Source organism: Actinomycetota bacterium (assembly GCA_040905475.1).
Classification (GTDB): Bacteria; Actinomycetota; AC-67; order AC-67; family AC-67; genus DATFGK01.
In genome coordinates this window covers 28,642-70,843 of record JBBDRM010000166.1, presented here as the reverse complement: position 1 = coordinate 70,843, position 42,202 = coordinate 28,642, and the positions used below count along the sequence as shown (strand labels likewise).

Below are 42,202 nucleotides of genomic sequence, written 5' to 3'. Positions count from 1 at the left end.
CGTTCGGACGCCGTGGGCGCGCTCGAGGCCGGGGCGCGCGCTCGCGGACGCGACGCGAAGCGGCTGGAGGAGCGATCGCTCGTCGGCACGCCCGAGGAGTGCGCCGAGCAGCTCTCGCGATATGAGAGAGCGGGCGCAACCCACTGTGCCGTGATGGCCCACCCGCCGTACGATCGCGCCGGGCTCGAGCTGCTCGCTTCGGAATGCTTTACGCAGCTCCGTCACGGCCCCTAAATCCGGCGGTGGCCGGGCCGGGCGTCGGTTAGCCTGGGCCGACGATGGCGGGGGAGGCGGGTCCACCGGCTCACGGCCGGTCTCAGACCGCGCCGCTGGTCTGGGCGGCGCTCGCGGTCGTCTACGTCGTGTGGGGCTCGACCTACCTCGCGATCCGGTTCACGATCGAAACCCTGCCGCCGATGCTCAGCGCGTCGTTCCGATTCCTCGTCGCCGGCGGTCTCCTGTATGCGTTCGCGATCCGCCGCGGCGACCGCGAGGCGGACCGCCCCGGCGTGCCGCAGTGGCGCTCCGCGGCGATCGTCGGCGGTTTGTTGTTCCTCGGCGGCAACGGGGGAGTGGTCTGGGCCGAGCAGCGGATCCCGTCTGGGGTCGCGGCGCTCCTCGTCGCGACGGTGCCGCTGTGGATGGCGTTGATCGGGTTCGCGGCGCTGCGCGAGCGACTTCCGCGGGTCGCCGTCGCCGGGCTGGTGGTCGGGTTCGCCGGCACCGCGTTGCTGATCCGCCCCACCGGCGAGGGCAGCATCGACACGCTCGGCGCGCTCGTCGTCGTCGGAGGCTCACTGTCGTGGGCGATCGGGTCGCTTTACTCGCGGCGCGCGCCACTTCCTGCGCGGCCGCTGGTTTCGGCTTCGATGCAGCTCCTGTGCGGAGGAGCGATCCTCGGCGTCGTCGGCATCTTCGCCGGCGAGCTCGGCCGGATCGAACCGTCGGCGTTCTCACGCTCGTCGATCCTCGCGCTGGCCTACTTGATCGTATTCGGGACCCTCGCCGCCTTCCCGTGCTACACGTGGCTCCTCCGGTCGGCCCCGACGTCGCTCGTGTCCACGTACGCGTACGTCAACCCGGTCGTGGCCGTCGCACTCGGCTGGGCGCTCGCCGACGAGCGCGTTGAGGCGTTCACCATCCTCGCCGGCGCGATCGTCGTCACCGCCGTCGCCATGATCGTTACGGCTCGGCGAACCGCAGAGCCCGGGGAGGTCGGGGCCGGGATGCCGCCCGTCGAGGATGAAGATGTCGCGGCGCCTGGGATGTCTGATTCGCGACCACGATGATCCATTCGGGCTACCCAGATTGAGTAGTCCGGGCCTGCCGGGAGCTCCTCGTTTCTCCTGATAATCCTTCTCCGGCAAGCAAGGAGAGCTTCTTTGTCGCGAGACCTATCCCAACGGTGGGCCGAGCGCCGTCGCATGCGTCATCTCTCCAACGCACTCGATGCAGCAGGCCACCAGATCCGCGAGCACCTCGACACGGAGCGAGTCCTCCGGGCCGCCGTCGAGGCGTTGCATCGCACCCTCGAATGTCGCCGCACGAGCGCCTGGGTTCGCATCCGCGGCGACGTCCCACGCCTCGCGTTTCTGATGGGCGAGCCGATCGCCGGTCCGGCACATCCGCCGGCGGCCGTCGTCGATGCGGCGATGCGTGCCCGTGCCGGTTCGAATCAACTCGTCGGAGATCTCGCGCTCCCATTGGTCGCGGCGACCGGGGCCATGGGAGTCCTCTATCTCGAGCGAAACCAGCACCCCGGCCTCGAGGGGTGGGAGTCCGAAGAGCGCGCCTTCGCCGAAGGCATCGCGCGCGAGACCGGACTCGCGCTGCAAACCGCGCACCTTTACGAGCGGGCGCTCTCAGAGAAGGAGAAATCGCAGGCGATCCTCGCTCGCGTCGCCGATGCCGTGGTCGTTACCGATTCGGCCGGGACGATCCTGCAATGGAACCCTGCGGCCGAACGAACCTTCGACAGCGACGTGGCGGGTGCGCTCGGCCGGCGATGCTCTGCCGTGCTCGCGCTTCACCGGGGGGAGGCCGAGCTTGCGTGTGACGGCGCGTGCCCGTTGATCGATCTCGTCGAGCCGGACGCGACCCTCGGAGAAGAGCTCTGGCGCAGGCGTCCGATCGGCGATCGTCAGCCGTTGCTCGGCACCGCCCAAGCGGTCCGTGACGCGGACGGGAGGATCTCCGAGGTCGTTCACTCGTTCCGCGACATCACCCGGCTCAAGGAGGCCGATGAAGCGAAGGCCCTGTTCCTCGCGACCGCCTCGCATGAGCTCAAGACCCCGCTAACCGTTATCCAAGGATTCGCCGAGACCTTGCTACGAACAGCGGCGCCGAACGGCCTCCGCGAGGACGCCCTCCGCGCGATCGAGCGACGGGCGATCGAGCTCGACGGCATCGTGAATCGGTTGTTGCTGTCCAGTCGGATCGACGCCGGGCGCATGACGCTCGACCTCTCCGACATCGATCTCGGCTCGATCGTCGCCGAGCGCGTCGCCGCTTTCTCGCAAGCCACCCGACGGCCGGTCCAGTTCCAAGCCGGCGCCGACCTGCCTCGTGTGATCGCCGACGCTCATGCCGTCGCGATCGTCGTGGATCACCTTCTGGACAACGCGATCAAATACTCGCCGGGCGGCGAACCGGTGGACGTGGAGGTCCGTTCCGACGAGGGGCTGCAGATCGTTGTCTCGGATCGAGGGATCGGCATGGACGCCGAGCAGGTTCTCCACTGCTTCGACAAGTTCTGGCAAGGAGAATCGGCGAACGATCGCCGGTTCGGCGGCACCGGGATCGGCCTGTTCATCGTCCGGTCGCTGGTTGAGTCGATGGGGGGCTCCATCGGGGTCTGCAGCACGCTCGGCGAGGGAAGCGCGTTCACCGTTTCGCTGACGCCGGTCGGCGCGACGGCGCCGGCTCGTCCGCCGGCTCCCGAGCCCGACCCGACGCCGCGGCCCGGCGTTGGGGAAACCTCAGTGATCCGCGAATTCATGCGCCAGATGGGGGTTCCCGTAAGGAGGGAGTCATGAGGATCGCGGTCGCAGTAGTGAACCTCGTGCTCGGCGCCGTCTACACAAGCTACGGGATCATGACGATCGAGGACATGCGTCGCGGATGGAAGACGATGGGCTTCTCGCATTTCGGCGCGGCATGGATCGCGATGGCGTTCACGTGCGGGCCGCATCATCTCTTCCACGGCATCCACGCTGCGTTCGAAGGCCGTCCGGGTGGGTCGCTGGACCTTGCCGTGGTGCTGGTCGGCTTTCCGGCCGGTGTCACCTGGTTCCTGCTGCGCATCGAAGCGTTCCGCGGCGGCCGGGGCGATCGCTTCATCGGTGGCACCCCGCTATGGGTCATGGCGATCCCGACGCTGGCCGGGGTGTACGTTACCGGCCTCGTGGCCTCGTCCATCGCGATCGCAGGCGGCGGGTTCGCATTCCGCGCCACGATCGTGCCGAACGCTCTTCTCGTCGTGCTGTACTGCGCGATCGGATACTTCCTGACCCGGACGCAGCTCCGCAACCGGGGACCCCTCGGTGGATGGTCGGTATCGGGCTTGTCGCTCGCAGCCGTCTTCCCGACGTGCGCGTTCATGCATGGCGTCTTCTTCCTTTACTCGGGGACAGGACGGTACGCGCACGACGTGCACGGGTTCGCGGTCGACTGGCTCGGCGTGCCGGCTGCCGCGTACTTCCTCTTGGTCACCTGGAGGCTCTATGTCGACGCCGTGCGGGACTGGAACAAGGGTCCGGTCGCGACCCGGGAGCCGGCCCTGACGCGCTAGAGGGTCGGAGGAGCCTGCTTCGCGGCGCGCTGTGAGCGCTCGAAGTCGTCGTCGGTGAGGGTCAGGAACTCGACGGGGCGACCGCCCACGAGATGCTCGTCGATGATCTGCTCGACGTCGTCGAGCGTCAGACCGCCGTACCACACGTTGTCCGGGTAGACGACGACGGTCGGGCCCGCCAGGCATGGCTCGAGGCACCCGGTCGCAACGACCTTGAAGTGGACGAGGCTCTTCTCGCCCTGCAGATCGCGGAAGTGGCCCAGAAGCTCGGCAGAGCCGCGGGCGATGCACGAGCCCTTCGGATGGTCCTCGGGCCGCTCGTTCGTGCAGACGAACACGAACTTCTCCGGCTTCGGCATCCCTCGGATGATAGTGCAACCGTCGCCAGAGCGATCCCGGCTCTCGAGGTCGGCGCGCCGGCTTTACGTAGTAGCATCCGCTGCGGTGGAGCTGGGTCTGAAGGGTCGTGTTGCGCTCGTCGCCGCATCGAGTCGTGGGATCGGCCGGGCGTGCGCCGAGGCGTTCGCGCACGAGGGCGCCGATGTAGCCATCTGCGCGCGGGGCAAGGACGATCTGCGCGACGCGGAAGCCAAGCTCGTCGAGGTCGGCGTCCGCGTGCACGCAGCGGTCGCCGATCTGTCGATATCCGACGACTGCCGCCGGTTCGTGCAAGGCGCCGCCGAAGCGCTCGGGCGCGTCGACGTGCTGGTGAACAACTGCGGCGGGCCGCCCTCCGGCGCGTTCGACTCGTTCTCGGAGGACGACTATCGGAAGGCTCTCGAGCTCAACCTGCTCTCAACCGTACGCTGCACGCTCGGCGCGGTGCCGTTGATGCGCCGCGGCGGCTGGGGCCGCATCGTGAACATCACCAGCGTCGCCGCGAAACAGCCGCTCGAGGGCCTCGTGCTCTCGAACAGCTCCCGCGCGGCGGTGGTCGGCTTCGCGAAGACCCTGGCGACCGCTCTCGCGCGGGAAGGCATCACCGTCAACACCGTATGCCCCGGGCCGACGTTCACCGACCGCATCCGTTCACTCGCGACACAACGCGCGGAACGGGAACGGATCCCCTTCGACGAGGCGGTGAAGGCCTACCTAACCGACATCCCGATGGGGCGCCTCGGCCGGCCGGAAGAGATCGCCGCGACGGTCGTCTTCCTCGCGAGCGATCCGGCCTCATACGTCACGGGCACGACGATCCAGGTCGACGGGGGGATGGTCCGCGCGCTGATGTAGCTGCCGTGGCGCTTAGGCTTCGCGCTTCAGCTCGGCGGCCAGATGGTGCGTGAGCGGGACCCCGACGGCCGCCATCCGCACCTCGTAGCGGAGCACGTCGCCGTCCACCGTGAACGTGCGCTCCAGCGCGACGACCTCTTTCGCGGTCGTGGTCCTGGCGACCGTCTTGGATGCGACGTCGATCGTCGTGCCGTCGATCGTTCCTTCCTGGATCTCGGCGATGCCGGTCGGATGCGTGAACAGGATCTCGATGCGCCCGCCGGCCTGCGGACGCCAGTAACCGACCTCGGCGTGCATCGGGAAGCCCTTAACGGGGTGCTTCGTCTTCTGTTCGTAAAACAAGAACGGCTTGCCCGTGTGCCAGAAGCGGATCTCTTCGAGATAGGCGAAGGAGTCGATCGTCGGGTACGAGCCTTTGCCTTCTCCGCTCCAGGTTCCGAGCAAGAACGCGAGCGGCTCGACATCGGGATGCAGCGTCGGTTCCATCGAGCCGACGCTATCACGGCCTCCGGTACAGTGTCGCACCGTGAGCACCGCAACAGATCCTCTCGAAACGAAGCTCAAGAAAGCGATGGCGCAGCGGCCGCACCGCGAGTACGAGCTCCCTCCCGGACGTCAAGCTGCGGTACTGCTCATGTTCTTCGAGCGCGACGGCGAGCCGTGGTTGGTCTTCACGAGGCGGACGGATTCGGTGAAACACCACAAGGGCGAGATCTCGTTCCCCGGTGGCGCTCGCGACGACGAGGACGCCGACATCGAGGCGACCGCGATACGAGAAACCGTGGAGGAGTTGGGCGTGGACCCGGCGGACATCCGGATCGTCGGCCGGCTCGACGAGCTCCCGACGTTCGTCACGGGCTACAACGTAACCTCGTTCGTCGCCGTCGTACCCGAGCAGCATTCCTACCGCCCGAGCGACGCTGAGATCGATGAGATCATCGAGCTCCCCGTCGCCGAGCTCGCGCGGATCGGCCGGCGGGAGACGATCGAACGGCGTGGGTTCCAGATCGAGACCAACGTCTTCGACACGCGCGGCCACTACATCTGGGGATTCACCGGCGCGGTCCTGCGCTTGTTCCTGGACGAGGTCTGGCCGCTCGTCGCCGGCGAGCCGAGCTAAGGCGCGGGAGCACGCCTCTGCCGCGCCGCGCGCCCAGAAATGCCTACGAAACAGTACTTTCGAACATCCGTTCGTCCCTCAAGCCTTCTGTGGCAAAGCTAACAGCAGGGCAAGGGCGACTTTTGGAGAATCTACGGCGATACGGGCATCCACGACATAGGGGGGATCGATGCGGGGGGCTCGAACCACTTCAGTCCTGCTATTCGCGGTCGTGTTCGCCGCGATCATTCCGGCGCGCGCGGCGCTTGCCGCCGGCACCGCAGGCAGCTTCGAGGTCGACGGCAACCGTCCGGACTCCGTTGCGGGCGAGCCGCTCGACTGGTCTTCGCTGACCGCCTCGGGAGCGAGGGTCATCGAGTTCACCGACCCGAAGAGTTCGAACGGGGACGATGTCTACAAGGATGGCAGCAAGGCGCTCGCGCCCGGCGGCTGGGCATGCGCCACGAAGAAGGCACCCCCGAAGGACGACATCGTCAAGGCCGCGCTCGGTTTCAGGACGTTCGGCGGCGACCGCTTCATGTACGTGAACTGGGAGCGGTACGCAACCAACGGAACGGCGAACATCGACTACGAGTTCAGCCAGTCCAACCTCGAAGTTTGTCCCGGTCTTCCGGTGCGCACGGAAGGTGACATCATCCTCACCTACGACTTCGACAACGGCGGCGGCACGATCACGATCCGCGCGTTCCGGTGGCGCTTCACCGGGAACGGCGTCGGCGAGTACGTGGAGGACGACGCGACGCTCGTGGAGCACGTCACCTACGACGCGGAAGTCAACCGGACCAACACCACCGAGCCCGGCCTGAAGGCGGGCGCGTTCGGGGAAGCGTCTCTCAACCTCACCAAGACCATCGGCGACATCTGCCCGAAGTTCGCGAGCGCATACGTGCGGACCCGGTCGTCGACCGCGATCACATCGGACCCGAAGGACAGGACTGCGAAGCGGTCGGATATCTGCCCGCCGCCGAATCCTACGATCACCAAGACGGCGGCCCAGGCCAGCGTTGAGGTCGGCGGCACCGTGACCTTTAACATCGCCTACGGAAACCTTTCGACCGAGGGTACGGCCAGCTCGGCGACGATCACCGACACGCTTCCGGCCGGCACCGAGTTCGTGTCTTGCACCGATGGGTGCACGGTGTCCGGCGATACCGTCGCGTGGCAGGTTGGGCCGCTCGCGCCGGGAGCGAGCGACACGGTGTCGCTGACGCTCCGGGTTCTGCAGACTCCGCCGCAATGTCTCCTCTGCAACACCGCCACGATCGACAGCCCGCAGAAACCCGGCTCACCCGACGCCTCGAGCACTGCTTGCGTGCACGTGTCTCCCGGTCCGAACCCGGGGACGGCCTCGGCCAGCGGTCGTGCCACGGGGGTTCATATCTCCGATACCGGGTTCGGCATCGATCAGATCATCACCGACGTGAGCAGCTCGCAGACCGGGAAGGGAGTGGACTCGAACGATCTCTCGCAGGCGAACGTCCGGATCCCGACCTCGACGCTGTCGCCTCCGGTCCTGCAGGTGAACCTGATCCAGGGCGTTGCGACATCGCAGGTGCTGAGCACCCCGCCGACGTCGCGGCAGAACACCGTGGCGCAGGTGGCCGGGCTCAATATCCTGGATGGTGTCATCACGGCCGAGCTCGTTCGAGCGGCCGGACTCGCCGAGGCGACCGAGGACGGGTCGAACTGGAACACGCTCGGAACCGGGTTCGTGAACCTCAAGATCGACACCGATGGACGGCTCGGACCCGGTCAGCCGCAGGTCTACGACAACGTCAATCCGGGGGCCTTCATCGACCTGTCGAGCCTGTTCGGCAAGGGTCCGCAGGGGCAGAAGAGCGGGGTTACGCTCCGCAAGGTGTCGGGATCGACCACCGGAACATTCGTTTCGGACGTCACGGTGACGATGATCGACATCACCGCTTGGGATCGTGACCCACTGGCGCTCGGCCGGCAGACGACCAGCGTCCAGGTTTCGACGGCCGGTGCTCACGCGGAGCATCCCTCCGCGACGGGCTGCCCGGGCGCCGTGAGCGGCCACGCCTTCATCGCGAGCGAGACCACCGACCCCGAACTGATCCCCATCACGGTCGGCTACGTCGCGATCCCGGCGTACGGCGGCCACGACGAGCAGGCGCTGAATCAGCTGTTCTTGCCTGCCGACGGCTCGGTCGTCTCGGCTGAGCTGACGAAGTCGGTGAGCGACGGGACGCTGACCCCGACCTCGGCCTCGTCGAGCGATTACGCGGAGCTGGCGAACCTGTGCGTGCTCCGAGACGCGGTCGGTCCGGGCTGCCTCGTCGGGGCGACCCTCGTGCGTTCGCAGGTGGCGAGCTCCGACGGTTCCTCCGGGGGCGCTTTGTCGAACGACACCGGCACGCAATTCGTCGGATTGGTCGTGAACGGTCAGACGATCGCGGTCCCCGTCGCGCGCAACACCGTGATCAGCCTGGGCGCGCTCGGGTACATCGTGTTGAACGAGCAGTTCTGCGACGGAGGCAGTCTCGCGGCGCCGGGGCCGGTACCGACGTGCAGCGGGACCACGCATTCGGGCCTGACGGTGCGCGCGATCCGCGTAGTCCTGCTCGACCCGCCGCCGGGAGGCTTGCCCGGGTTGGAGGTCATCGTCGCCGAAGCCCACTCGGACGCGACGGCGCCGTAGAAGCGAGGGATGACGAGGGCCCCGGGGGGCGACGCCGGGGAAGGCTGACGCTCAGCCGGCGAGCACCGGCAACGAAACGGTCGTCCCCGAAAGGATGTCGGTGACGGCCGGCTCCGTCTCCGGCTTGAAAACCGGGAAGTCGACCGCAGCGAGCGTCAGCTCGATCCGGTGCCCCATGAGGAAAGTGTGGGCGTTCGGCCAGAGATCCAGCGCGACGGCGGGGTTCGGGCCTGCGTTCTCGACGGAACGGCATCCCCGAGTGACGAGGACGCGCGAGCCGTCGGGAGCGACGTCCCACACCTTCGCGTTCAGCTGCACCACCCGCCGGGCGGTCGTGCTCAGCAGCGCCTCGACCGCGGGAGCGCCGACCACGTCGAGGGGCGAGGACAAGGGATCGGAGAGGAACGAAGCGGTGTCGAGCGGGTTGGCTCCTTCCGGCACCGCTCGGACCGCGTCGCGCGATGCGGGCACCGGGACGCGGCCGGATATCTCGTTCGTGGCGACCGGATCGTTGGCCACGTTGATGGTGACGAGGTCGTTCACGATCGTCCCAACGGAGCCGGCGTCTCCCTGCGAGCCGGCCAGCGTGCCGTCGCTCCGCGGATGCAGCACGAGCGGTGTCGCCCCGGGGATGGGCCACGCGGCGGCCGTGCGGTGGGTCCATTCGCCGGGCAACCCCTGCGTGAGCCGCTGGGCGTAGTCGACGCGCGGACGGGCGCCGCTCGCGAACCCATGGTCGACGCCGCGGAGGAACTCGTCCATCCAGTCGATCCAGTCTTGCTCCTTGTCTGCCTCGTCGGCCGGGTCGTTCGGTCCGGCGGCGTGGCCGCCCGACGCGAACCAGTAGTGGACGGGGACGCCTGCGGCTTCGAGTGGGGCGAGGAACCGTGCCGGGTGGTCGCCGGGGAAGAGGTAGTCCTCCCACGACTGCGTCCAGTAGACGGGGACGCGGCGATCGACGAGCGGCTGCACGTAGGTCAGCGGCGACCGCGCGCGCAGGTCGTCGCTCGTCGATCCCAGGCCGGGCACGACTACGTCCTCGGTGTCGGTGTAGAGCGTCAGTCCCCAGCGCACGGCCAGCGCGTCCTCGGTGCGGGCGGCGGCCGCCTTGTAGGCGGCCACGAAGATCGCCGTGTCGAACGAGAACTTCATGCAGTCGTTCGGGTTGAGCGCCTGGTTGAGGTCGGCGAACGTGTTCCCGACCGCGACCGCCTTGACGCGTGAGTCGTTCGCAGCCGGGAGCAGAGACTCGCCGCCGCCTTGCGAGATGCCGTTGGCGCCGACGCTTTCCGTGTCGATCTGGGAGCCGAAGCTCGACTCGACCCAGTCGAGCATCTCCGAGAAATCGAGGGTGGTTCGCTCTCCGAAGAAGTCGAAGAACCCGCCGGAGTTTCCGTGGCCGCGGTGCGAGTACATCAGGAGCGCGAAGTTGCCGGTCTCGACGAACTTGATCCCGTACATGGTGTCGTAGGGGTTGTCCTTGTTGGACCCTCCGCCGTGCTGGCGCACGATGAGCGGGTAGCCCTCCGCCGGCGGGTTCCCGACCGGCACGTACACCGAAGCCTCGAGCCGGACCCCGTCGCTCATCGTCACCATGGCGTCGGTGCGGGCGTACGCGGCGTCGGCCCGCGCGACGAGCGTCGAAGCGCCGGCCACGAGCAGGAGTAGGAGCGAGAAGCGGCGCATCCAAGCGTCTTCTACGCCGCCCCGCGCGGCACCTGCCGCCCGCCGCCGAGGGCGTTTACAACCAGAAGTGCTTCGCGGCGATCCGGCGGGCGACGGCGCCCGACTCGCGGCCTTGCGATCGAAGAGCCTCGACGAGCTCGGGAACCGGCTCGAGCCCGGCTTCGCGGAGCACATGCTCCGGCTTGCTGCGTGCCTTCGCCCGGAGCGCCCCGTCCTCCGTGAGCCGTTCGAGCAGCGCCTCCAGCCGCTGGTGGCGCCGATAGAAGTCCGTGGCGGCTTCGAGCAGACGATCCGGTGGGTCGGGGAGGGCTCGCAGCCGGTCGATCAAGACCCGGAACTGCTCGAACCCGGCCGCGCAGGCCGCGCAAGCCGCGAGATGCCGATGCTTGCCCGCGGTCAGGGCGAGCCGGGCTAGCTCGGCGTCGGAAAGGTGGTCGGAAGCCATCGTTACCCTCTGGACGCCTCAGGGGGCCCGGACTCTTGCAGGGCGTCGCGAAGCCGCTTCAGACAGCGGCTGAGCCGCGCTGCGACCGTCCCCGGCGGGACGCCGAGGCTTTCGGCGACCTCGGCCTGGGTGAGGTTTCGGAAGAAGTACAGGCCGATGGTGCCGTTGCACGGCTCGCCGAGGGCGAGGACCGCCGCCCTGACGTCGAGCGCGGTTTCCAGCTCCTCCAGCTCCGCTTCGGTCCCGGGGTCGACCTCGTGGGCGACCTCGGGTCTGCGCGCCTCCTTGCGCAGGTGCTCCCGCGCGGCGCTCAGGACGACGGCGCGGAGCCAGGAACGGAACTCTCCGCGGCCCGAGAAACCCGCCAGGCCCTCATACACGCGGATGCAGGCGTCCTGGAAGACCTCCTCCGCTGCTGCGGGCGGCAGCCCGAACGCGCGCGTCGCGATCGCGTAGATGTACGCGGCGTAGCGCGAGATCAGCTCGACCCAGGAATGCTCATCGCCCGCCAGACATGCGGCGACGAGCTCGTCGTCGCTCGCGGTTTTCCGCTCGGATTGGGTCGCCGTTCGTCGGCTCGGCATCTCCGTAGGGTACGACATCTCCCGGCCGTCTTTGCCCTTCCACCGTGGCCTCTCCTCCCGTAGAGTCCCGTCCGGATGGAGAAGGCGAAGACACTTCCGCCGCTCGGCGGCGTCCATGCGGAGATCCGCCGGCGAGTCCGAGGTCGCCGGCGCCGCGCCGCTTCGATCCACGCCTGGGACCGGATAGAGCGGGCGGTCAATCCAGCGTTCTTCCTTCCGAGGCTGCGTGACGACCTCGAGATACTCGACTTCGTGCGCCGCGACGGCGAGAGCTACACGATGGTTAAGACGCCGATCGGACCCAACTACGTCCGGCTGACGGCCGACGAGCGCGCGCTCGTCGTGCAGATGGACGGGAGCCGCACGGTCAAGGACCTGGTCGTCGGCAAGTTCCGGGAATCGGGCGCGTTCGAGCTTTCGTCGGTCGCCGATCTCGTGGATGAGCTCTTCCGTGGGGGATTCCTCGACGTTCGCTATGAGCCCGTCCTCGATAACGTGATGGAGGCCAAGAAGAGACGGAAGCGGAGGCTCCCGCTGCCGGGCTGGATGCGTGAGTTCGCGGCGACACGACGCATCGAATTCCCCGGCTCACATCGCTTCTTCGATGCTATGTACCGCTGGGGCGGCCGCTTCTTCTTCGTCAAGCCGGTCGTGATCGCCGGCACGGTCGTCGCGATCGTCGGCATGATCGCGTTCTTCGTTCTGCTCGGCCAACACAAGTACACGTTGATCGGGGAGTCGGCCGCCGCGAGCGTCGGGCTGCTCTACGTCGCCGACTACGTATCGACCTTCGTGCACGAGTCGGGGCACGCACTCGCCACGATCCACGCCGGCCGCCGGGTCAATGCGGCGGGGTTCATGCTCTATCTCGGTATGCCGGCGTTCTTCATCGAGACGACCGACACCTGGATGGCGCCGAGGCGTGGACGCATGGCGGCCGCCGGCGCCGGCCCCTACATCGAGACGGTCATCGGCGGGATCGCGACCTTACTAGCGCTTTCGCTCCCGGCGAGCCCGGTGACCTTGTTCCTGTTCCGCTACGCCGTGCTGTCGTACATCGCCATCGCGCAGAACCTCGTGCCGTTCCTCCGGCTCGACGGCTACTACATCATGATGGACGCGCTCGAGGAGATGAACCTCAGAGAGCGTTCGTTCGAGTTCCTGCGGGACGACCTTTTCGGCAAGTTGCGACGCCGCGAGCGCCTCTCTCGCCAGGAGCGCATGTACACGGGATACGGGATCTTCGCCGTCCTCTTCACGGTGCTGGCGGTCGCCCTTTCGGCCCTGTTCTGGTCAAAGATCCTCAGCCAGGCGATCCGAAGCGCCTGGCAGGGCGGCTGGGTATCCCGGATCTTGATCTCGATCCTGGTGGGGTTGGTGCTCGCGCCGCTGCTTCGCGGTGTCATCCGGCTGATCCGCGCCGGGATCCGCCGTGCGCGGCCTGTGCTTCGGATCGCGCGCCGGGCGACCGAGCGGAAGTGGCGAGCAGAAGCCGTGAGCCTGTTCCGCGATCTGCCGCTCGCCGGCCCGCTCGACGACGAGGCGGTCCAGGAGATCGGCGAACACGTTCGCCTGATCCGGGTTCCCCGAGGGCAGGTCGTCATCAAGCAGGGTGAGCGTGGGGACGCGTTCTACGTCGTCCGCTCGGGCACGCTCGAGGTTAGCCACACGGAAGCGGACGGCACCGAACGATCCATCCGCCGCCGCGAGCGCGGCCGTTCGTTCGGCGAGATCGCGCTGCTCGAGGGGACGACGCGCACGGCGACGGTGCGCGCGGTGGAGCCCTCGGAGCTGTTCGTTATCGACAAGGGGACCTTCGATCGCGCCCTCGCGAACAATATCGACATCGCGGACGACGTCCGGGCCGGCCTGATCTCGGCGGCGGACCTGCGATCCTTGTCACCGTTCGCGTCGCTCGACGACGCCGACGCGTCGCGCCTGCTGCAGGGGGCCTCTTGGCACAGCTTCAAGCCCGGAGAGCGGATCGTGAAGCAGGGGGACGACGCCGACGCGTTCTACGTGATCGCCTCGGGCCAGGTAGACGTCATCGAGGATCGCCGCCGCAAGGGCCGGCTCGGAGCCGGCGACTACTTCGGCGAGGTCGCGCTCCTGATGCGTGAGCCTCGCACGGCGACGATCCGGGCGGTGACTCCCGTCCGTGCGTTGGAGCTCGAGCGGAAAGCGTTCGATCGTGTGCTGGCCAAGTCGTTCCGCAAGGGTAGACTCGCCCCGTCGAGGACGCTCAGCCGCGAGTGGGAGCACTGACGTGGACTGCTGGCACTGTCGGAAGGCCGCGCTCGGTGTCTGTCGATTCTGCGGGCGGGGGCTCTGCGAGGATCACGCTCAAGAGCACCCCTACATCCTCGATCTGTACCGCTCGAAAACCGGCGATTCCATGAAGGTGCTCGTCGTCGAAGACGCGCTTTTCTGTGGGATCTGCACGCCCCGGCCGGACCCCGTGGATATCGCCGAGCTCGATTGAGGCAAGAGAATGGGCGCGAGCCCACGTCTGGAAGACAGGGACGAAAAAGATGCCGACGCGAGGAGGTGGATACTGATGGCAGCTCGCAAGCCAGCGAAGAGGGCCCCGGCCAAGAAGGCCGCCGCCAAGCGCACGTCGACCAAGCGTGCCAGCAAGCGCACCGCGGCCAAGACCCGCGCGCTCAAGACCCGCGCGCTGTAAGGCGCACTACCGACGCAGCTGCGTACGGGCTCGGGAGGATTCCCGGGCCCGTAACGTTTGTCCGTTCCCGCCTTCGAGCCCAGCCACGTTGTGTCACGAGCTTTACATCCGCACCGTCGCTTCGGTGAACGACCGGACCCCTTCCTTCGAGCCAGACTCGCGTCAGGAAGTTCGGAGAGGTTCGGAAGGAGGAGCGATGAACGGGTACCCGAGCATGCAGCAGGCTCTGGCGGAGCAGCGCATCCAGCAGTTCCACGCCGAGGCGGCTCACGCCCGCACCGTCAAGGAGGCCCGCGCGGCGCGTCGCGCCAACCGCAGCCCCTCTCGGATCGTCGGCCTCGTCGCCGCGATCCGCGGGTTCCGGCCGGCGCCCGTGGCGGCCTACCGCCGCTGGTTCGCCAAGGGTCAATTGACTGCGACGAACCGCCCGTGCTGACACTCAGGCCATGGAGTGGCCCCTGTTGGACGGGATACCGGAGGAGCCGCGCCGCCGCGTCCTTGCGGCGGGGCGGCTCCGGCGTTTCGCCCGGGGTGAAGTCGTGTTCCACGAGGGCGACCCCGGCGACACCCTCCATCTGATCGCCAAAGGCCGGGTGGCCGTCCGCGTCACCACCCTGCTCGGGGAGGTCGCCACGCTCGCCATCCTCGGTCCCGGCGACTTCTTCGGCGAGCTCGCACTCCTGGGCCCTACGACCCGAACGGCGACGGTGACGGCGATCGAGCAAACCGAGACGGTGACGATCCATCGGGAGGAGTTCGACGCGCTCAAGCGCGAGCATCCATCCGTGGAGTCGTTCGTCGCAGGCGTGTTGGGCGCGCAGGTTCGGCGCCTTTCCGAGCAGGTGCTCGAGGCGCTGTACATCCCCGCGGACAAACGCGTCCTCCGCCGTCTGAACGACCTCTCTCGCATCTACGGAGCGAACGCGCCCGGCACGGTCGTGCCGCTGACGCAAGAGGACCTCGCTCACCTCGCGGGAACCTCGAGGGCCACGGTGAACCGCGTGCTCGGCGAGGCGCAGGAGGCCGGGATCGTTACGATCGGGCGCGGCCGGATCGACATCGTCGACCCGGAATCACTGCAACGGCGCGCCCGATAGTCTCCGCACCGCGACCTCGGTAGACTCACCGTCCATGCGTTCAGCCAACCTGACCAGAGAAGAGGCGAGCTGTCGCGCGGCCGCCGTCTCGGATCCGCGCTACCAGATCGATCTGGACTTCGACGCCGGAGAGGAGCGGTTCGGGATCCAAGCGACGATCCGCTTCCGGGGGGCAGAGCCGGGCGGATCCACGTTCCTCGAGTTCCTCGCGCCGGAGGTCCACTCGCTCGCGCTCAACGGCGTAGCGCTGGAGCCGAGCAAGCACTTCGACGGCTTGCGTATCACGCTGCCGTCGATCGCGGAGGAGAACGAGGTCCGGATCGTCGCAGAGGGCGCGTACCAGCGGGATGGGATCGGCATCCATCGGGCCGTCGATCCTGTGGACGGTGAGGTTTACATCTACACCGATGCCGAGCCCTACGACATCCACCGCGTCTACCCGTGCTTCGACCAGCCCGATATCAAGGGCAGGTTCACGTTCAGCGTCAACGTCCCCGCACGTTGGCAGGTGGCGTCGAACACCCCGCCGTCGGAGCGACCCCCCGAAGGGGAAGCCGGGATCTGGCGGTTCCCGGAGACGCCGCTGATGTCGACGTACATAACCTGCATCGCCGCCGGTCCGTACCACGTCGTCCGCGACCGCCACGGCGACATCGAGCTCGGGGTGTGGTGCCGCAAGACGCTGGCTTCCTACCTCGAGGCCGACGAGATCCTGGACGTCACGAAGCAGGGCTTCGACTTCTTCAGCGCGGCCTTCGACTATCCGTATCCCTTCGGCAAGTACGACCAGCTTTTCGTTCCCGAGTTCAACTCGGGCGCGATGGAGAACATCGGCTGCGTCACCTTCAACGAGGACTATCTCTACCGATCGAAGGTCACCGACGCGGCGCGGGAGCGCCGGGCAGAGACGATCCTGCACGAGATGGCGCACATGTGGTTCGGGGACCTCGTCACGATGCGCTGGTGGGACGACCTCTGGCTGAACGAGTCGTTCGCGTCCTGGGCGGCGATCTATTCGCAGGCGAACGCGACGCGGTGGCAGAACGCGTGGGTCACCTTCGCCGACGCGGAGAAGACGTGGGCGTACCGGCAGGATCAGCTCGCCTCCACACATCCGATCGTTGCCGACATCCCAGACATCGCGTCGACGAAGGTGAACTTCGACGGCATCACCTACGCGAAAGGCGCCTCCGTCCTGAAGCAGCTCGTCGCATGGGTGGGGGAGGATGCCTTCCTGAAGGGCCTTCGCAGCTACTTCCGGCGTCACGAGTACGGCAACACCGACCTCTCCGACTTCCTGACCGCGCTGGAGGAGTCCTCCGGCCGCGACCTGCATGCATGGAGCAAGGAGTGGCTCCAGACCGCGGGCGTCAACACGTTGCGGCCGTCCTTCGAAGGCAACGGCGACGCGTACCGCTCGTTCGAGGTCGTCCAAGAGTCCACCGACGAGCACCCAACCCTTCGGCCGCATCGGATCGCGATCGGCTTGTTCGACGCCGACGGGGATGCCCTCGTGCGGCGGCGGCGCGTCGAGCTCGACGTCGTCGGCACCAGGACGCCGGTGCCCGATCTCGAAGGCGAGCGGGTGCCCTCGCTGCTGTTGTTGAACGACGACGACCTGACGTTCGCCAAGGTACGGCTCGACGGCCGGTCGTTCGACACTCTGGTCGACCGCCTTCGCCTTCTCAGCGATCCCCTCGCGCGAACGCTGTGCTGGAGCGCCGCCTGGGACATGACCCGCGACGCCGAGATCGCCGCCCGCGACTACGTGGAGCTCGTGCTCCGAAACATCTCGGGCGAGACGGAGATCGGCGTGGTGCAGTCGCTCCTCGCGCAAGCCGCCGCAGCCATCAACCAATACGGCGAGGAGCCCAACCGGATCCCGGGGCTCGACCGGTTCGCCGGCGCGGCCCGTACGGGGATGGAAGGCTCCGAGCCGGGAAGCGACCACCAGCTCGCCTGGGCGCGGTGCTTCATCACCTGGGCCCAGTCGGACGAGCAGCGCGAACTGGTTCGCGGGCTCCTCGACGGATCTCGGACGATCGCCGGGCTGGCCGTGGACACCGACCTCCGCTGGCTGATCGTTCGTTCGCTGGCTGCGGCGGGCCTTGCCGACGCGGAGCTGATCGAAGCAGAGCTCGCGCGTGATCCGAGCGACAAGGGCCGGCGGGAGGCGGCAGCCGCCAAGGCGCTCCGTCCGTCCGAAGAGGCGAAGGAGGAAGCCTGGTCGGCGATCGTCGGCGATCCGTCGCTGCCGTACTCGACGATGCGGGCGATGATGGCCGGCTTCTCGCACCCGTCGCAGGCGACGCTGCTCGAGTCGTACCGGAACCGCTACTTCGACTCGGTGGGATCGTTCTGGGCCGAACGAGCGACGGAGATCGCGATCGGCTTCACCGCAGGCCTGTACCCGCGGGTGCTGGTCGGGCAGGACACCGTCGACGCGACCGACCGATTCCTGAGCGAGCGCGCTCCGATCCCGCCGTGCCGGCGGCTGATCGTGGAGGGACGGGACGACGTACTCCGGGCGCTACGCGCCCGGGCCAAAGACGGGGAAGCCTGACCGGTTCGCTGCTTCGAGCTAGCCGACCACGACTTGGTCGAGACCGAGGCCCTGAGCCAGGCGCGAGATGTCGCTCTCGCGGTAGCGGCGGTGCCCGCCGATCGTCGAGCCGGACTGCAGCTTGCCCTCCTCGGCCCATCGCCGAAGGGTGCTCGTCGCGACCCCGAGCATCCTGGCGGCCTCGGCGGGCAGCAGGAAGCGCTCGCGCTCGTCGGCGCTCGGCAAGATGATCGTGTCGGTGTTGTAGGTCATGGTCTCCTCCGCCGTTTTCCTGGGCAGCCGATCACAACCCCCCGCAGTGACCGACCGCCCTTGTCGATGATGGATACGACCGGGACGAGGGTTTCTTACGGTTCGGGCGGTCCGAGCGGTAAGTCGGCCCCTAACCCGGCCCGTTGGTCGGGGGCGATCAGGTCGGGAGTGATCTCCGAGATCGTGCGGCATCCCGCCAATGCCATCGCAAGGGAGAGCTCGTCCCGAAGCATCCCGAGGACCCTCGCCACCCCTTCCGAGCCGTCGGCGGCGAGGCCCCAGAGCTGCGGGCGGCCCACGGCCACCGCGTCGGCCCCCATGGCGATGGCTTTGAGCACGTCCGTCCCTCGCCGAACGCCGCCGTCGAGGATGATCGCGGTCTGCCCTCCTACCGCCGCGGCGATCTCCGGCAGGGCGTCCAGCGACGCGATCGATGTATCGAGCTGCCGGCCGCCGTGGTTCGAGACCCAGATCCCTTCCACGCCCAGGTCGAGCGCCCGGCGGGCATCGTCCGCTCGCACGATGCCTTTCAGGATCATGGGCATCGGGGCGAGCGCTCGCAGCCAAGCCAGGTCGTCCCAGTTGAGCGTCGGCGTCTGCAGCGTCGCCACCCAGCTGGAGAGCGCGCTGCCTTGCTCGCTCGGGGTGGCCGTCGAAGACTCGAAGTTGGCGAAGCGCACGTCCTCGGGGAGCGTGAACGTGTTGCGGAAGTCGCGTTCCCGGCGGCCGAGCAGCGGCACGTCCACGGTGACGACCAGGGCGGTGTACCCGGCCTCGTAGGCACGCTTGACGAGCATCTCGGTCACCGATCGATCGGAGTAGCAGTAGAGCTGGAACCAGCCTGGCGACCCGGGGACGGCCGCAGCGACATCCTCCATGGTGACCGTCGAGATGCTCGACAGCGTCATCAGCGCGCCCACGGAGGACGCTCCGCGCGCCGTCGCGAGCTCTCCCTCGGGGTGCGCGAGCTTGTGCATGGACGTCGGCGCCAGGATGACCGGGAACGGGAGCGACCGTCCGAGCACGCTGGTCGAGAGGTCTCGCTCGGCAACATCGACGAGCACCCGGTAGCGCAAGAACCGCCGACGGAAGGCCTCGCGGTTCTCCCGCAGCGTGATCTCGTCCTCGGCCCCGCCCGCGTAGTAGTCGTAGGCCATCTGGGTGAGGCGCTCGCGTGCGATGGCCTCGAATTCTTCGACGTTCACCGGGACGGTCATGGGCGCGCGAGCATAGCGGAAACCCAGCTCCGTGCGGGAGCGGATCCGGCCGCTAGCCTTTCGGAGGATGGACGACGTCGTCGCGCACGCTCGCATCGGGCTCGTCGGATCAGGCGAGTTCACCCCGGCGATGGAGGACATCGATCGTGAGATCCTCACGACGCTTCCGCCACACCCCCGGGTCGTGATCCTCCCGACCGCGGCCGGGGGAGAGGATCCCGACGACTGGGCCTACCGCGGCGTCGAGCACTTCACGCGACTCGGCGCGCGGACGGTCGCACTGATGGTGCTCAACTGGTCGCACGCCGAGGATCCGCAGAACGTCGCCGAGGTCTCCTCGGCCGACCTCGTGTACCTATCGGGCGGGAAGCCGGCGCGGCTGCTCGCGGCGCTCGAGGGATCGCCGCTGTGGAGCGGGGTCCTGCAAGCGCGGCGCAACGGCGGCTGGATCGTCGGCGCCAGCGCGGGGGCGATGGTGCTCGGCGACTGGACGCTCGTGCACGCGCCGGGCTCGGGGTACGGAACGCCGACCACGTGGACGATCGGCCTCGGCATCCTCCAGGGCATCGCCGTCGTTCCGCACTACGACCGGTGGGATGAAGCGGAGCGGCTCGCCGATGAGATCGCCCCCTCCTGCATGGTGTTCGGCATCGCGGAGGACTCGGCGGTGCTGCTCGACGAGGGACACGGCCGGGCGCTCGGGCGCGGCGAGGCGCTGATCCGTACGGGCGACGACACCCGATGGCTTGTGCCCGGCGATCGCTTCGAACTGCCGGCCGCGCGCGGCGGCTGAGGGCTCAACCGATCCAGCGGGAGATAACGCCGACGACTTCGTCGAGCACGTCCGCGCCGGTGCGTCCGCGAACCTTCAGCCCGTGGTCGCCCCCCTCGATGCGATGGAGCGTCGCGGACGGCAGCGACGCGACGGTTCGCTCGAGCAGCTCGGGCGTCGCGAACGGATCTCGCGTTCCCCAGATGAAGAGCATCGGTACCGCGATCCGCGTGAGGTGGGCGTCGCGCAACCGCTCGGGTTTCCCGGGCGGATGCAAGGGATAGCTCTGAAACACCAGACCGGCGGCCGGGAAGCCGTCCGAGACGATATGTGAAGCGATCCTGCCGCCCATCGACCCGCCGCCGAGATAGAGCCGAGCCGCCGACGCCGAAAGCTCTTTCGCGACGGCCCAGTAGCACGCTTCGAGCTTCTCCTGACGATCGGGCGCCTTCCTTCCGGCCTCGCGGTACGGGAAGTTGAACCGCACGACCTCGATCCCGTTCGCGGCGAGCCCCTCAGCCATCCCGGTGAGCTGGGGGTGGTTCATGTCGCCACCGGCACCGTGCGCGAGGACGAGCTTCGCCCTGGGTTCGCCGTCCGTCACGCTGCGAGCGCCCGATACTTCGCCGTCCCGCCAGGTGAAGGTGAGCGGCTCGGCGGGACGGTGAGTCATCGCAGGACGGCTTGCACGGTGTGTCGCCACGACGGGGGGAAGACGCGATCGGCGACGGCACGGTCGAACGCGGCGGCCGCCTCCGCCAGCCGGCGCCCGGTCGCGCGGGCAACGCGGCTGCGCGCCAGCCGCTCCGACTCGCCGACGAAGTAGTAGTTGAGCCCGAGCGTCAGCACCCACGCCCACGATGCGGTCCCGACGCGCACCTCGGTGAACCCGGCGTCGCGTGCGAGGCGCTCGACGTCGGCCGGCGCGAAGGTGTGCAGGTTCGCGGCGATCGAGGCCATCTCCCACCGTTCGTGCTCCGCATCCTTCTCACGCCGCCGGAGCTTCCGCCACGCCTCGATCACGCGGTACGCCGTGCCCACGACCGCAGCGACCTGCTTCTCGCCGGGAGCCGTCGGCTCCGCGAGCACGACCGCGGTCCCGCCCGGCGAGAGCACGCGCCGGATCTCGCTCATCATGGCCCCCGGCGAAGGGACGTGGTGCAGAGCTCCGCGGGCAACGACGAGGTCGAAGGCATCCGCCGCGTACGGCAGCCGCTCCGCGTCGGCGAGCGCGATCCGAATGGTCGCATCGGCGGCGTCTGCGTTGTCCCGGCAGCGCTCGAGCATCTTGGTCGACAGGTCGGTCGCGTGGATCTCGTCGGCGAGCCCGGCCACCGCGAGCCCGATCGCCGCGTACCCGGTGCCGCAGGCCAGATCCAGCGCGCGGCGCGCGCGCACCGGTCCTCCGACAACGCGCTGCAGGTCGCGCTCGACGTCGCGGCCGACCCGGCCGTCGAACGCGATCAGGAACCGGTCGTCGTAGAACGCGGCCTCGCGGTCGTGGACCAGCGCGTTGAGCTCCTTGGCGTCCATCGCGGCCGGAGTATACGGCGCGATGAGCCAACCCCTCTCGACCGCGACGTCTTCGGCGCGAGGCGGCCGACGGCCGCGAGCTGCCGTTGATTCCGTCGCCCGGTTGCGGGAGAACAGGCGTCGCCTTCTCCTCCCCACGTGAGGAGGAACACCATGCGACCGTTCTCCCCGGAGGCTCTGGAGCTCGCACGATCTCGAAGGGCAACCGGCCCTTCGCGGCGCGCGAGCAAGCGTCTCGTCACGATCGTCGTGCTGTCGGGCGCGCTGCTGCTGGGGCTGGCGACCCCAGTGGTCGCTCTCGGCTGACGACCCCCCCCCCCCCCCCCCCCCCCCCGGCCCCCTTCGAAGCCTCGCCCGGCGCTCGGGTATCGTCCCGGAGTGATCACCGGCGCCTTTACCTGAGCGACCGGCCCCGCTGTAGACTCTTATGGCTCGCTCAACCGAGCGCGCAACCCGACGAGGACGCGATATGGCACGACCACGCAGAGGACCGGCGCCGCGTGCCGGCGGCGCAAGTGGCCGGAGCGGCCGTCCCGGCGGCGGCCGTCCCGGCACGGGCGCCAAGCGGCCCGGCTCTCGTCAGGCGCGCCTCGAGAAGAAACAGCAGCAGCGAACGAAGCAGCTCGCTCGCGCCGGCGATTCGAAGGAAGACGCGATCGAATTCGACGGCACGATCGTCGAGGCGCTGCCGAACGTGATGTTCCGGATCGACCTCGACAACGGCCATCGCATCCTCGGCCACATCTCCGGGAAGATGCGCAAGCACTACATCCGCATCCTGCCGGGCGACCGGGTGAAGATCGAGCTCTCGGCGTACGACCTCACGCGCGGGCGCATCATCTACCGGTACCGCTAAGACCCGTGCAGTTCGGCATCCAGACCGGACAGCAGCACCGGCCGTTCTCCGAGATCCTCGGCCTGTGGCAGCTCGCCGAGCGCACCGGCTACTCCCACGGATGGCTGTACGACCATCTCGTTCCCGTCGGCGGCGATCTCGACGGGGAGGTATACGAGTCGTGGTCGGCGCTCGCGATGCTCCTCGCCAAGACGGACCGCATCCGCGGCGGGATCCTCGTCAGCTGCGTGATGTTCCGCCATCCGGCGATCCTCGCGAAGACCGCGTCCACGATCGACATCGCGTCGGGAGGCCGGCTCGAGTTCGGGATCGGCGCCTGCTGGAACGCCTGGGAGGCCGACCTGTACGGCGTGCAGTTCCCGAAGCTCTCCGAGCGCGTCGAGCGTCTCGACGAAGCGATCAGCGTGGTCCGGACGATGTGGGACCCGACGCGGGACAACTTCGAGGGGCGCTTCTACAAGGTGTCTTCCGCGCACGTGCAGCCGCAGCCGGCGCAGCGGCCGCACCCGCCGATCTGGGTCGGCGGCTGGGGCCGCACCAAGATGCCCGAGATCATCGCCCGCCAGGCCGACGGCTGGAACGCGATCTTCCTCTCCCTCAAGGAGTATGAGGAACGGCTCGCCGCGATGCGTCACGCCTGCGAGGACATCGGCCGCGACCCGGCATCTCTCACGCTCTCGTTCGGTCAACGCGTGTCGGTGGACGCGGACGCGAAGCGCGCCGAGGCCCGCGCGATCGAGCAGTACGAACGCAACGGTGTTCCCTTCGACGAGCAGTTGCGATCGCGGTTCATCTTCGGCACGCCGATGCAGGTCGCCGAGCAGATCATGGCTTTGAAGGACATCGGCGTGCAGCAGTTCATCCTCTGGCACGAGCTTCCGTTCGACGCCGAAGCCGAGGATCAGATCCGCCAGTTCTCCGAATCCGTGATGCCGCTCGTCCGCTAAAGGCCCTTCAACTGCTCCTCAGCCATCTCGACGTGACGCGGCATGCCCAGCGAGCGGTACAGGTCCAGCGCTTCCTCGAGCATCGCGCGCGCCTCTTCCCGATCACCGTCACCATTCCGCTCGGCGAGCATGGCGGCGAAGTAGCGACGCGCGTCCGCCTGCTCGATCCGGACCGGGAGCGTCTCGGCCAACCGCAGAGCTTCACGGAAGTGTGCTTCGGATCTCGACCAGTCCCGCGCTCCGTGGGCCGCCAGACCGGCGACCGTATGGCAGAGACGGATGTTGTAGACCTTGAGGTAAACGGTTCCGGTATTCAGCGACTCCACGACGAGCGGATAGAGATCGGCTGCCCGTTCGTGCTCGCCGAGGATCATCAAACCTTCGACGGCCCCGTGCAGGATCGCCCAGGCTCCCCACGACGCCGGCCGTCCCGCCGGAAGCCGGACACGGTCCTCTTCCAGGAGCGCGAGCGCATCGTCTCGGCGACCGAGGTGCGCGAGCGTGTGGAACACGAGCGGCCACGCCCATCCGTTGAAGCCCCCTGGAGGCTCGGTCGCGTTCGCTTCCCGAGCCAGCTCGAGCGCTTCCTCCCAGCGTCCTCGGTAGAACGCGATGCCGGACAGAAAACCGAAGGAATTGCTGATCCACTCGAGCTCGCGGCTGCGACAGAATTCCAGATCCCATCGGGAGAACTCCTCCCACGCGTCCAGGTCGCCGGACGACATGAGCGCGCGGATCGCTTCTCCCCGCCGCGTGAGCAGATAGGGAACTTGGTTGCCGATCCGTGACGCCAGCGGCTCCAGCTCCTCGTGCACGGGAATCGAGGCGGCGACGTGACCGGTCGCAAAGTAGGCGAACTCCAGCAGCGACAGATAGCTGGAGAGGTCCCAGGCAGACCCGTGCTCTCGGAGGAGCTCCGTCGCTTCCGGCCCGTCCCGACGCAGGACCTCGAGTTCCGCGTGCGAGTAATTCAAGATCCCTCGTGCCAGACGAGCGTAGCTCTCGAGCCCAAGGTCGTGCGTCTCTTCGGCGATGGAGAGCGCCTCGTCGATCATCTCCGCCCCTCCGACGTAATCGCCGAGGAAGCCAACGAACGCGCCGGCCGAAGACAGCAGCATGCCGCGCACCGGCGTACGGGCGTCGCCTGCCGCGACGAGTCCGCGCTGGGTGAACTCCATCGCTTCGATGGGACGTCCGGCCCAGCCGAGCTGATAGCTGATGTCCCAGCAGACGCTCGTCGCGGCCGCGATGTCGTCGAGTTCCGCGTACAGGTCGAGCGCTTCGCGCCAGGACGCGAGCGCGCCCTCAGTGCGACCGAGGCTCCGCTGCGCGAACCCGAGGCGGACCAGCAGATCGGCGCGGGTACTCACGTCGCCTGGGTCTTGTAGGGAGAGCGCGCGTTCGTAGGCGCGCAGCGCTTCCTCGAAGGCGGCGCCCTCCATCGCGCGGTGAGCCGCCAGCGAGAGAAAGCCGACCGCCTTATGGGGATCCGCAGCCGCGCCCGCTTGGTAGAGGTGGTGGGCGAGGTCCGCGACGTGCGGCTCGAGATCGCGCGCGTAGACGCGCTCGATCGCCTCGGCGATGCGCAGGTGGAGCCGCTGCCGGCGCGGAAGCGCGAGGTTCGTCAGGAGCGTCTGACGGATCAACTCGTGCGCGAAGGAGAAACGCGGACGCAGCGGATCCTCGGACCAGGTCAACAGGTTAGCGCGCTGGGCCTCCTCGACCGCGTCGAGCAGGGTGTCGCCGCCGACCTCGTCGACCGCTTCGGCAAGCTCGTAGGTGAAGTTGCGCCCGATCACAGCCGCGGCGGAAAGCGCCCGGCGGGCGCCCTCGGAAAGGCGCGAGAGCCGCCGCCCGAGCACCAGTCGCACGCCTTCCGGCACGTCGATCTCGCCGACCTGAACCTCGGTCCGCCAGTTGCCGGCCTGATCGAATAGCTTTCCCTCCTCGTGGAGGTGCTGGAAGACCTCCTCGACGAAGAAGCAGTTCCCCTCGGTCTCCTCATATACCGCGTCCACGAGCGACTCGGGAGCCACGCGTCCGGCGAGCGCGCCGATCATGTCGCCGACGCCGTGCTTGGGCAGGCGGTTCAAGCTGACGCGGTGGGCCAGCCGCCGACGCACGAGCTCCTCGAGCCGACGGGCGAGCGGCCGTTCGACGTCCAGCTCGACGTCCCGGTACGTGGCGAGCATGAGGATCTGCATGTTCGCCAGACGCTCGGCGAGGTGCTGGAGCAAGAGCAAGGTCGACTCATCGGCCCAGTGAACGTCCTCGAGCACGAACAGCAGCGGTTGCAGATGGCTGGCCCGCTCGAGGAATTCGGTGAAGCAGTTGAACAGATAGCGGCGCTCTTGTTCGGGGGGCAGATCGAGCGGCGGGGGAAGATCGGGGAAGATCCTCCGCAGCTCCGGCAGGATGCGAGCGAGCTCGGGCGCCGCGTCTCCGAAGGCCTCCAGCAGCGTCTCGCGAGACACGCTCCGCAACGTCGCTTCGAGGATCTCGACGACCGGCGCGTACGGAAGGGGAGCCTCCGTCTCCTGGCAATGCCCGACCAAAGCCATCATCCCGCGTGCGGCGGCTTCCTCGGCCACCTCCTCGGTGATGCGGGTCTTCCCGACGCCCGGCTCGCCACCGATCATGACGAGTGCGCCGCGACCGGCCGCTGCGCCTTCGACGAACCGGCGAAGATCCGCGCGTTCGGTGTCGCGCCCGACGAAGCGCGTTTTCCCGAGGGTCGGTGCCGTGAGCTCCTCGACCGGTCCGGGGGCACGGCGCAGGATCTCGTACAGGCGCCAGCGCTCGGGGAATCCCTTGAGCCAGTACAACCCGCGGTCGATGTACGACAGGTCGGGACGGACGCCGGCGAGATCCTTCACGACGTTCGCGATCAGGATCTGCCCGCCGCGTGCCTTGCCTGCGATCCTCGCAGCCGCGTTGACGGCCGCCCCGATCAAGTCGCCGGCGACGTCGGACACCTCGCCGGTGTTGATGCCGATGCGGACGCGGATCTCACGGCCGGGGCTCGACCGGTTCCGCTCATCGAGGACCCGCTGGATGTCGACGGCGCACGAGATCGCCTTGCGCGGCGAGCCGAACGCCACCATGAACCCGTCCCCGAGCGACTTCACCTCGCGACCGCCGTGGCGCTCGACCTGACCCCGGACGAGATCCTCGTGCGTTCGGAGGAGCTCGTCCGCCAGCTCGTCGCCGAAGCGGGTACGAAGATCCGTCGAGCCTTCGACGTCGGTGAAGAGCACTGTGACGGCGCCGTCGGGCTGTTGACCGCTCACGATTCTCCCCGTGGCCCCATCGGAAACGGTCTCAGAACACTATCATCCGCCCCGGCTAGACTGGCCCTCAGTGCCCGAGCAGCCGTGTGCATTCCATCCCGACCGCCTCACCGCCGTCACCTGCACGAATTGCGGGCGGGCGATCTGCCCCGACGACATGATCGAGGCACCCGTCGGCTACCAGTGCCCGGTCTGCACGGGCCGGGCGCGGGAGGGAGCCGCCGGTGCCGCCTCGTACCGGACGCGGTCGGCCGTGCAACGTCAAGCCGACAAGTTCCCGCTGGTCCGCATCATCAGCGGCGCCGGCGTGACCCAGGCCTTGATCGCGATCAACGTCGCGCTCTTCGTTGCGTTGCTCGCCGCCGGCGGTTGGGAGGACTCAGACAATCTGATCCGCTTCGGGGCGCTGAGGGTTCCGCTGAGAGCGAGCGAGTGGTGGCGGCTTTTCACGGCGATGTTCGTTCACATCGGAGCGTTCCATCTCCTGTTCAACATGTATGCGCTGTTCCTGTTCGGTCCGGCCGTGGAGGCGCGCTACGGGCGGTTCCGTTTCTTGGTGCTGTACCTGTCGGCCGGGTTCCTCGGGTCGGCCATGTCGGTCGCGCTGACGTCGGGCTTCGGCGTCCGGGCGGGGGCTTCGGGTGGCGTGTTCGGGATCTTGGGCTGCTGGATAGCGTTCTACGTCCGGCATCGGGATCTGCAGGGGTCGAGGGATCAGCTTCGCTCACTGTTCTTCCTCGTCGGGATCAATCTTTTCTTCGGATTCTCCATCGGGGGCATCGATAACTTCGCGCACCTCGGCGGCCTGGTCGGCGGTTTCGTCGCGGGCTCCGGGCTTGAGAAATGGTCGCGTTCCCGTGGAGACACCGGGCGGCTCGCCGCGCTGGTCGGGTTCGCACTGGTGATCGGCGCGGGTGTGTTCGCGCTGATCGCCAGCGGCAACGTCGTGAGCGGAAACCAGTTCCCGCTGAGCCCGTTCTTGGGCGGCTGACGCTTCCTACAGTTGGGCGCGGCCGTCTCCGGCGACCTCGGTCGCGAAAGCGGACTTCGAGCGGTCGAGCGGCGTCTCGATCCAGGTCTGCGACCAGCCCATGGCTCCCGGAACAGCAGCCGGACCTGACGTTTCGCGGTGTGCCACCCCGGCCCGATACCCTTTGACGCATGCTGCTGACCCGTGAGGAGATGACCTTCGACTTCGAAGGCGCGCGGTTCGACATCGAGCGCGACCGCGATACCCTCGCCTGGATCTTCTCGCAATACCTGTACGGCGAGGTCACCGGCGTTCAGGTCGGGCACTGGCTCGAGATCGCGCCGGACTTCGACGCGGCCCAGTTCCTCGCGCGCCAGGCGAACGAGGAGATGGCGCACGTGAAGCTCTTCCTTCGCATCCTCGACTCGCTCGGTGCCAGGCCCCAGCCGCCACACCGCGCGCTGAAGTTCCTCGCCACCGACTTCGCCGGCGCGACGTTCGAGGAGCACTGTCATCTCGAGATGGCGGTCGGAGAAGGCTTCGTGCTCACCGCGATCTACGCGTTCATCGACACGCTTCCCGAGGGCGAGATCCGCACGCTGATGTCCGGTCTCGCCCGTCAGGAAGAGGGGCACGTCAACTTCGGCGAACAGCAGACCCTCAAGGCGCTCGCGCGGCGGCCTGGTCTCGCCCCGCACCTGCTCGGGCTCACGTTGACCGCGATGCTCGGGGTCCGCGCGATCGCGCGCTACACGAGCAAGCGCTTCGGCGACCACCCCGTCCTGCGCCGGATGCCGGCGTTCCTCGAGCACTCGAACCGGGTGACCGAGCTCCGCCTCAGCCGTCTCGGAGTCATCCAACGTCCGATCGCGTCGCTCGGCAAAGGGCAGCGCGCCTCGCTGATCGCACGATCGACGGCGAGCCGGTACGCGCGCGTGCTGAATCCGGTCCGCCGCAAGCCGGCGAAGCTGACGAAGACCTACCTCGCCGACCCAGGAATCATGGGCCGCTTCGAGGCTCGCCGCTCGTAGGTCCCGGCGGACCGGTCGCCTCACGCGACGACCAGATCTCGCGCAGCGTCGGAAGGCACATCAACGCGACCGCTGCGGTGATCACCAGGCCCGACAGCGCGACCCGCCACTGCTGGATACCCAACGCGATCAACACGTTGAAGATCATCACCGAGAACGCCAGGGTGATACCGCGTATCGCGTCGAAGGATCGCTCGGCCCGGCCGACGTCGAGCGCCTCGTCGACGAAGAACACCAGCCAGGCCACGAAGTACCAGCCGAGGAAGTTGGTGAGCGGCACGCCGAGGTACCCCTTCGCGGTCTCCCAGCGGTACATGTCGCCGAGGAACCAGTCGCTTCCGTGCAGCGACACCGGATCCACGACCATGTCGACGAGAACCGTCCCGAGCGCCGCAAGCCACGGTATCGCGGCGCGGGATCGCGCGCGGAAGCCGACGACGGCGATGGAACGGCCGGCCCACATGAGCACGGCGTGCGCCAGTGGGACGAAGGCAGGCACGTTGGATATGTAGAGCTCGTCGCCGCGTGTGAGACCGGTGTAGGAATAGTTGCCGTAGGGAAAACCTGAGTGGGTGCTCGTGTACTCGAAGATCAGGGCGACGAGGGAGGCGATGGCGTAGAACCTGACCGCTCGCTTCCAGCCCCGCTCGGTCGAGGCTGCCCAGAAGAAGCCGGCGACGAAAGCCACCGCATACCAGCGCCGTCCGATCGTTTCGAGAAGAAGGATCACGGCGCCGTCCTGTTGGGGTTGACCCGCACGTCAGGTGCTTGTATCACAAGGCTCGGGGAAGCGGAAGCATGACGGATACCTACGATCGCGAGCGTTTCTATATCGGCGGCGAGTGGCTCGCGCCCGGACGCGGCCGCTGGCTCGAGATCCAGGATCCCGCGACCGAAGAGATCTTCGCCCGCGCCCCCTTGGGCCGCCGCGATGACGCCCGCAGGGCGCTGGCCGCCGCCCGCGACGCGTTCGACAACGGCCCCTGGCCCCGCCTCACCCCCGCGCAGCGAGCGCAGTACATGAAGCGGTTCGCGGTGGAGCTCGCCCTCGAGCGCTCGCGGCTGACCGAGTTGTTGATCAGGGAGGCCGGCTGCACGCGCTTGATGGCGGAACATCTCCAGGTCGGACCACCGATCGAGCACCTGTCCTGGTACGCGGACCGTACGGCTCGCGACCCGGACGAGCGGCTTCCGTCGCACAAAGGGCCGCCGCCTTCCGAGTCGATCGTCACGCGCGAGCCGGTGGGCGTCGTCGCCGCCATCGTGCCGTGGAACTTCCCGCTCTACATCGCGGTGCACAAGATCGGCGCAGCGCTCGCGATGGGCAACACGGTGGTCTTGAAGCCGGCGTCGTGGACGCCCCTGTCGGCCTTCGTGCTCGCGGACGCCGCCGAGCGGGCGGGTCTGCCTTCGGGCGTCCTGAACGTCGTCACCGGCGCGGGCTCCGAGGTCGGCGAGGAGCTCGCCTCGAACACGCTCGCCGACATGGTGTCGTTCACCGGCTCCACCGAGTCGGGGAAGCGCGTCATGCAGCTCGCTTCGGCCAACGTGAAGAAGGTTTCCCTCGAGCTCGGCGGGAAGTCGGCCGGGATCGTGCTCGAGGACGCGGCGCTCGACAAGGCCGTGCCGCACCTGCTCTGGTCGTGGCTCGTGCATCAGGGACAGGCGTGCGGTGCGGCGACCCGGTTCGTCCTCCATGAATCGGTGCACGACGACGTCGTCGACCGCCTGATCGACCTCGTCAAGGGCCTGTCGATCGGCGATCCGAAGGAATGGACGACGATGGTGGGACCGTTGATCCGCGGCTCGCATCGCGAGAGCGTCGAGCGCTACATCGCGCTTGGGCAAGAGGAGGGCGCCACGCTGCTCGTCGGCGGCGGGCGGCCGCAACATCTCTCGAGAGGGTTCTATCTCGAGCCGGCGATCTTCACCGACGTGCGCAACGACATGCGCATCGCGCAGGAGGAGATCTTCGGCCCGGTCGCGTGCGTGATCAAGGTGCGCGACGAGGACGAGGCCCTCGCGGTCGCGAACGACTCGATCTACGGGCTCGCCGGCTGCGTCTGGGCCGGAACGCGGGAGCGAGCGACCGCGGTCGCGCGTCGCATGCGTACCGGAACCGTGAGCGTCAACGGCGGCGGCCTCAACCCGTGGGCGCCGTTCGGCGGCTTCAAGCAATCGGGGATCGGGAGAGAGCTGGGCCTGATCGGCCTCGATGAGTTCACCGAGGTGAAGCACCTCAACCTCGGTATCTAGCGCGCGCTGCGCCTACCCGCCGCCTTCGCCCTCGCCGCCGACGTCGATCTCGAAGCGCGGCAGCATGATCTTCATGGTGTCGGCGACCGCGCTGCATGCCGCGCAGATGCGGGTACGGTCGCGCCGGTCGATCGCGAAGGTAGCGGGAACGTCGGGATGGATCGTGTGCTCGCCGCAGCGGGGGCACGCTTCGAGCTCCGGCGCGTCGGTCAGCCCCTTGCGTTCGAGCAGCTCCAAGGCGTGCGTGCGCGTGAAGTCGCGCACCGCTTCCGCCACGGCCTCTTCGTCTGCGTGGGGCTTGGTCGCATCCTCGGCCACGAGCTCCTCCGATCTCCCGGAAGCGGCATCGTAGCCTACGATTCCCGGCGATGGGAACGCCGCGCCCGGACGAGCTCGTTCAGATCGCCATCGATGCCGCCCGTGCCGCCGGCGAGTTGCTTCTCGCCCGGTTCCGCGCGCCGGTCGTCGGGGTGGGCTCGAAGTCGAGCGCGACCGACATGGTGTCGGAAGCCGATCGCAGCTCCGAAGCGCTGATCCGCGCCCGGCTCCGTGCCGAGCGACCCGACGACGCGATCATCGGCGAGGAGCAGGACGCCGAGGAGGGGACCAGCGGGCTTCGTTGGGTGGTCGACCCGCTCGACGGCACAACGAACTTCTTGTTCGGGATCCCGCAGTGGTGCGTCAGCATCGCCTGCGAGGACGACGCAGGAGGGATCGCCGCCGTCGTGCACGATCCGATCCGCGACGAGACGTTCACGGCCGCGCGCGGTGGGGGAGCGTTCCTCGGCGAGCGGCGCCTGCGGATCTCCGCGAAGACCGACCTGGCCGACGCTCTGGTCGCGACGGGATTCTCGTATCTGGCGGAGGAGCGGGCCGTCGCCGCCGAGCGATTTGTGCGAGTGCTTCCCCGCGTCCGCGACATCCGTCGCGCGGGATCGGCGGCTCTCGACCTCGCGTGGACCGCTGCCGGGCGATTCGACGCCTATTACGAGGTGCCGGCGCACCACTGGGATCGGGCGGCCGGCGAGATACTCGTTCGTGAGGCCGGCGGGATCACGAGCGAGCTGGACCCGATCGGGCCATCGGGTCCGGGTCTGGTGGCGGCCGGGCCGGGTCTCCACGATGCCCTCCGGGCGCTCGTGCTGGGAGCGCAGTGAACCGGATCGTTCCGGTGAGCGTCTAACGCGCATGCGACGACTCGTCGGTGTGCTGCTCGCCGGACTCATCGCCTGCGGCGGGGGAACGGCAGCGCCCGTTCCAGACTCGGGGATCGAAGGTCTGATGCTTATCGGGCCGACGTGCCCCGTCGAGCCAGTGGGGCAGGATTGCGACGACAGGCCCTACGCCGGTGAGGTTCGGATCATCGACGTCTCGTCGGGCGAGGTCGTGGCGACCGCCCGCTCGAGCGACGACGGCAGGTTCCGCGTGGCTTTGGCTCCCGGGTCGTATCGCCTCGAGCCCGTCGCGGCAAGTGGCGGACTCCCGTTCGGAAAGGCGATCGACGTCGTGGTCCGTGCCCACACGTACGAAGATGTCACCGTCTCGTTCGATTCGGGGATCCGCTAGCCGTTGGCTTCGGTCGACCGGGAGAACATGAGCGCGATCAAACGGCAGGCTTCGTGCATCGGCTCGGGATCGAGGATCACGTTCACGACGGCGGGCGTCTTCGCCGCGATCGCGTTCGTGATCGCGATCTCAAGGCCCGCCGGTCGCGTCACCCGCTCGCCGTGCCCGCCGGCGAGCGTGGCAGCCGCTTCGTAGACCGTTCCGTGTAGATCCGAAGCCACGGCTCGGCCGTGGACGAGCTGCTGCATGTGCCGGACGATCCCCCAGCCGCCGTCGTTGCCGACGATCACACCCACCGGCGCGCCGTGACGGGTCGCGGTGTCGAGCTCGATCGCGCTGAACCCGAACGACCCGTCCCCGGCGAGCACCACCACCGGACGCTCCGGGTTGGCGATCTTGGCTCCGATCCCCCACGGCACGCCCATCCCGAGGCCGCCGAGCGCCGAGTTCAAGGAAAGCATCAGCGAGCCGGGTCGGGAGGCGTGCAGCGCCTCGACCGCCCACAGGGCGAGTTCTCCGGCATCGACGCAGACGATCGCGTCCTCGGGGATCGAGGCGGCCACCGCGGCGACGAGACGCGCCGGATGGATCGGGTCGTTCGGGATCGATGCACGCTCGTCGAGCACGCGACGGCGATCGACGTCGGCGGTGGAGAGACGCTCGAGCCACGGCCCGGTCGGCAACGCGCCGAAGCCGTCGGTGAGCGCTTCGAGCGCAAGGCGCGCGTCGCCGGCGATCTCCACGTCGGCCGTCCGGCCGAGGGTGAACGCGTTCGGGTCGACGTCGATGCGGATCACGCGTGCGCTCGGGTTGAACGCGCCTCCGGCCAGCATCAGATCGAGCTTCGTCCCCGCGACGAGCACGACGTCGGCCTCGCCGTAGGCGATCTGCGCGGGACCCGAAAGGAAATTCGGGAAGCCGAAGCACAGCTCGTGATAGTCCGAAACCAAGCCGCGCGCGGCGCGGATCGTGAAGAGCGGCGTCCGGGTCGTGTCGACGAACGCGCCGAGCGCGTCCGCGGCTCCCGACCAGAAGCAACCGCTGCCGGCGACCACGACCGGTCGTTCGGCCGCCGCGAGCAACGCGCGCGCGGCGCCGACGCGCTCGGGATCGGGCGCCGCCGGCTCGCGCGGCAACGGCTCGGGCGCCTCAGCGTCGGTGGGGAGGAGCTGGATGTCGACGGGAACCTCGAGCACCGCGACGCCGGGGCGTCCGGCGCGGGCGTGACCGAACGCCGCCGAGAGGAACTCGCCGGCGTCGTCGGGGCGTTGCACCGTCTCGGCCCACTTGGAGATCGGGCGTACGATCGCGATCTGATCGAGGTCTCCCGGGTGTCCGGTCCCGCGTTGCGTCAGGCCGACGCCGCCGGTGATGCAGACGAGAGGTATCCCTGACAGGTGCGCGTCGGCGAGCGCGGTCACCGCGTTGGTCAGGCCGGGGCCGCCGGTGACCAGCACCACGCCGGTGCGGCCCGTCGAGAGCGCGTAGCCGCAGGCCATCCACGCGGCGCCTCGCTCGTCTCTGGCATCCACGATCCGGATCCCCTCGGAGGCGCATCCATCGAAGATCGAGTTCGTGTGGTCACCGCAGAGCGCGAAGATCACATCGACTCCGTGCGTGCGCAGCGTCTTCGCGATCAACCTGCCCGCGTCGTTCAGGGTTCCTCCCGTTCGAGACGCCCGCACTTTACCGTCACATGGGCCCGCCCTTATCCTCCGTGCGCGCGAGCGAAAGGGATCCACTCATGATGCGAGGCGAAGGAACGGAAACGATCTCCGGGGTGACGCCGGATGAGGTCTTCGATTTCGTGCTCGACGACACGCAGTATTCGAAGGCGGACACCAAGATCGTGCGTATCACGAAGGTCTCGGACACCGAGGACGGGATGATCGCGATCGAAGAAGGGAGATTCTTCGGGTTGCCCGGCTCGGTTGTCACGCGGTACCGATGGGTGCCGTTCAAGACCATCCACGTCACGCTCGTGCACGGAGCGCTGAAGTCGCTGAACGCGTTCTTCGAGATCGAGCAGGTCGAAGGCGGCACTCGCGTCCATCACGTCGAGGAGATCGAGATGGGCATGGGACCGATCGGTCCGCTCTTCGAAACCACGTTCCGGAGCTGGCTAGAGAACTCGGTGCGTCAGGAAGTCACCGAGATCAAGCGTCTCATGGAGTCGGGCGAGCGAGGCCGTCCGTTCCCGGGGCTCAGACCATGAGCGACATCTTGCTGCAGAAGCGCGAGAACGGCGTCCTTTGGCTGACGTTGAATCGTCCCGAGCGGAAGAACTCGATCTCTCCCGAGCTGCGCGACGAGCTGCTCGCCGCGCTCGATGAAGCGAAGAACGATGACGAAGTTCGCTGCGTCGTATTGACCGGCGCGGGCGACGCGTTCTGCTCGGGCGTCGACCTCGGGCGCTCCACGGTCACGAAAGGCGCCTCGGAAGGCGAGAAGGGTCGCCCGGACCTGCGGGCCATCCGCGAAGCGATGAAACGAGGGATGCAGCGCGTCGTTCGCGCGATCTGGGAGCTCGACAAGCCCGTGATCGCATCGGTTAATGGCGTCGCGGCGGGAGGCGGCGCGCAGCTCGCGCTCGTGGCCGATCTCGTTATCGCCTCGTCGAGCGCTCGCCTGATCGAGATCTTCGTGAAGCGAGGACTCGCGGTCGACTCCGCCGGCGGCTGGCTCCTGCCACGACTCATCGGATTGTCGAAAGCGAAGGAACTCGTGTTTTTCGGAGACCCGATCTCGGCCGAAGATGCTCACGCGGCAGGCCTGATAAACAAGGTCGTTCCGCCGGAAGAGCTGGAGACGGCGACCCGTGCATGGGCCGAGCGGCTCGCGAAGGGTCCGACGCGCTCGATCGGCGCCTCCAAAGCGCTTCTCAATCGAGCCCTTGAGACGGATCTAGGAACCGGGCTCGACGAGGAAGCGACGGCGCAGGCCCTGATGAGTCAGACCTACGACTTCGCGGAAGGCGTTCGCGCCTTCGCAGAGAAACGCGACCCGGACTTCAAGGGTCGCTGACCCTTCAATGCATCAGGTGCGTTAGCTCGATCCGCCCTTGCGGCCGATCCGCTGATAGAACTCGACGCCGTAGCGACGCTTCGTCGACTCGCCGCCCTTCTTGCCGCCGAGCCTTCCGATGCGACTGAAGTGGTCGCCTCCGTAGCGCTGCTTCGTCGACAAGCCACCCTTGCGACCGGCTTCTGCGCGACTCATCTTGTTCTGTTCGCTCTCGGTCATCTCGGCGCTGCTCGTGCCGCTGGTGCCTTTGCTCATGTTTCCGTTGTAGTCGTCCACGGCGGGACACCTCCCCTGATCCACATCGCACTTCGGCGAAAGCCCTAGGGAGAGGTACCCGTACCGTTCCGAGCTGAAACCCCAGGTAGATGGAGCTGAACTTCTACGAACCGGTCGCTTGCTCCACGGTGTCGTGCATCGGAAATACCGAGTTCAACCCGGTCACGTTCAGCACGCGAAGCACGGTCCCATGCGCGCCTGCGAGTGCGAGAGTTCCCTCTTTCTCCTTGACGCGTTTGAGACCGCCTACGAGCACTCCCAGGCCCGTGGAGTCCATGAATCCGACCTTCTCCAGATTCACGACCATCCGATCGCTACCTCCGGTTAGGAGGGCGATGATCTGCTCTCGGAGCTTGGGTGCGGTGAAGACGTCCACTTCGCCTTCGACATCGACGACCGCCCATCCCCCCGACTTCCGCGTTTCCACCTTGATATCGATGCTGATCACCTCCCCAGCCCGCGTCCTACCCATGAAGCGGGGCGAGCAAACCGATATCCCGAGGATACATACGCGTATCCTTGGGAAGGATAGCTCGGTACGCTCGCAAGCCGCGTTCGTGAGAGCGAGGAAAAATGACCGAAGTAACCGTGTCCGTTCCTGCGCGGCCGGATTTCATCCACGTACTTCGTTCCGTGATAGCCGCCGTCGCTGCGCGCGCGGACTTCAGCTTCGACTCGATCGACGACATGCGACTCGCCGTGGATGAGGCGAGCGCTCAACTCCTCGCGTTCGCTGCACCGGCGAACAACTTGACGCTTCGGATCATCTTGACCGAGGACGGTGGCCTGGAGGTCATCGCCTCAACCGACGCGGACGTCTCGACGGCGGTCTGGCCTCCGGAAGGCGCGGAACGCACGCTCACGTGGCAGGTGCTTTCCGCTTTGGCGGACGAGGCGCGCTTCGAGCGGCTCGACTCGGGGCCGGCGCTTCGCATGTGGAAGCGGCGAGAGGCGGCGAGCAGATCGTAATGGCAAGCTCCGAAGAAGATCGCCTCATCGACGAGCAGCGCTCCGACGAGTTGTTCGCCCGCTTGTCGAAGGATCCGTCGGCGCGCGACGAGCTCGTCTTGCTCCATTACCCCCTCGTCGAGTATCTCGCGCATCGTTTCGCCGGGAGGGGGGAGCCGGTGGACGATCTCGTCCAGGTGGCGAGCATCGGTCTGCTCAAGGCCATCGAACGATTCGATACCGAGCGTGGCGTGAAGTTCTCGACCTACGCGACGCCGACGATCATCGGCGAGCTCAAGCGTCACTTCCGGGACAAAGGTTGGGCGCTGCGGGTACCCCGAAGGCTTCAGGAGATCGGGCTTCAGCTCTCCCGCGTCGTCGGGGAGCTCTCGCAGGAATTGGGCCGTTCGCCGACCGTGCCCGAGATCGCGACGCGCTCCGATCTCAGCGAGGACGACGTGCTCGAGGGGATGGACGCCATCCACGCGCACTCGATCGGCTCCCTCGACGCGCCGACCGACGACGAGGGCCAGACGTCCGCGGCACGGCTCGGGGCGGAGGACGAAACCTACGAGCTGCTCGAGGGGTGGGCCAGCGTCGCTCCGCACCTGGAACGCCTCCCGGAGCGCGAGCGTCAGATCCTTTACTTCAGATTCTTCCGCGGGCTGACCCAGAGTCAGATCGCAGACAAGCTCGGGATATCCCAGATGCACGTCTCGCGCATCCTGTCCCGAACCCTTGCCGCGCTCCGGGAAGCCGTCGGCGCCCTGGAAGGCTGAGAAACTCATTCCGGGTTCATCCCGACACGGGCCCAACCGACGTTAAGTTGGTGCGGATGCCTGAAGAGCGGGGGGGGCGGGAGGGCGAGCGTGCCGCCCTCCTAGAGGACGCGGTCGCGCGGGCCAGATCCGGCGACGGCCGGGCATTCGACGAGATCTATCGGATCCTCTCGGGGCCGGTCTTTTCGTATCTGATCACCCAGACCCGACGCCGAGAGGACGCCGAGGATCTCACGGGACAGGTCTTCCTCGAGGCCATGAGGGGGATACGGGGGTTCACCGGCGATGCCTCCGCCTTCAGGGGCTGGATTTTCCGGATCGCCCATAACCGAGCCGTCGACCTCGCCAGGCGGCTGGCTCGGAGGCGCGAGGAGAGCCTCGAAGAGGCCGAGGGCGTGGCGGACCTCCTTGGGACCGAGGAGCGGGCGATCTCCGGTGTGGCCGTCGCGCGGGTCTGGCAAGCGGTCGAGGGTCTGCCGGAACAGCAGCGGAGGGTGCTGGTGCTGCGTCTCGGGGCCGGCCTGACCGCGAGAGAGATCGCCGAGGCACTGGACAAACGCATCGGAACCGTCAAAGCGCTCCAGCATCGGGCCCTGAACAGCCTCACCCGGGCATTGCGAGACCTCGGGGACGCAACCGATCAGCCCCCTCCGACGCTTTAGATGAAGAGATGGGAACCCGATCGCTTCGCAACGACCTTGACCGGCTCCTCGACGGCTTGACCGCCGGCGAGGAACCCGTTGCCAAGGGCGACCTGGCGCCGCTCCTCCACCCGGCGCGGGCCGCCCGGGCCACGCTCTCCCGGTCGTTGCCCAGCGAGGTCGCTCACGATCATCTGGTTGCGCTACGGACCGACCGCGCGAGCAACGTCGTGATCGTGCCTGCGGTCCGCCACCGCGGCGTCCGGATGGGGGCGATCTCGCTCGTGACGGGGATCGCGCTCGTGCTGGGGGCGGGAAGCGCCGTCGCCGCATCGGCGTCTGCGCTCCCCGGCGACGCGCTGTACGGGGTCAAGCGCGCCGCTGAGCGGATCTCCCTTGCGATGCACCGCGAACCCATCGGACGGATCGCGCTCCAGCTGCGGTTCGCCTCGATCCGGATGTCCGAGGTCGAGGACTTGATCGCGGCCGGCGGCGATCCGACCGACGCGATCGAGGGGCTCGAGGACGCGCTGGACGGCGCCGAGCTCGACGCGCTCCACGCGATCGCGCTCGGCAAGGACTCCGACGCCCTCCTCGCTCACGTCCAGGAGATGATCTCCAAACACATCGCCGTGTTGAACGACGTTCTCGCGAGGGTCCCCGATCAGGCCAAGGACGCGATCCAGAAGGCCATCGACAACGCCGAGAAGGCCAAAGCGAACGTCCAGCAAGGCAAAGAGAATCCCGAAGGCGATCCCGGTGGAGGACCGCCGACGACGCCGCCGGGCAACAGCGGCAGCGTGCCGGGCTCCCAGGACAAGGGCAAAGGCAAGAGCAACTAGCGAGATAGGTTCACGCGGGGTGCGTCGCGGTGTCCCCCAGCGCCGCGGCGCTCTCGCTTTTTCTGGGCCGGCGGCTCCCTTGTGCGGACTCGGCCCGCGGGCGTAGGGTCGCGCGTGGGGATCGGGACGAGGTGAGAGCATGCACCCGAACGAGGCGCTCGTCCGCGCCGGATATGAAGCCTTCGTTGGCGGTGACCTCGAGACGGTCGCCGGGTTGATCGATCCCGACGTGCTCTGGCACGTGGGCGGCTCGAGCCCCCTGGCCGGCGTCTACAAGGGCCACCAAGAGCTGTTCGCTCTCCTCGCGCGCCTGGGACAGTCGACGGGTGGAACCATTTCGATCTCCGCGCGCGACATCCTGACGAGCGAGGACCACGTCATCGTGCTCACGACGCTAACGGCGGAACGCGACGGGCGTGTCCTCGAGGACGACGGCGTCGCCGTCTTCAAGATCATCGAGGGCAAGGCGACCGAGGTCTGGGTGTTCGCGGAGAACCAGGGCGCGATCGACGCGTTCTTCGCCTAGAGTTGGCGATTGAACGCCGGGGGATAGGGGACGAGTGCCACCTCGGCGTCCGAACCGTGGATCTCGAAGGCCGCTCCGAGTGCCTCTTCGACGGAACCGGCGGGGATGAAGCCGGCGTGCGATACGAGCGACGGGTTCTCGGAGCCGCCGACCAAGACACGGCTTGCGTGTCGCAAGCGCTTCAGCGGGAACAGCGCCATGATCGCGTGCACCGGATGGAATCCGTACCCGAACCGGTAACGCTCGATGTAATCGGCGCGCGTCGCGTACTCGGTCTCGAACAGTTCGCTCGCCCGGTACGGGTCGCGCGTTTCCGGCAGGACCCGCTCCCACACCTCGCGATAGGACGGGTGATGAACGTCGTCCCAGCGGTCGCGGCACGGCGTCGCCAGGATCACCGAACAGCCGGGCTTTCCGAGCGCTTCGATCATCCCACCGAGGTAACCGAGACCCGTCGAGATGAGCGTCAAGATCGGGTTGAGATACGAGAAGGCTGCATAAGGACTCCATTCCGGGACGCCGTACACGACGACGTCCACCTTCTCCTCGAGCAGCGTCCGGCGTGGAGGCATGTGCGTCCGGTTGGTCTCGAGCGCGATCCGGCGAGTGCCGTCGACGGTTCCTGCGCGGATCGCCGCGACCTGGAGCGGGTTGGCCAAGATGGTCTCGAGCTTGAAGATCCGGTCGACGCCGAGCCGCTTCGTCACGAGCTCGCCCATCTCGTCGAGCATCTCGTGCATGCGGTTCCGTTCCGTGGACATCGACATGTCGTCAGGGTTGTGGTGGTGGCGGATGGACCGGTAGGTGGAGAGCCCTACACAGATCGATTTCCAGCCGCCTGAGAAACCGCGTACCGTCGAGCAGTTCACGTACACGCAGAGATCGGCGTCGGTCACGTGACGCGAGAGCTCGACGTGAAATCCGTTCGGCGTCGTACCGAGGTGCTCGATCATCTCCGGATCCTCTGCGTCGTGACAGACGAGCCGGTCGCCGAACTCGCTCACGAGATCGGGGCCGATAAGGGTCGCGAGCTCTTCGTGGGTGAACATGCGGTGAAGTGCGTTGGCGCAGAGGAGCGTGACGTCCTCGCGGCGAACGCCGCCGGCCTCGAGCTCGGCGAGTACCAACGGGATCGCGATCGACCAGACCGGCGCGTAGCAGGGCACCGTGGCGTCGTCGAAGGCGACGGTCACGCGCCGCTTCCCGCGCGCGAGCACGCGAAGCGGAGGCAGGTCCTCGGGACGGGTCAGCGCCTCACGCACCGCGGATGCCAGGTCCTGCACAGGATCAAGGGGGATCGACAAGCCCGGTGAAACGATGTGCGTCCGGTCGGGAAGGGTGACGTTCACGGTAGCGTCCCCGAAGACGATGGTCTGTTCCATGCTCGTCCCTCGTGGCGCTCCGCTAACCGGGTAAGGAACCGGTCGGATCCGGCGAGGGGCCGGTCGCGGTTCCGCTCGGGCTGGGGCTCGGGGTTGCCGTCGTCGTCGGTGTCGGCGCCGTGACTCCTTGCGGCTCGAAGCGCTGTGTGACCCCGGTCCACGCGATCGGAGAGAACGCACCCTGCCGCCTCGCGCCGCCCGAGATGAGCAGGATCCCCGCCACCTGGTCGTACGCCGCGCCGTGCACCGCGAGGAGTGCCTTGGGGCCGGAGCTCCACGTGTCCGTTTGCGGATCGAGAACGTAATGGGCGTCGACCACGCCGCCGCCGAGGGTCCCCGGGTCCTCACCACCGACGACGTGGAGGCGTCCGTCCTTCAGAACCTCAGCGGCCATCCCGCTCGTCGGGGCGGGTAGCTCGGGACCCTCCGACCAGGAATCCGCGGCGATGTCGTAGATGTCGACCCGGGGCCGGACCTTGTCGTCGCGGCCCCCGATCGCGTAGATCTTGCCGCGATACTCGACTGCCGCAAGGTGGTCCCGAGGCCCCGGCATAGGGGCACCCTCGCTCCAGCCTTGCTCGAGGTCGTACACCAGGACGCTGGAGCCGCCCCGCCCGCCGATCACGTAGAGCTTCCCGGCCACGGGAATCATGGCGTGACCCATCCGGCCTTCGGGCATGGCCGGGAGCGGGTCCCAGGTATCCGATCCCGGCCCGAGCACCCACATCTCGCGCTCCGGGGTCCAGTTCGTGGCCTTCTTCGAGCCACCGGTCACGTAGACGGCCCCGCCGATGGAGGCGGCGGCCGGGTGATGACGCGCGTCCGGGAGGGCCGGACCCTGGCGCCACGAACCGGTCTTCGCGTCGAGGATGTCCACGTGGGCGACCGTCTTCGCGAACGGGCCCGACAGACCGCCGACGACGAAGAATTGCGGCTCGCACGGGCCGTCCGGGCAGATATCGGGCGTCCCGGGAGGTCCGGGGAGCGCGAACGTCGAGCCCGCCTCGCCACGCGGCCGGGGAAGATCCTTCAGGCGCAGCCAGCCCTCCGCTTCGGTACGCGGGTAGCTGTTGCTGGTCAGCAAGTAGCCGAGGTAAGCGCCGCCGATCACAAGGATCACGACGAGTACCAGCGCGGAGATCCGGAGGATCCTTCTGAGTTTTCGCACGTCGTGGGGTCGCCTCAGCCGCTGAGGATACCTGAGGGGGTGGGCCCGGCCCGGCAGGGCCGG

General features: G+C 68.0%; 46 protein-coding genes. 29 read left to right on the top strand and 17 right to left on the bottom strand.

Annotated features, from left to right (window positions below):
• The 4 genes from WEB06_20605 to WEB06_20590 all read left to right on the top strand — a co-directional run.
• The coding region (locus WEB06_20605) for a hypothetical protein (GenBank protein ID MEX2558021.1) at nt 1-234 on the top strand (234 nt) is incomplete at its 5' end.
• Between the two features lie 44 nt (nt 235-278).
• Nucleotides 279-1,289: an EamA family transporter gene (locus tag WEB06_20600; protein MEX2558020.1), complete on the top strand. Its 1,011-nt coding sequence runs from the start codon at nt 279-281 to the stop codon at nt 1,287-1,289.
• Nucleotides 1,290-1,382: 93 nt separating this feature from the next.
• A complete protein-coding gene (locus WEB06_20595; protein MEX2558019.1) occupies nt 1,383-3,035 on the top strand; it encodes an ATP-binding protein in 1,653 nt (550 codons plus the stop codon).
• Entirely contained in the window at nt 3,032-3,790 is a 759-nt protein-coding gene (locus WEB06_20590) for a hypothetical protein (protein MEX2558018.1), read from the top strand. Before WEB06_20595 ends, WEB06_20590 begins: the two co-directional genes overlap by 4 nt.
• Here WEB06_20590 and WEB06_20585 read toward each other — a convergent pair.
• Nucleotides 3,787-4,149 (bottom strand): (2Fe-2S) ferredoxin domain-containing protein, encoded by a 363-nt coding sequence (locus WEB06_20585; GenBank protein ID MEX2558017.1) that lies wholly within the window; start codon nt 4,147-4,149, stop codon nt 3,787-3,789. The two genes, WEB06_20590 and WEB06_20585, sit on opposite strands and share 4 nt — an antisense overlap.
• Before the next feature lie 85 nt (nt 4,150-4,234).
• On the opposite strand from WEB06_20585, the gene WEB06_20580 reads away from it, so the two are divergent.
• Nucleotides 4,235-5,023 carry an SDR family oxidoreductase gene (locus tag WEB06_20580; protein MEX2558016.1) on the top strand — a complete coding sequence of 263 codons (789 nt, stop codon included), beginning with the start codon at nt 4,235-4,237 and terminating at the stop codon, nt 5,021-5,023.
• Between the two features lie 12 nt (nt 5,024-5,035).
• Here WEB06_20580 and WEB06_20575 read toward each other — a convergent pair whose 3' ends face one another.
• Nucleotides 5,036-5,509 (bottom strand): FABP family protein, encoded by a 474-nt coding sequence (locus tag WEB06_20575; GenBank protein MEX2558015.1) that lies wholly within the window; start codon nt 5,507-5,509, stop codon nt 5,036-5,038.
• A 40-nt stretch (nt 5,510-5,549) separates the two neighbouring features.
• Between WEB06_20575 and WEB06_20570 the strand changes: the two genes are divergently transcribed.
• Together WEB06_20570 and WEB06_20565 are read left to right on the top strand one after the other, a co-directional pair.
• Complete coding sequence (locus tag WEB06_20570; protein ID MEX2558014.1) at nt 5,550-6,143, top strand: CoA pyrophosphatase; 594 nt, start codon at nt 5,550-5,552, stop codon at nt 6,141-6,143.
• Nucleotides 6,144-6,312: 169 nt separating this feature from the next.
• Nucleotides 6,313-8,805, top strand: coding sequence for a DUF11 domain-containing protein (locus tag WEB06_20565; protein MEX2558013.1), 2,493 nt, complete (start codon nt 6,313-6,315; stop codon nt 8,803-8,805).
• Nucleotides 8,806-8,856: 51 nt separating this feature from the next.
• Here WEB06_20565 and WEB06_20560 read toward each other — a convergent pair whose 3' ends face one another.
• From WEB06_20560 to WEB06_20550, 3 genes are read right to left on the bottom strand one after another with little or no spacing between them, the layout of a single operon-like run.
• Nucleotides 8,857-10,491, bottom strand: a complete 1,635-nt coding sequence (locus WEB06_20560; GenBank protein MEX2558012.1) for a CocE/NonD family hydrolase — start codon at nt 10,489-10,491, stop codon at nt 8,857-8,859.
• Between the two features lie 55 nt (nt 10,492-10,546).
• Complete coding sequence (locus WEB06_20555; GenBank protein MEX2558011.1) at nt 10,547-10,936, bottom strand: hypothetical protein; 390 nt, start codon at nt 10,934-10,936, stop codon at nt 10,547-10,549.
• Nucleotides 10,937-10,938: 2 nt separating this feature from the next.
• A complete protein-coding gene (locus WEB06_20550; protein ID MEX2558010.1) occupies nt 10,939-11,520 on the bottom strand; it encodes a sigma-70 family RNA polymerase sigma factor in 582 nt (193 codons plus the stop codon).
• 75 nt (nt 11,521-11,595) lie between these two features.
• On the opposite strand from WEB06_20550, the gene WEB06_20545 reads away from it, so the two are divergent.
• The 6 genes from WEB06_20545 to pepN all read left to right on the top strand — a co-directional run bounded on the left by WEB06_20545 (nt 11,596) and on the right by pepN (nt 17,863).
• Nucleotides 11,596-13,785: a cyclic nucleotide-binding domain-containing protein gene (locus tag WEB06_20545; GenBank protein ID MEX2558009.1), complete on the top strand. Its 2,190-nt coding sequence runs from the start codon at nt 11,596-11,598 to the stop codon at nt 13,783-13,785.
• Between the two features lies 1 nt (nt 13,786).
• Complete coding sequence (locus WEB06_20540; protein ID MEX2558008.1) at nt 13,787-14,002, top strand: hypothetical protein; 216 nt, start codon at nt 13,787-13,789, stop codon at nt 14,000-14,002.
• Nucleotides 14,003-14,077: 75 nt separating this feature from the next.
• On the top strand, nt 14,078-14,203 hold the full coding sequence (locus WEB06_20535; GenBank protein ID MEX2558007.1) for a hypothetical protein: 126 nt from the start codon (nt 14,078-14,080) through the stop codon (nt 14,201-14,203).
• A gap of 196 nt (nt 14,204-14,399) precedes the next feature.
• The gene (locus WEB06_20530) at nt 14,400-14,639 is read left to right on the top strand and encodes a hypothetical protein (protein MEX2558006.1); all 240 of its coding nucleotides are present in this window, start codon (nt 14,400-14,402) and stop codon (nt 14,637-14,639) included.
• Nucleotides 14,640-14,649: 10 nt separating this feature from the next.
• Complete coding sequence (locus WEB06_20525) at nt 14,650-15,300, top strand: Crp/Fnr family transcriptional regulator (GenBank protein ID MEX2558005.1); 651 nt, start codon at nt 14,650-14,652, stop codon at nt 15,298-15,300.
• A gap of 34 nt (nt 15,301-15,334) precedes the next feature.
• Entirely contained in the window at nt 15,335-17,863 is a 2,529-nt protein-coding gene (gene pepN / locus WEB06_20520; GenBank protein MEX2558004.1) for an aminopeptidase N, read from the top strand.
• 18 nt (nt 17,864-17,881) lie between these two features.
• Here pepN and WEB06_20515 read toward each other — a convergent pair whose 3' ends face one another.
• Complete coding sequence (locus WEB06_20515) at nt 17,882-18,115, bottom strand: helix-turn-helix domain-containing protein (GenBank protein ID MEX2558003.1); 234 nt, start codon at nt 18,113-18,115, stop codon at nt 17,882-17,884.
• A gap of 95 nt (nt 18,116-18,210) precedes the next feature.
• A complete protein-coding gene (locus WEB06_20510) occupies nt 18,211-19,332 on the bottom strand; it encodes an alpha-hydroxy acid oxidase (GenBank protein MEX2558002.1) in 1,122 nt (373 codons plus the stop codon).
• Nucleotides 19,333-19,399: 67 nt separating this feature from the next.
• On the opposite strand from WEB06_20510, the gene WEB06_20505 reads away from it, so the two are divergent.
• Complete coding sequence (locus WEB06_20505) at nt 19,400-20,125, top strand: Type 1 glutamine amidotransferase-like domain-containing protein (GenBank protein MEX2558001.1); 726 nt, start codon at nt 19,400-19,402, stop codon at nt 20,123-20,125.
• Between the two features lie 4 nt (nt 20,126-20,129).
• On the opposite strand, the gene WEB06_20500 is transcribed toward WEB06_20505, so the two are convergent.
• On the bottom strand, nt 20,130-20,777 hold the full coding sequence (locus tag WEB06_20500; GenBank protein ID MEX2558000.1) for an alpha/beta family hydrolase: 648 nt from the start codon (nt 20,775-20,777) through the stop codon (nt 20,130-20,132).
• A complete protein-coding gene (locus WEB06_20495; GenBank protein MEX2557999.1) occupies nt 20,774-21,637 on the bottom strand; it encodes a methyltransferase domain-containing protein in 864 nt (287 codons plus the stop codon). The genes WEB06_20500 and WEB06_20495 overlap by 4 nt, the downstream gene beginning before the upstream one ends.
• A 153-nt stretch (nt 21,638-21,790) precedes the next feature.
• On the opposite strand from WEB06_20495, the gene WEB06_20490 reads away from it, so the two are divergent.
• The 3 genes from WEB06_20490 to WEB06_20480 all read left to right on the top strand — a co-directional run bounded on the left by WEB06_20490 (nt 21,791) and on the right by WEB06_20480 (nt 23,440).
• Nucleotides 21,791-21,943, top strand: coding sequence for a hypothetical protein (locus tag WEB06_20490; GenBank protein MEX2557998.1), 153 nt, complete (start codon nt 21,791-21,793; stop codon nt 21,941-21,943).
• Nucleotides 21,944-22,292: 349 nt separating this feature from the next.
• On the top strand, nt 22,293-22,493 hold the full coding sequence (gene infA, locus WEB06_20485) for a translation initiation factor IF-1 (protein ID MEX2557997.1): 201 nt from the start codon (nt 22,293-22,295) through the stop codon (nt 22,491-22,493).
• A gap of 5 nt (nt 22,494-22,498) precedes the next feature.
• The gene (locus tag WEB06_20480; protein MEX2557996.1) at nt 22,499-23,440 is read left to right on the top strand and encodes a TIGR03560 family F420-dependent LLM class oxidoreductase; all 942 of its coding nucleotides are present in this window, start codon (nt 22,499-22,501) and stop codon (nt 23,438-23,440) included.
• Here WEB06_20480 and WEB06_20475 read toward each other — a convergent pair.
• Entirely contained in the window at nt 23,437-26,730 is a 3,294-nt protein-coding gene (locus WEB06_20475) for an AAA family ATPase (protein ID MEX2557995.1), read from the bottom strand. The two genes, WEB06_20480 and WEB06_20475, sit on opposite strands and share 4 nt — an antisense overlap.
• A gap of 70 nt (nt 26,731-26,800) precedes the next feature.
• On the opposite strand from WEB06_20475, the gene WEB06_20470 reads away from it, so the two are divergent.
• Together WEB06_20470 and WEB06_20465 are read left to right on the top strand one after the other, a co-directional pair.
• Nucleotides 26,801-27,721, top strand: coding sequence for a rhomboid family intramembrane serine protease (locus WEB06_20470; GenBank protein ID MEX2557994.1), 921 nt, complete (start codon nt 26,801-26,803; stop codon nt 27,719-27,721).
• A gap of 170 nt (nt 27,722-27,891) precedes the next feature.
• On the top strand, nt 27,892-28,731 hold the full coding sequence (locus tag WEB06_20465; GenBank protein MEX2557993.1) for a ferritin-like domain-containing protein: 840 nt from the start codon (nt 27,892-27,894) through the stop codon (nt 28,729-28,731).
• Here the strand turns inward: WEB06_20465 and WEB06_20460 are convergent.
• Nucleotides 28,700-29,461, bottom strand: a complete 762-nt coding sequence (locus tag WEB06_20460) for a carotenoid biosynthesis protein (protein ID MEX2557992.1) — start codon at nt 29,459-29,461, stop codon at nt 28,700-28,702. The two genes, WEB06_20465 and WEB06_20460, sit on opposite strands and share 32 nt — an antisense overlap.
• A gap of 68 nt (nt 29,462-29,529) precedes the next feature.
• Between WEB06_20460 and WEB06_20455 the strand changes: the two genes are divergently transcribed.
• Nucleotides 29,530-30,987: an aldehyde dehydrogenase family protein gene (locus WEB06_20455; GenBank protein ID MEX2557991.1), complete on the top strand. Its 1,458-nt coding sequence runs from the start codon at nt 29,530-29,532 to the stop codon at nt 30,985-30,987.
• 12 nt (nt 30,988-30,999) lie between these two features.
• Here the strand turns inward: WEB06_20455 and WEB06_20450 are convergent, their stop codons facing one another.
• Nucleotides 31,000-31,305: a hypothetical protein gene (locus WEB06_20450; GenBank protein ID MEX2557990.1), complete on the bottom strand. Its 306-nt coding sequence runs from the start codon at nt 31,303-31,305 to the stop codon at nt 31,000-31,002.
• A gap of 50 nt (nt 31,306-31,355) precedes the next feature.
• Here WEB06_20450 and WEB06_20445 point away from each other — a divergent pair, with 50 nt between their 5' ends.
• Together WEB06_20445 and WEB06_20440 are read left to right on the top strand one after the other, a co-directional pair.
• Complete coding sequence (locus WEB06_20445; GenBank protein MEX2557989.1) at nt 31,356-32,144, top strand: inositol monophosphatase family protein; 789 nt, start codon at nt 31,356-31,358, stop codon at nt 32,142-32,144.
• Between the two features lie 31 nt (nt 32,145-32,175).
• Nucleotides 32,176-32,553, top strand: coding sequence for a hypothetical protein (locus WEB06_20440; protein ID MEX2557988.1), 378 nt, complete (start codon nt 32,176-32,178; stop codon nt 32,551-32,553).
• Here WEB06_20440 and WEB06_20435 read toward each other — a convergent pair.
• A complete protein-coding gene (locus tag WEB06_20435; protein ID MEX2557987.1) occupies nt 32,550-34,193 on the bottom strand; it encodes a thiamine pyrophosphate-binding protein in 1,644 nt (547 codons plus the stop codon). The two genes, WEB06_20440 and WEB06_20435, sit on opposite strands and share 4 nt — an antisense overlap.
• 104 nt (nt 34,194-34,297) lie before the next feature.
• Between WEB06_20435 and WEB06_20430 the strand changes: the two genes are divergently transcribed.
• Both WEB06_20430 and WEB06_20425 read left to right on the top strand, forming a co-directional pair.
• Nucleotides 34,298-34,768 (top strand): SRPBCC family protein, encoded by a 471-nt coding sequence (locus WEB06_20430; protein MEX2557986.1) that lies wholly within the window; start codon nt 34,298-34,300, stop codon nt 34,766-34,768.
• The gene (locus WEB06_20425) at nt 34,765-35,577 is read left to right on the top strand and encodes an enoyl-CoA hydratase (GenBank protein MEX2557985.1); all 813 of its coding nucleotides are present in this window, start codon (nt 34,765-34,767) and stop codon (nt 35,575-35,577) included. Before WEB06_20430 ends, WEB06_20425 begins: the two co-directional genes overlap by 4 nt.
• Nucleotides 35,578-35,598: 21 nt before the next feature.
• On the opposite strand, the gene WEB06_20420 is transcribed toward WEB06_20425, so the two are convergent.
• Together WEB06_20420 and WEB06_20415 are read right to left on the bottom strand one after the other, a co-directional pair.
• The gene (locus WEB06_20420) at nt 35,599-35,853 is read right to left on the bottom strand and encodes a hypothetical protein (protein MEX2557984.1); all 255 of its coding nucleotides are present in this window, start codon (nt 35,851-35,853) and stop codon (nt 35,599-35,601) included.
• Nucleotides 35,854-35,956: 103 nt separating this feature from the next.
• Nucleotides 35,957-36,292 carry an STAS domain-containing protein gene (locus WEB06_20415; GenBank protein ID MEX2557983.1) on the bottom strand — a complete coding sequence of 112 codons (336 nt, stop codon included), beginning with the start codon at nt 36,290-36,292 and terminating at the stop codon, nt 35,957-35,959.
• A gap of 134 nt (nt 36,293-36,426) precedes the next feature.
• On the opposite strand from WEB06_20415, the gene WEB06_20410 reads away from it, so the two are divergent.
• From WEB06_20410 to WEB06_20390, 5 genes are all read left to right on the top strand, one after another.
• On the top strand, nt 36,427-36,822 hold the full coding sequence (locus WEB06_20410) for an ATP-binding protein (GenBank protein MEX2557982.1): 396 nt from the start codon (nt 36,427-36,429) through the stop codon (nt 36,820-36,822).
• Nucleotides 36,822-37,580 carry a SigB/SigF/SigG family RNA polymerase sigma factor gene (locus WEB06_20405; GenBank protein ID MEX2557981.1) on the top strand — a complete coding sequence of 253 codons (759 nt, stop codon included), beginning with the start codon at nt 36,822-36,824 and terminating at the stop codon, nt 37,578-37,580. The genes WEB06_20410 and WEB06_20405 overlap by 1 nt, the downstream gene beginning before the upstream one ends.
• Nucleotides 37,581-37,636: 56 nt before the next feature.
• On the top strand, nt 37,637-38,242 hold the full coding sequence (locus tag WEB06_20400; GenBank protein ID MEX2557980.1) for a sigma-70 family RNA polymerase sigma factor: 606 nt from the start codon (nt 37,637-37,639) through the stop codon (nt 38,240-38,242).
• A gap of 8 nt (nt 38,243-38,250) precedes the next feature.
• Complete coding sequence (locus tag WEB06_20395; GenBank protein MEX2557979.1) at nt 38,251-39,063, top strand: DUF5667 domain-containing protein; 813 nt, start codon at nt 38,251-38,253, stop codon at nt 39,061-39,063.
• Nucleotides 39,064-39,202: 139 nt separating this feature from the next.
• A complete protein-coding gene (locus WEB06_20390; GenBank protein MEX2557978.1) occupies nt 39,203-39,589 on the top strand; it encodes a nuclear transport factor 2 family protein in 387 nt (128 codons plus the stop codon).
• Here WEB06_20390 and WEB06_20385 read toward each other — a convergent pair.
• Nucleotides 39,586-40,971, bottom strand: a complete 1,386-nt coding sequence (locus tag WEB06_20385; protein MEX2557977.1) for a lactate racemase domain-containing protein — start codon at nt 40,969-40,971, stop codon at nt 39,586-39,588. The two genes, WEB06_20390 and WEB06_20385, sit on opposite strands and share 4 nt — an antisense overlap.
• 22 nt (nt 40,972-40,993) lie before the next feature.
• Nucleotides 40,994-42,139, bottom strand: a complete 1,146-nt coding sequence (locus tag WEB06_20380; GenBank protein ID MEX2557976.1) for a kelch repeat-containing protein — start codon at nt 42,137-42,139, stop codon at nt 40,994-40,996.
• Nucleotides 42,140-42,202: the final 63 nt, after the last annotated feature.

Bases quoted from the DNA above. Each gene is read 5' to 3' on its own strand.
- WEB06_20465 (MEX2557993.1), top strand. From the start codon at position 27,892: ATGCTGCTGACCCGTGAGGAGATGACCTTCGACTTCGAAGGCGCGCGG.
- pepN (MEX2558004.1), top strand. From the start codon at position 15,335: ATGCGTTCAGCCAACCTGACCAGAGAAGAGGCGAGCTGTCGCGCGGCC.
- WEB06_20555 (MEX2558011.1), bottom strand. From the start codon at position 10,936: ATGGCTTCCGACCACCTTTCCGACGCCGAGCTAGCCCGGCTCGCCCTG.
- WEB06_20505 (MEX2558001.1), top strand. From the start codon at position 19,400: ATGGACGACGTCGTCGCGCACGCTCGCATCGGGCTCGTCGGATCAGGC.
- WEB06_20410 (MEX2557982.1), top strand. From the start codon at position 36,427: ATGACCGAAGTAACCGTGTCCGTTCCTGCGCGGCCGGATTTCATCCAC.
- WEB06_20575 (MEX2558015.1), bottom strand. From the start codon at position 5,509: ATGGAACCGACGCTGCATCCCGATGTCGAGCCGCTCGCGTTCTTGCTC.
- WEB06_20455 (MEX2557991.1), top strand. From the start codon at position 29,530: ATGACGGATACCTACGATCGCGAGCGTTTCTATATCGGCGGCGAGTGG.
- WEB06_20425 (MEX2557985.1), top strand. From the start codon at position 34,765: ATGAGCGACATCTTGCTGCAGAAGCGCGAGAACGGCGTCCTTTGGCTG.
- WEB06_20395 (MEX2557979.1), top strand. From the start codon at position 38,251: ATGGGAACCCGATCGCTTCGCAACGACCTTGACCGGCTCCTCGACGGC.
- WEB06_20590 (MEX2558018.1), top strand. From the start codon at position 3,032: ATGAGGATCGCGGTCGCAGTAGTGAACCTCGTGCTCGGCGCCGTCTAC.
- WEB06_20495 (MEX2557999.1), bottom strand. From the start codon at position 21,637: ATGGACGCCAAGGAGCTCAACGCGCTGGTCCACGACCGCGAGGCCGCG.
- WEB06_20525 (MEX2558005.1), top strand. From the start codon at position 14,650: ATGGAGTGGCCCCTGTTGGACGGGATACCGGAGGAGCCGCGCCGCCGC.
- WEB06_20445 (MEX2557989.1), top strand. From the start codon at position 31,356: ATGGGAACGCCGCGCCCGGACGAGCTCGTTCAGATCGCCATCGATGCC.
- WEB06_20500 (MEX2558000.1), bottom strand. From the start codon at position 20,777: ATGACTCACCGTCCCGCCGAGCCGCTCACCTTCACCTGGCGGGACGGC.
- WEB06_20560 (MEX2558012.1), bottom strand. From the start codon at position 10,491: ATGCGCCGCTTCTCGCTCCTACTCCTGCTCGTGGCCGGCGCTTCGACG.
- WEB06_20515 (MEX2558003.1), bottom strand. From the start codon at position 18,115: ATGACCTACAACACCGACACGATCATCTTGCCGAGCGCCGACGAGCGC.
- WEB06_20430 (MEX2557986.1), top strand. From the start codon at position 34,298: ATGATGCGAGGCGAAGGAACGGAAACGATCTCCGGGGTGACGCCGGAT.
- WEB06_20600 (MEX2558020.1), top strand. From the start codon at position 279: ATGGCGGGGGAGGCGGGTCCACCGGCTCACGGCCGGTCTCAGACCGCG.
- WEB06_20385 (MEX2557977.1), bottom strand. From the start codon at position 40,971: ATGGAACAGACCATCGTCTTCGGGGACGCTACCGTGAACGTCACCCTT.
- WEB06_20530 (MEX2558006.1), top strand. From the start codon at position 14,400: ATGAACGGGTACCCGAGCATGCAGCAGGCTCTGGCGGAGCAGCGCATC.
- WEB06_20565 (MEX2558013.1), top strand. From the start codon at position 6,313: ATGCGGGGGGCTCGAACCACTTCAGTCCTGCTATTCGCGGTCGTGTTC.
- WEB06_20535 (MEX2558007.1), top strand. From the start codon at position 14,078: ATGGCAGCTCGCAAGCCAGCGAAGAGGGCCCCGGCCAAGAAGGCCGCC.
- WEB06_20510 (MEX2558002.1), bottom strand. From the start codon at position 19,332: ATGACCGTCCCGGTGAACGTCGAAGAATTCGAGGCCATCGCACGCGAG.
- WEB06_20440 (MEX2557988.1), top strand. From the start codon at position 32,176: ATGCGACGACTCGTCGGTGTGCTGCTCGCCGGACTCATCGCCTGCGGC.
- WEB06_20390 (MEX2557978.1), top strand. From the start codon at position 39,203: ATGCACCCGAACGAGGCGCTCGTCCGCGCCGGATATGAAGCCTTCGTT.
- WEB06_20490 (MEX2557998.1), top strand. From the start codon at position 21,791: ATGCGACCGTTCTCCCCGGAGGCTCTGGAGCTCGCACGATCTCGAAGG.
- WEB06_20400 (MEX2557980.1), top strand. From the start codon at position 37,637: ATGCCTGAAGAGCGGGGGGGGCGGGAGGGCGAGCGTGCCGCCCTCCTA.
- WEB06_20545 (MEX2558009.1), top strand. From the start codon at position 11,596: ATGGAGAAGGCGAAGACACTTCCGCCGCTCGGCGGCGTCCATGCGGAG.
- WEB06_20405 (MEX2557981.1), top strand. From the start codon at position 36,822: ATGGCAAGCTCCGAAGAAGATCGCCTCATCGACGAGCAGCGCTCCGAC.
- WEB06_20585 (MEX2558017.1), bottom strand. From the start codon at position 4,149: ATGCCGAAGCCGGAGAAGTTCGTGTTCGTCTGCACGAACGAGCGGCCC.
- WEB06_20550 (MEX2558010.1), bottom strand. From the start codon at position 11,520: ATGCCGAGCCGACGAACGGCGACCCAATCCGAGCGGAAAACCGCGAGC.